This is a genomic window from Cellulomonas avistercoris (assembly GCF_014836445.1).
In the GTDB taxonomy this organism is placed as follows: domain Bacteria; phylum Actinomycetota; class Actinomycetes; order Actinomycetales; family Cellulomonadaceae; genus Cellulomonas; species Cellulomonas avistercoris.
In genome coordinates, this window is the sequence record NZ_JACSQV010000013.1 from 35,608 (window position 1) to 92,041 (window position 56,434).

The following is a 56,434-nucleotide window of genomic DNA, read 5'->3' on the forward strand; positions in this document are numbered from 1 at the left end:
CGCGGCCGCGAGCGCCGCGCGGCGCCGGCCGGCGAGCGCGACGACGACCAGCCCGGCGCCCGCGACCGCGCCACCCACGACGGCCGCGGTGGCGAACCCGGCGCCGGCACCGGCACGGTCGATCACCATGCCGCAGACCGGCGCGCCGAGCGCGTTGCCGAAGGTCTGCATCGTGCCCGCCCAGCCCATGACCTCACCACGCCGGTGCTCCGGGACGAGCCGGACCAGCGTCGCGTTGATCGAGGAGAGCGCCGGCGCGCACGGCAGCCCGGCGACGAACATCGCGACGGCGAGCATCAGAGGGCCGGAGGCGAGCACGGCCGGGACCGTGGCGACCGCCAGCACCGCGACGAGGGCCAGCGGCGACGGCTGCCGCGCGCGCGTGCCGTGCACGAGGCCCCCCACCAACGAACCGCCTGCCCACAGCGCGAGCATCCAGCCGACGTCCCCGGCCCGGCCCGCGTCGTTCAGCTCCGCGACGAGCGAGACGTCCGTGCCGATGAGGACGAAGGACGCCGCGACGGCCGCGAGCAGCACGACGAGCAGCTGCGGGGTCACGACACGGCCGCCCGGCTCCTCGGGGGCCAGGTCCGGGCGCGGTGCCGACCGGGTGGGCGGGTTCGCCCACAGCAGCAGCGCACCGGCCCCGACCGTCGCGACACCGACGACCGTGAGACCGACCAGGCTCGACCCCTGCGTCACGAGCAGCACCCCGAGGACCGGCGCCAGCATGAAGGTCAGCTCGGTGCAGACCGAGTCCAGCGCGAACGCCGCCTGCTGCTGCGCGGGCGGCACGAGCACCGAGAGCGACTGCCGCACCACCGAGAACACCGGCACGAGGAACAGCCCGCCGAGGAACGCCACCGCGATCAGCGCCCCGTACCCGAGGTGCGGCGCGACGAGCCACACGGCGGACTCGACCACGATCGACGGCAGCACCGCGCGGCGCAGGCCGAGACGGTCCACGAGGCGTCCGCGCCACGGCGCGCCGACCGCCAGCCCGACGGTCAGCGACGCGGTGACGATGCCGGCACGCCCGTAGCCCTCGTCGAGAGCGCCGACGACGTGCAGCGTCAGGACCACGCCGGACATCGCGTGCGGGAGCCGCGCGACGAGGGCGATGAGGAAGAGCCGCAGCACGCCCGGCAGACGCAGGACGTCGGAGTAGGCGGAACGCACGGTCGACCATGGTCACTCCTCGACCTGGGGTCGCCGGCACCGGCGCCCGGGATGCCCGGAAGGTCGCTGCCCCCGGTCGTGCGTCGCGCACCGCCGCGGGCGCGCGGCCGACAGGTGGTCGCCGGACGGCTGTGGCTCCCGCCCTATCCTGGGCCGATGACCGGACCGCACGGATCCCTTCCCGACCCGGGGCACGCCCGTCCGGCGCCCGCGACCCCGACACCGACCGCGCCCCTGTCCTCGGGCTGGGCGGGGACGGCACCCGCCGCCGCGCCGTCCGCCGACCCGGTCCCCGACGCCGCCCCGCCTCGCCGTTCCGGCCGCGCGGTCCCGGTGCTCGCCGTGCTGCTCGTCGCCGTCCTCGTGGCGTCCGCCGTCCTGGGGTGGCGGCTGTGGACGACGACGCGCGCGTGGCAGGAGTCCGCCGCGGGGTGGGAGGAGCTCGCACGTGCGCACGGCGAGGAGCTCGCCCGGGCCCAGGCGGACCTCGAGGCCACGACCGGCGAGCTCGACGCGACGCGCACCCAGCTCGCCGCCGCGACGACGCGCATCACGGAGCTGGCCGACGAGAAGGCCCAGCTCGGCGACACGACGGCCGTCCAGCAGCAGCTCGCCGACTACCAGGCGCGGGTCTCGCAGGCCGCGGGCCGCGTCGCGACCGCCCTGACGACGTGCATCGACGGGCAGGAGAAGCTCATCGGGTACCTCGAGGACGCGGCGTCCTACGACGCGGCGGACATCGCGCGGTTCCGCTCGGACGTCGAGCGGGTGTGCGGTGCCGCCACGGACGCCAACACGCAGCTGCAGAGCGAGCTCGGGCGGTGACGCCCCTGGTCCCGGGCCGTCCCGCGGCTGCCGCGCTCGGCACGCTGGCCCTCCTCGTCGGTCTCGCCGGCTGCGCGTACCTGCCCGCGCCTCCCCCGCCCGTCCCCACGAGCGTCGTCCCCAGCGCGGCGCCCGCGCCCAGCGCGTCGGCGGGCGGCACCCAGCTGTCGCCGGACGGCTTCGACGCGGCGCAGCGCATGGCGGTACGCATCCGCAACATCGGGTGCGGCGCGCTGTCGACCGGATCGGGCTTCGCGCTCGACGAGCACACGCTCGTCACCAACCGGCACGTCGTCGCGGACTCCGCGGAGCTGCAGCTGAGCACGTACGACGGCCGGGACGTCGGCGCCGAGGCCGCGAGCACGGCGGGGCTGGCGGACCTGGCGGTCGTCCGGACGGTCGACGCCCTGCCCGCCGCCCCGGTGCTCGCCGACGCCGACCCGCAGGTCGGTGACGCGGTGACGGTGGTCGGCTACCCGCTGGGCCGGCAGCTGACCGTGACCGACGGCACCGTCGTCGGCGCGGTCACCGACCCGCTGCACGCGAACCTCGGCGAGGTGCTCGTGACGGACGCCCCCGTCGAGCCCGGCAGCTCGGGTTCGGCGGCGCTCGACGCGCAGGGTCGCGTGATCGGCGTCGTGTACGCGAAGAACGCGGACGGCATGAGCTTTCTCGTGCCCGTCAGCACGCTGCGCGCCATGCTGGGCGACGACACCGCCTTCGCACCCGCACCGACCTGCGACTGAGCGCACGGCTGACCGCGCGGGCGAACCACCACGACGAGAGGACGGCCACGCATGGACGAGCGGAGCTTCGACCCGGGCAGCCTGACGCGCGCGGCCGCCGACACCTTCACGGTGCGCCGGGTGTTCGGTGAGCCGTACGAGCGCGACGGGCGGCTCGTGGTGCCGGTCGCACGGGTCACGGGCATGACGGGCTCGGGCGCGGGCAGGGGCGACGGCGACGTCGGCCACGCCGAGGGAGACGGACAGCCGGACGCGGCGGAGCGTCCGGGCCGGCCGGGTGCGCGCGGCACGGGCGACGGGGGCGGCGGCGGGTTCGCGGCACGCGTGCGCCCGCTCGGTGTCTACGAGCTGGACGGCGAGGGAGCCCGCTGGCACCCCGCCGTCGACGTCGACCGCGCCATCCTCGGCGGGCAGGTCGCCGTGACGGTCGTCGCGAGCGTGTGGGCCCTCGCGTGGGCCGTCCGCCGGCGCTGAGCGTCAGGCGGGGCGCACCCGCAGCTCCAGGGAGTCGACGCGCGCGGCGATGACCGGGTCGTGCGCGAGCGCGTCGTTGACCTCGGCCAGGACACGGTCGAGGCCCGCACGGTCGAGGCCCGCGGGCAGCGCGAGGCGGACCGCGACCTCGGCGCGCGTCCCGGGGACCGCGTCGGCCGCGACGACGAGGCGCACGTCCGCCAGGGCGGCACCCACCGCGGCACGCACCTCGTCGTCGACGAGCCCGTCGAGCACCGCGGGCCGCCAGGCCAGCCCCTGGGCCAGCGCGTACACGGCGGTGCGGGGCAGCGCGACGGTGACCGGGCCGGCGGGGTCCAGGACGAGCACCTCCCAGCCCTCCGCGACCGCGGAGAGCGCGGCGCGGGGCACGGCCGTCGGGACGGGTCGCGCGTCGGGCCGCCACCGGGCCATGGCCGCCACGCCCGAGAAGACGGGCAGCGCGGTACGGCCGTCCGGCGTGCGCAGCGCGACGATGCCGGCCGACGCCTCCTTGTCGACCGTGTGCTCGTGGCCGTCGTGCTCGACGACGCCCGCGGCCTCGAGCTCGGCCAGGACGGGCACCAGGACCCGCGTCGGGGCGAGCGCCGCGACGACGTCGGCGAGCGCTGCGTCCCCCGTGGCGTAGCGGCCCAGGACCTCGGTGAGGCCGGGGTCGGGCGACCCGTCGTCCCCCGCGAACGGGGACGACGGGGGCAGCTCGCGGCCCGTCACGCGCGCCCGGCGACGTCCAGGGCCTGCGGCAGCGTGAACGCGTTGGCGTACAGCGCCTTGCCGACGATCGCGCCCTCGACGCCGACCGGCACCAGCGTCCGCAGCGCGCGCAGGTCGTCCAGGCTGGCGATCCCGCCCGACGCGACCACGGGCGCCGACGTCCGGGCGCACACCTCGCGCAGCAGGTCGAGGTTGGGCCCCCGCAGCGTGCCGTCCTTGGTGACGTCGGTGACGACGTACCGCGAGCAGCCGGCCGCGTCGAGGCGCGCCAGCACCTCCCACAGGTCGCCGCCCTCCTGCGTCCAGCCGCGCGCTGCGAGCGTCGTGCCGCGCACGTCGAGCCCGACCGCGATCTGGTCGCCGTGCGACGCGATGACACGGGCCGTCCACTCGGGGTCCACGAGGGCGGCCGTGCCGAGGTTGACGCGCGTCGCGCCCGTGGCCAGCGCGCGCTCGAGCGACTCGTCGTCGCGGATGCCGCCGGAGATCTCGACCTTGACGCCCTTGTCGGCCAGCTCCGCGGCGACGTGGCCGAGCAGGACGGCGTTGCTGCCGCGCTCGAAGGCCGCGTCGAGGTCCACCAGGTGGATCCACTCCGCACCGCCCGCGTACCAGTCGAGGGCCGCGGCCAGGGGGTCGCCGTAGGAGGTCGCCGACTGCGCCTCCCCCTGCACGAGCCGCACGGCCTGGCCGTTGGCGACGTCGACGGCGGGCAGCAGCTCGAGCCTGGGCTCACGCGTGGAAGTCATGGGTCCTCTCCGGGTGGTGCCGCACCGGTCCCGTGCGGGGCCGGTGCCGGGCGGTGCTCAGCGCAGCGTGCCGACCCAGTGGGACAGCAGCTGCGCGCCGGCGTCGCCGGACTTCTCAGGGTGGAACTGGGTGGCCGCGAGCGGGCCGTTCTCGACCGCGGCCACGAACGGGCCGCCGTGCTCCGACCAGGTGACCAGCGGCGCGGGCAGGGGGTGGTCCCCCACGGGCGCCTGCTCCGCCAGCGGGAACGTGCGGGCGGCGTAGGAGTGGACGAAGTAGAAGCGCTCGTCCGCCAGACCGTCGAACAGCACCGAACCCGGGGCCGGCGTCACCTGCGCCCAGCCCATGTGCGGGACGACGTCGGCCTCGAGGCGGTCGACCACGCCGGGCCACTCGCCGAGGCCCTCGGCGCGCACGCCGTGCTCGACGCCCTCGTCGAACATGACCTGCATGCCGACGCAGATGCCGAGGACGGGGCGGCCACCGGCCAGGCGCCGGTCGACGATCCGGTCACCGCCGACGGCACGCAGACCGGCCATGCAGGCCGCGAACGCGCCGACACCGGGCACGACGAGGCCGTCGGCGTCGAGCGCCGCCTGCTTGTCGGCGGTCAGCACGACGTCGGCACCGACCCGGGCGAGCGCGCGGACCGCGGAGCGCACGTTGCCGAAGCCGTAGTCGAGTACGACGACACGGGGAGACACGCGGACAGGGTACCCGCGGCCGCGACACGGACCGGAGGCCGTCCGGACCACGGGACGCGTCCGGGACCGGCGGCGGCGCGACCCGCTCAGCGCCGGTGGGACGCGAGCAGCCGCATGGCCTTCCAGCGGGAGAGCCCCACGGACGAGACGACGCCCTCGACCTCCGAGGCGGGGACGTCGCCCAGCAGCAGGTCCTCGAGCACCGGCGGGGCACCGGAGAGCACGAGACCGGCGGGCAGGTCCTTCTCGTGCGCGCCACCGACCCACTGCGAGGCCGAGACCTTGCCCTCGCGCCGCTCCAGCAGCACGACGGGGACCTGCCGCAGGAGCCGCGAGACCGCACCCGCGGCCGCGGCGCCGGCCGCGGGGTCGCGCAGGACCGCGAGCGCCCCGACGGGCGACGGCACGGCGTCCACGTCGACCGACGCGAGCGAGCACGCGGCGGCGAGCGCGTCGGCGACCGCGACCTGCGTGACGACCACGGCGACCGAGGGCGGCTGGGCCGCGGTCAGCCCCGAGAGGTCGTCGGGGACCTGGAGGTCGCCGAGGTCGTCCCCGCTCACAGCGCGCCCTTCGTGGACGGGACGCCGTCGACGCGCGGGTCGAGCGCGACCGCCGCGCGCAGCGCGCGGGCGAGCGCCTTGAACTGCGCCTCGACGATGTGGTGCGGGTCACGGCCGGCGAGCACGCGGACGTGCATGCTGAACGCCGCGTGGTGCGCGATCGACTCGAGCACGTGGGCCGTGAGGGATCCCGTGAAGTGCCCGCCGATGAGGTGGTACTCCTGGCCCGCGGGCTCACCGGTGTGCACGAGGTAGGGCCGGCCGGACACGTCGACGACCGCCTGGGCCAGCGCCTCGTCGAGCGGGACCGTCGCGTCGCCGTACCGCGCGATGCCGCGCTTGTCCCCCAGCGCCTCGCGCAGCGCCTGACCCAGGACGATGGCGGTGTCCTCGACCGTGTGGTGCACGTCGATGTGGGTGTCGCCCTTCGCCTGCACCGTCAGGTCGATGAGCGAGTGCTTGCCGAGCGCCGTGAGCATGTGGTCGTAGAACGGCACGCTCGTGTCGATCTGCGTGCGTCCCGTGCCGTCGAGGTCGAGCTCGACCAGCACGCTGGACTCGCTCGTGCTGCGCTCGATGCGCGCCGTACGGCGGCGTGCCTCACTCATCGTCCCGTCACCTCCACCAGGGCGTCCTTGAACGCCGACGTCTCCGCCGGGGTGCCGACCGACACCCGCAGCCACCCCTCGGGGCCCGTGACACGCACGAGGACCCCGCGGTCGAGCAGACCCTGCCAGACCGCGTGGCGGTCGTCGAACGTGCCGAACAGCACGAAGTTGGCGTCGGAGTCCGCCGCGACGAACCCGTGGTCCCGCAGCCACGCGACGAGCGCGTCCCGCTCGGCGCGCAGCGAGCCGACCTGCGCCATCAGCTGAGGTGCGTGGCGCAGCGCGGCGCGGGCCACGGCCTGGGTCACGGCCGACAGGTGGTACGGCAGCCGCACCACCCGCAGCGCGTCGACCAGCTCGCGCGACGCCGACAGGTACCCGACCCGGGCACCGGCCAGGCCGAACGCCTTCGACATGGTCCGCGTCACGGCCAGGTGCGGGTGGTCGGCGAGCAGCTCGAGGGCCGACGGCGTCCCGGCACGGCGGAACTCGCCGTACGCCTCGTCGACGACGACCACGCAGCCGCCGGGCACGCGCGACGCCGCGTCGAGCACGGCGCGCACGGTGTCGAGCGGCAGCGCGGTGCCGGTCGGGTTGTTGGGGCTCGCGAGCAGCACGACGCTCGGCCGGTGCTCCGCCACGGTCGCGCGCGCGCTCTCGGGGTCGAGCGTGAAGTCCTCGGCGCGCCGCCCCATGACCCAGGCGGTCGACGTGTCGCGCGCGTACTCGGGGTACATCGAGTACGTCGGCGCGAACGACAGCGCGGTGCGGCCGGGCCCACCGAACGCCTGCAGGAGGTGCAGCATGATCTCGTTCGAGCCGTTCGCCGCCCACATCTGCTCGGGCTCGCGGTGCACACCCGACTCGACCTCGAGGTACGCGGCGAGGTCGGCGCGCAGGTCGGCGAAGTCGCGGTCCGGGTAGCGGTTGAGCCCGCGCGTCGCCCCGGCGACGGCCGCCGCGACGTCCGCGACGACCTCCTCGGACGGCGGGTACGGGTTCTCGTTGACGTTGAGCGGCACCGGGACGTCGAGCTGCGGCGCGCCGTACGGCTCGAGGCCGACGAGCTCGGGGCGCAGCGGCAGCGTGCCGGGCGACAGGTCAGGGGCGGCGGTCACGCCCCGAGTCTAGGTTCCGCCGGGCCCCGCTCGGCGGCGGCGCCCGCCCGGCGGTCGGTGTCGGCGCGCGGACGTACGCTGCCGGACATGCCCCCGCACACCGCCGCGCCCGCGAACGCCGTCGACCGGGTCGCGCTGCGCGCGCAGGCCGAGGAGGTGCTGCGCCAGCTCGTCGGGCGCCCGGACGCGCGGCTGCACGAGGACCAGTGGCAGGCCGTCGAGGCGCTCGTCGCGGACCGGCGCCGCGTGCTCGTGGTGCAGCGCACGGGGTGGGGCAAGTCCGCCGTCTACTTCGTCGCGACCGCGCTGCTGCGTCGCGGGGCCGCCGGTCCGCCGCGTGGTGCCACGATCATCGTGTCCCCGCTGCTCGCGCTCATGCGCAACCAGGTGGACGCCGCGCGCCGCGCCGGCATCGCGGCCGAGACGCTCAACTCGGCCAACCAGCAGGACTGGCAGGACGTGCACGCGCGGATCGCCGCCGGCGAGGTCGACGTGCTCCTCGTCTCCCCCGAGCGGCTCAACAACCCCGGCTTCCGGGACGAGGTCCTGCCGCGGCTCGCCGCGGACGCCGGCCTCGTCGTGGTGGACGAGGCGCACTGCGTGTCCGACTGGGGGCACGACTTCCGGCCCGACTACCGGCGCATCGGGACGCTGCTGGCGGACCTGCCCGCCGGCGTGCCGGTCCTCGCGACGACCGCCACGGCGAACGAGCGCGTCACGGCGGACGTCGCCGAGCAGCTCGCCGTGACCGACGCCGGCGTCACGGCGCAGGACGGCACGCTCGTGCTGCGCGGCACGCTCGACCGCCCGAGCCTGCGCCTGCAGGTCACGCAGCTGCCCGACGTCGCGACGCGGCTGGCGTGGCTCGCCGCGACCCTGCCGACGCTCGAGGGCTCGGGCATCGTGTACTGCCTGACGATCGCCGCGGTCGACCAGGTGACCGAGCACCTGCGCTCCGCCGGGCTCGACGTGCGCGCGTACACGGGGCAGACCGACCCGACGGAGCGCGAGTCGATCGAGGCGGACCTGCTCGCGAACCGCGTGAAGGCCCTGGTCGCGACGTCGGCGCTCGGCATGGGCTACGACAAGCCCGACCTGGGCTTCGTCGTGCACATGGGTGCGCCGTCCTCGCCGATCGCCTACTACCAGCAGGTCGGGCGCGCCGGGCGCGCGACGGCGCGCGCCGACGTCGTCCTGCTGCCCGGCCACGACGACCAGGCGATCTGGGAGTGGTTCGCGTCGACCGCGTTCCCGCCCGAGGACCAGGTCCGCGCGACGCTCGCGGCGCTCGACGCCCAGGGCACGCTGTCGACGGCAGCGCTCGAGACGTTCGTCAGCCTGCGCCGCAGCCGCCTCGAGGGGATGCTCAAGGTGCTCGACGTCGACGGTGCCGTGCGCCGTGTGCGGGGCGGCTGGGAGTCGACCGGGCGGCCGTGGACCTACGACGGCGAGCGGTACGCGCGCGTCACCGCGGCCCGGCGGGCCGAGCAGCAGACCATGCTCGACTACCAGGCCACCGACGGCTGCCGCATGGCCTTCCTGCGCGCCGCGCTCGACGACCCCGAGCTGCCCGAGGGCTGGCGCTGCGGCCGGTGCGACCGGTGCACGGGGACGGCCGTCGGCGCCGTGCCCGACGCCTCGGCCGTGGACCACGCGCGCGAGCTGCTCGCGGTGCCCGGCGAGCCCGTCACGGCACGCCGGCAGTGGCCGTCCGGCCTGAGCACGCTCGGTCTCGACCTCAAGGGCCGCATCGCGGCCGGCGAGCAGGTGGGCGAGGGACGTGCGGTCGGGCGGCTCGACGCGCTCGGCTGGGGCGGTCCGCTGCGCGAGGCCCTGCGCGAGCAGGTGCCCTCCGAGCTGCCGGCGAACCTGCGCCCGGCGGTCCGCACGGTGCTCGACGCGTGGGGCCCGCAGGTGGACGCGGTCGTCGCGGTCGCCTCCGAGAGCCGTGCCGCGCTGGTGGAGCACCTCGCCGCGGGCACGGCGCGCCTGCTGGGCGTCCCGCTGCTGGGCGCGCTCGTGCCCACCGGGTCGCCGGCCCGGCACGACGTGAACTCGGCGCAGCGGCTCGCCGACGTGCTGCGCCACCTCGACCTGCCGCCCGACGTCGCCGAGGGCGTCGACGGGCTGCGGGTCCTGCTGGTCGACGACCGCACCGACACCGGGTGGACGCTGACGGTCGCCGGACGCATGCTGCGCCGCGCGGGCGCGACCGAGGTGCTGCCGTTCGTCCTCGGGGTGGGCTGAGCGCTCGGGCCGCAGCGGGTGCGGTGCCGCGTCAGAACCGCGCGCGGACCGCCTCGCCGTGGGCGGGCAGGCCCTCGGCGTCGGCGAGGGCGACCACCCGGTCCGCCACGGCCGCGAGCGCGTCGGCGTCGTACTCGACGACCTGCACGGCGCGCAGGAACGAGTGCACGCCCAGGCCGCTCGAGAAGTGCGCGCACCCGCCCGTGGGCAGGACGTGGTTCGACCCCGCCATGTAGTCGCCGAGCGACACCGGCGACCACGGCCCCACGAAGATGGCACCGGCGCTCGTGACGCGCTCCGCCCACGCCGCGGCGTCGACCGTCTGGATCTCGAGGTGCTCGGCGCCGTAGGCGTTGACGACGTCCAGACCGGCCTCGAGGTCGTCCACGAGGACGATCGCCGACTGGGTCCCCCGCAGCGCGGCCGCGACCCGGTCGCGGTTCGCGGTGACCTCCACCAGGTCGACGAGCTTGGCCTCGACGGCCCCGGCCAGCTCGACCGACGGCGTGACGAGCACGGCCGCGGCCAGCGGGTCGTGCTCGGCCTGCGAGACGAGGTCGGCGGCGACGTGCACGGGGTCGGCCGTCCCGTCGGCGAGGATCGCGATCTCCGTCGGGCCGGCCTCCGAGTCGATCCCCACGAGCCCGCGCACGAGCCGCTTGGCGGCGGCCACGTACACGTTGCCCGGTCCGGTGATGACGTCGACCGGCTCGCACAGCGTCTCGCCGTCGACGTCGTCACTGCCGTCCGCGCCGTACGCGAGCATCGCGACCGCCTGCGCACCGCCTGCGGCGTACACCTCGTCGACACCGAGCAGCGCGCACGTCGCGAGGACAACCGGGTCCGGCAGGCCGTCGCGGTCCTTCTGCGGCGGGGAGACCACCGCGAGGGACCCGACGCCCGCCTCCTGCGCCGCGACGACGTTCATGACGACGGACGAGGGGTACACGGCCAGCCCGCCCGGCACGTACAGGCCCACGCGCCGCACGGGGAGCCAGCGCTGGCGCACCTGGGCGCCCGGCGCGACCTCGACCGTGAAGTCCTGGGGGCGCTGCGCGGCGTGCACGCGCCGCACGCGCGCGATCGTCTCCTCGAGCGCCTCGCGCACCTGCGGGTCGATGGCCGCGGTCGCACCGGCGAGGACGTCGGCCGGCACCCGCAGATAGGCCGGCCGCACACCGTCGAACCGCTCGGCCAGGTCACGGAGTGCGGCCGCGCCCCGTGTGCGCACGTCCTCGAGGATCGGAGCGACGACCGCCGTGGCGTGCTCGACGTCGAGCTCCGCCCGGGGCAGCTCGGCGAGGAGCTCACGACGCGACGGACGGCGACCGCGGAGGTCGATGCGGGAGATCACGGCGTCGAGTCTAGGCCGGGCCCCGTGCCACCGCCGCGACGTTTCTCGCCGCCGGGGTCAGCCGGCGTCCGCGTAGCGTGCGCTGCGCTCGCCGTAGAGCTCGTCCCACGCCCGGACGGGCCGCCCCGCACAGTGGTCGTCGAGCTGGTCGAGGAGCACGTGCCAGCCCCCGCCGTACCCGCGCGCGGCGGCCGCGTCGAGCGCCGTGTGCCGGAGGACGAGCAGCGCGCCCTCCCCGTCCTGCTCGACGGTCGCCCGCACGCGGGACTCGCGCTCCCCGGGGAAGCGCCACGTGAGCTCGAGGACGCGCGGCGGCTCGCACAGGAGGATCTCGCCGTGCGCGACGTCGTCGGCGTCCGGGCGGTCCTCTCCCATGCGCAGCTCGTACGTCCCGCCCTGCCGCAGGTCCCCGTGGAGGGCGCCGAGCCACCGCCGCGCCCGGTCCGGGTCGGTCACGGCGTCCCACAGGTCCTCGGGCGTCGTCGCGTAGGGCCGGCGGAACGTGACCTCGGCGGCGTCCGGACCGATCGTGACGGTGCCGTCGTCGGGCGTGCGTGCGCTCATGCGTCCTCCTCCTGGTGCGTGCTCGTCGCGCGGGTCCCCGCGCCGTCCTGCGCCCGGCCCGGCACCGTGCGCCGTCCGCGCGCGACCTCGGTCGCGAGCGCGTCGAGCCGCGGCGACCAGTCCCGCACGACCGACGCCGCCCAGCGTCCGACCTCGTCGACCGCCTCCGGCCGCACCGCGTACAGCCGCGTCGTCCCGCGGGGTCGCGCGACGACCAGGCCGGCCTCGCGCAGCACCCGCAGGTGACGCGAGACCGCGGGCTGGCTGATGCCGAAGTCGGCGCCCACGGCTGCGGCGAGCTCGCCCGCCGGTCGCTCGCCCGCGCCGATGAGCTCGACGAGGCGGCGGCGGACGGGATCACCGAGGGCGTCCATGGGGTGCACGAGCCAGTATGTGATCGCCTAGTTAAATAACGCAAGGGTGAAGGATCGCCTGCGACACTGGGGAGGTGACCCACGACGACGAGCCCATCCGCCTCGGCCAGTTCCTCAAGCTCGGGGGCATCGCGGACACCGGCGGCCAGGCCCGCGCGCTGCTCGACGACGGCGCCGTCACCGTGAACGGCGAGCCCGAGACCCGTCGCGGCCGGCAGCTGCGGCCCGGCGACGTGGTCGAGGTCGACCTCCCCGGTGGCGTGCAGCGCGCGACCGTCGAGGGCTGACGCCCGCGCGTCGCGTCAGGAGGCCAGGCAGCTCGGCCCGAGCAGCGCCTTGAGGTCACCGAACAGCGACGGCGAGCGCTCGACCCGCAGGCCGTCGTCGAGCCGCATGAGGACGGCCCGGCCCGGGCTCGTCAGCCGCAGGTGCACCTCGGTGACGCCGGGGTGCGTCGAGAGCACCTCGCGCAGCCGCTCCACCACGGGCGGGGTGCAGCGGCCCTCCGACAACGACACCACCACCGGCGAGTCCGCACCCTGCGACGTGTCGGGGATCGACACCTCCATCGCCTGCAGCTGCATCGTGTCGTCACGGCGACGCACGCGCCCCCGCACGACCAGGACCGCGTCCTCGGCCAGCACGGTCGAGTAGGCGAGGTACGTCTCGCCGAAGAACATGATCTCGACGGAGCCCTCCATGTCCTCGAGGGTCACCGCCGCCCACGGGTTGCCCTGCTTGGACATCTTGCGCTGCAGGCTCGTCACCAGGCCCGCGACCACGACGGTCGACCCGTCCGGCCGCGCCTCGTCGGCGTTCAGGGTCGCGATCGACACGTCCGCCTGCGAGGACAGGACGTGCTCGAGCCCCGACAGCGGGTGGTCGGAGACGTACAGCCCGAGCATCTCCCGCTCGAACGCGAGTCGCTGCTTCTTGTCCCAGTCCGGCAGGTCCGGGATCGTCACGGCGATGCCGGAGCCGGTCTCGTCCTCGCCCGCCAGGTCGGCGAAGAGGTCGAACTGCCCCGTGGCCTCCTTGCGCTTGACGTCGATCACCGCGTCGACGGCCTGCTCGTGCACGAGCAGCAGCGCGCGGCGCGGGTGCCCGAGCGAGTCGAACGCCCCCGCCTTGATGAGCGACTCGATGGTCCGCTTGTTGCAGACCACGGCCGGCACCTTGTCGAGGAAGTCGGTGAAGGACGTGAAGGCGCCCTTCTCCTCACGGGCCGCCACGATCGCGTCGACCACGTTCGCGCCGACGTTGCGCACCGCGGTCAGGCCGAAGCGGATGTCCACCCCGACGGCCGTGAAGTTGGCGGACGACGAGTTGACGTCCGGCGGCAGCACCGTGATGCCCATGTGCCGGCACTCGCCGAGGTACAGCGCCGACTTGTCCTTGTCGTCGCGGACGCTCGTGAGCAGCGCCGCCATGTACTCGGTCGGGTAGTTCGCCTTGAGGAACCCGGTCCAGTACGACACCACGCCGTAGGCCGCCGAGTGCGCCTTGTTGAACGCGTAGCCGGCGAACGGCACGAGGACGTCCCACACGGCCTGGATCGCGGCGTCGGAGTACCCGCGCTCGCGCATGCCCGCCTGGAAGGGCACGAACTCCTTGTCGAGCACCTCCTGCTTCTTCTTGCCCATCGCACGACGCAGCAGGTCGGCCTGTCCGAGCGAGTAGCCGGCGAGCACCTGGGCGGCCTTCTGGACCTGCTCCTGGTACACGATCAGGCCGTGCGTGACGCCCACCACGTCCTGGAGCGGCTCGACGAGCTCGGGGTGGATCGGCTCGATCTCCTGCAGGCCGTTCTTGCGCAGCGCGTAGTTGACGTGCGAGTTCATGCCCATCGGGCCGGGCCGGTACAGCGCGATGACGGCGGAGATGTCCTCGAAGTTGTCGGGCCGCATCTGACGCAGCAGCGACCGCATCGGCCCGCCGTCGAGCTGGAAGACGCCGAGCGTGTCGCCCCGGCCCAGCAGCTCGTAGGTCGCCGGGTCGTCGAGCGGGACCTCCTCGATGAGGATCGCCGGCTTGCCGTTCATCACGATGTTCTCGAGCGCGTCGTCGAGGATCGTCAGGTTGCGCAGGCCCAGGAAGTCCATCTTGATCAGCCCGAGCGCCTCGGACGCCGGCTGGTCGAACTGCGTGATGATCGCGCCGTCCTGGGGACGCTTCATGATCGGGATGATGTCGAGCAGCGGCTCGCTCGACATGATGACGCCGGCCGCGTGCACGCCCCACTGACGCTTGAGGTTCTCCAGGCCGCGCGCGGTCTCGAGCACGCGCTGCGCCTCGGGGTCCGCCGCGACGACCTGCCGGAACTCGTCGGCCTCGGCGTACCGGGGGTGCTCGGGGTCGTACATGCCGGACAGCGGGATGTCCTTGCCCATCACGGGCGGCGGCATGGCCTTGGTGAGCTTCTCCCCCATGGCGAAGGGGAAGCCCAGCACGCGCGACGCGTCCTTGAGCGCCTGCTTGGCCTTGATGGTGCCGTACGTGACGATCTGGCAGACCCGGTCGTCGCCGTACTTGTCGCTCACGTACCGGATGACCTCACCGCGACGGCGCTCGTCGAAGTCGACGTCGACGTCGGGCCAGGACACGCGCTCGGGGTTGAGGAACCGCTCGAAGATCAGACCGTGCTCGAGCGGGTCGAGCTCGGTGATGCCGACCGCGTACGACGCCATCGACCCGGCCGCGGACCCACGACCGGGGCCCACCCGGATGCCCTGCTTCTTGGCCCAGTTGATGAAGTCGGCGACGACGAGGAAGTAGCCCGAGAAGCCGAGCTGCGTGATGACGCCCGTCTCGTAGTCCGCCTGCTTGCGCACGGCGTCCGGGACCGACCCGTGGTACCGGCGCAGGAGGCCCTTCTCGACCTCCTTGATGAACCAGGAGTCCTCGTTCTCGCCCGCGGGGACGGGGAAGCGCGGCATGTAGTTGGCGCCGGTGTTGAACTTCACGTCGCACTGCTCGGCGACCAGGAGCGTGTTGTCGCACGCCTCCGGCAGCTCGGCCCACGTGCGGCGCATCTCCGCCGCCGACTTCACGTAGTACCCCGTGCCCCCGAACGCGAACCGGCTGCCGCCCTGGTCGCTGGTCGGCTCGTCGAGGGTGGAACCCGACTGCACCGCGAGCAGCACCTCGTGCGCGTGGGCGTCCTCCTCGCGCGTGTAGTGCAGGTCGTTGGTCGCGACGAGCGGTGCGCCGATGCCCTCGGCGACGCGCAGCAGGTCCTTGATCACGCGGCGCTCGATGTCGAGGCCGTGGTCCATGACCTCGATGAAGAAGTGGTCCTTGCCGAAGATGTCCTGCAGCTCGCCCGCCGCGCGCAGCGCCTCGTCGTAGTGGCCCAGGCGCAGCCGCGTCTGGATCTCGCCCGAGGGACACCCGCTCGTCGCGATCAGGCCGTCCGCGTACCGCGAGAGCAGCTCGCGGTCCATCCGGGGCCACTTGCCCATCTGGCCCTCGACGGAGGCGAGCGACCCCATCCGGAACAGGTTGTGCATGCCCTCGGTGGTGCGGCTCAGCAGCGTCAGGTGCGTGTAGGCGCCGCGCGCCGAGACGTCGTCGGCCGCCTGGTGCGCCTCGCCCCACCGGACGCGGTTCTGGTCGAACCGGCTGGTGCCCGGGGTGACGTACGCCTCGACGCCGATGATGGGCTTGATGCCCCGGTCCGTCGCCTTCTGCCAGAACTCGAACGCGCCGAACAGGTAGCCGTGGTCGGTGATCGCCATCGCCGTCTGACCCAGACGGCCCGCCTCGTCGAGCATCTCGCCGATGCGTGCCGCCCCGTCGAGCATCGAGTACTCGCTGTGCACGTGGAGGTGGACGAAAGACGGGTCCGGGGATCCTCCAGCAGCCATGAGGGCGATCCTACGTCGCCCCGCCGACGCTCAGGAGTACGCACCCCGGAGCGTCTCGAGGGCTGCGGCGAGGTCGTCGGGGTACTCGCTGGTCGCCTCGAACCACTGCCCCGTCCCCGGGTGCTCGAACCCCAGGCGCATCGCGTGCAGCCACTGCCGCGTCAGGCCGAGGCGCTCGGCGAGCGCCGGGTCCGCGCCGTACGTGAGGTCCCCCACGAGGCTGTGCCGCAGCGCGGCGAAGTGCACGCGGATCTGGTGCGTGCGACCCGTCTCCAGGTGCACCTCCACTAGCGACGCGCCCGGCAGCATCTCCAGGACCTCGTAGTGCGTGACCGACGGCTTGCCATCGGCGACGACCGCGAACTTCCAGTCCGAGGACGGGTGCCGGCCGATCGGCGCGTCGATGGTCCCCGTGGTCGGCGACGGGTGCCCCTGCGCGAGCGCGTGGTAGACCTTCTCGACCGTGCGCTCCTTGAAGGCGCGCTTGAGGGCCGTGTAGGCGTGCTCGCTCTTGGCGACGACCATGAGGCCCGACGTGCCGGCGTCGAGGCGGTGCACGATGCCCTGCCGCTCGGCCGCGCCCGACGTCGAGATCCGGTACCCGGTCGCCGCGAGCGCACCGACCACGGTCGGCCCCGACCAGCCCGGTGACGGGTGGGCCGCGACGCCGACCGGCTTGTCGATGACGACGAGGTCGTCGTCGTCGTGCACGATCCGCATGCCGGGCACGGGCTCGGGCACCACGGCCGGGGCCGTCGGCGCGGCAGGCGTCAGGTCGACCTCGAGGTACGCGCCGGCGACGAGCCGGTCGGACTTGCCGGCGGGGCGGCCGTCGACGCGCACGGCGCCCTCGGCCGCGAGCTCCGCGGCGCGCGTGCGGGACAGGCCGAGCAGCCGCGCGAGTGCGGCGTCGACGCGCTCCCCCGCCAGCCCGTCGGGCACGGGCAGCGCCCGCGTGCCGCTCACGCGGCACCGTCCGGTGCGTCGACCTCGGCCGTGCGGTCCTCGTCGTGCCGCTCGTCGCGCGTGCCGTCGACGTGGACGCCCCGGGCGGTGAGCCACACGATGAGCGCGGCCGCGACGACGATCGCGATGTCCGCGACGTTGCCGACGAAGAGCCGGCCGTAGGCGAGGAAGTCGATGACGTGGCCGCGCAGCGGACCTGGCTCGCGGAGCAGCCGGTCCGCGAGGTTGCCCAGCGCTCCGCCGAGCAGCAGACCGAGCGCGACGGCCCAGCCCCCCGACCCGATCCGTCGCGACACCCGGGCGATGACGACGACGACGACCACCGCGACGATCGTCAGCACCCACGTCATCCCGGTGGCGATCGAGAGCGCCGCTCCCGGGTTGCGCACGAGCTGCAGCCCGAACAGGTCACCCAGGAGGGCCGTGCGCTCGCGCGGCTCGAGCGCGTGGACCGCCCACACCTTCGTGAGCTGGTCGATCACGAGCACGAGCACCGTGAGCCCCACGAGGCCCCGGAGCAGTCGGCGACGACGCTCCGGTGGCACGTCGTGGGAGACCGGGACGTGCCCGTCGCCCGCCGCCGCGGGGGCGGGCCGCCCCGGGGGGGCGGGCCGGGGGGGGGGCGCGGCGGGGGCGGCGGCACGACCTTCGCGCGCAGGACGTCGGCCGCGGGCACGCGGACGTCGCCCCGACGTGTGCGCACGGTGAGCCCGTCGTCGTCGACCGCCAGGACCTCGCCCAGCACGTCCGTGAACGGCGGCTCGCCGCCGTGCAGCGTCCCCGTGACCGTGCCGGGCGGCAGGTCGTCGCGGCGGCGGCGCACCACGACGCGCGTCCCGGGCGTCCAGGTGCGCCATGTGCCCGGGCTCACGCGGCCCGTCCCGTGTCGGGGAGTGGACGGCGGGTCGTGGCGGTGCGCACGTGGGGGATACTAGGTCCGACCGCTGCACCGTGGAGGACACCCGTGACGTACGTGATCGCCGAGCCCTGCGTGGACGTCAAGGACAAGGCGTGCATCGAGGAGTGTCCGGTCGACTGCATCTACGAGGGCAAGCGCTCGCTGTACATCCACCCCGACGAGTGCGTCGACTGCGGTGCCTGCGAGCCGGTGTGCCCCGTGGAGGCCATCTACTACGAGGACGACGTCCCGGAGCAGTGGGCCCCGTACTACGAGGCCAACGTGCACTTCTTCGACGAGATCGGCTCGCCCGGCGGCGCGGCGAAGATGGGCGAGATCGCGCACGACCACCCGATCATCGCCACGCTGCCGCTGCGCGTCCACGGCGAGTGACGCCCGTCCGCATCGGCCCGGGGGACACGTGGGCCTGCTGACCGGCGCGCTGCCGGACTTCCCGTGGGACTCCCTGGCGCCGGTGACCCAGCTCGCGCGCACCCACCCGGGCGGCGTCGTCGACCTGTCGGTCGGCACACCCGTCGACCCGACGCCCCAGGTCGTCCGCGACGCGCTCGCCGCTGCCGCGAACGCGCCGGGCTACCCGACCACGCACGGCACGGCCGCGCTGCGCGAGTCCGTCGCGGCGTGGTTCGCACGGCGGCGCGGCGTCCCGGACCTCGACCCGGACGCGGTGCTGCCGACGCTCGGCTCGAAGGAGCTGGTGGCGTTCCTGCCCTCGCTGCTGGGTCTGGGCGCGGGTGACGTCGTGCTGCACCCCGCGATCGCGTACCCGACGTACGACGTGGGCGCGCGGCTCGCGGGCGCCACGCCGGTCCCCACGGACGACCCCGCGGGGCTGCTCGGGGAGCGTGACGACGTCCGCCTCGTGTGGCTCAACTCGCCCGGGAACCCCGACGGGTCGGTCCTGGGCGTCGAGCAGCTGCGGGACGTCGTGCAGGCGGCGCGTGCCGCTGCGGCCAGGACGGGGCGGCCGGTCGTCGTCGCGTCGGACGAGTGCTACGCCGAGCTGGCGTGGGACGAGCCGTGGGTGGGCGGCGGGGTGCCGAGCGTGCTCGACCCCCGCGTGACGGGTGGCGACCGCACAGGCCTGCTCGCGGTGTACTCCCTGTCGAAGCAGTCGAACCTGGCGGGGTACCGTGCGGCGTTCGTCGCCGGCGACCGGGACCTGGTCCTGCGGCTGCTGGAGACGCGCAAGCACGCGGGCATGATCGTGCCCGCACCGGTGCAGGCGGCGATGACGGTCGCCCTGGGGGACGACGAGCACGTCGCCGAGCAGCGGCAGCGTTACCGGCGGCGCAGGACCGCGCTGCGCGGCGGGCTCGAGGCCGCGGGGTACGTCGTCGACCGGTCGCACGCCGGGCTGTACCTGTGGGCGCGGCCCGACGGCCCGCCGCAGGACGCCTGGACGACCCTGCACGACCTCGCCGGCCTGGGCCTGCTCGTCGCGCCCGGCTCGTTCTACGGCGCGGCGGCGGCGGGGCACGTCCGCGTCGCGCTGACGGCGACGGACGAGCGCGTGGCGGAGGCCGTCGCCCGTCTCTCCGGGGCGTAGCGCCGCCGGGCCCGACCCGTGGCCCCGCGGGACGGGACGTCGTACATTGACCGCAGTCCGTGTGAGGAACCTCACACGGGGCCCAAGGGCCGGTCGTCCATTGGTCAAGGTGCCGCTCGCGCAGGTACCGTCACGTGGCCGACGATGGTCATCACCGCGCGTCGGCCACCCCACCGGCCCGCACGGCAACCGCCCGGGCCGGCTGGATCCGCTCGTCGGCGCAGGAAGGAACACCCATGTCGGACGTCGTCACCTCACCGGTGCAGGCCCCCGTCCAGCTCGTGGTCGACGGACAGGTGCGTGACCTGCCCGTGGTGCCTGCCTCCGAGGGCAACGACGGCATCGTCGTCTCGTCGCTCCTGCGGGACACCGGCATGGTGACCGTCGACCCGGGGTTCATGAACACCGCGTCGTGCGAGTCGCAGGTCACCTACATCGACGGTGACGCCGGCATCCTGCGGTACCGCGGCTACCCGATCGAGCAGCTGGCGGAGCACTCCTCGTTCCTCGAGGTCGCCTACCTGCTCATCCACGGCGAGCTGCCCACGCCGTCGGTGCTCGCCGCGTTCGAGGAGCGGGTCAACCGCCACACGCTCGTGCACGAGGACTTCCGCACCTTCATGGGGACGTTCCCGCGCAACGCGCACCCGATGGCCGTGATGGCCTCCGCGCTCAACGCGCTGTCGACGTTCTACCCCGAGTCGCTCGACCCGTTCGACGACGAGACGGTCGAGCTCGCGACCGTGCTGATCCTGGCGAAGACGCGCACGATCACGTCCTACGTCCACCGCGCCTCCAAGGGTGAGCCGCTGCTGTACCCGGACTACTCGCGCGGGTACGTCGAGGACTTCCTGCGGATGACGTTCGCGGTGCCGTACCAGCAGTGGGACCCGGACCCGGTCGTCGTCAACGCGCTCGACAAGCTGCTGATCCTGCACGCCGACCACGAGCAGAACTGCTCGACGTCGACGGTGCGGATCGTCGGCTCGAGCCACGCGAACATCTACGCGTCGGTCGCGGCCGGCATCAACGCGCTGTCCGGCCCGCTGCACGGTGGCGCCAACGAGGCCGTGCTGAAGATGCTCGACCAGATCAAGGCCAACGGCGGGGACGCGACGGACTTCATGCGCCGCGTGAAGAACAAGGAGGACGGTGTCCGCCTCATGGGCTTCGGGCACCGCGTCTACAAGAACTACGACCCGCGCGCCGCGATCGTCAAGCAGAGCGCGCACGAGGTCCTCGCGGCGCTCGGCGGGTCGGACGAGCTGCTCGACATCGCGATGGGGCTCGAGGAGATCGCGCTGTCGGACGACTACTTCGTCTCGCGCAAGCTCTACCCCAACGTCGACTTCTACACGGGCCTGATCTACAAGGCCATGGGGTTCTCGGAGCGCATGTTCACGCCGCTCTTCGCGCTCGGCCGCATGCCCGGCTGGATCGCGCAGTGGCGCGAGATGATGAACGACCCGCAGACCAAGATCGGCCGCCCGCGCCAGGTGTACACGGGTGCCACCGAGCGCTCGTACGTGCCGGTCGAGCGCCGCTGACCTCCTCCGGCCGCTCGCCCGGCCGGGAGTCCTCGACGACCGCCTGTCCCCTCGGGGCAAGCAGTCGTCGTGCGTCGGGGTGCGACCGGGTCCGGGGTCAGCCGGCGAGGGTCAGACGGACCTGGCCCGCGGGCAGGGGCGCGGCGCCCGTCGCCTGCCACGTGGGCTCGGTGCGCGACCACGTCGTGTCGCCGACGGTCACGGCGTCGAGCCGCAGCTCCGAGGCGACCGCGACGGCCCACTGCGCGAGCGACCAGCCGGCGCGCGCGGGGTCGTTGACCGGCAGCGCGGTCGCGGCGAGGTCGACGGTGGTCGGCGTGCCGGCCGCGCCGTCGGCGAGCGTCACGGTCGCCGGGACGTCCCCCAGGTCCCGCACGACGCGCGCGAGCACGGGGTCCGGCCCGACGGCCTCGTCGACCGGGCGCAGCGTGCAGCTCAGGGCCGCCGGGGAGTGGCCCGTGAGGGCCGACGCCCACGCGCGCGCCCGCACCTCGTGCTGCGCGTACGCGTCGGGGAACCCGCTGCGCTGCACGGCCTGCGCAGCCTGCGTGACCGCCATGTCCTGGTACCCCGGCACCTTCTCGAGACCCTCGAAGAACTTGTTCGTCGAGTAGACGGGGTCCATGATCTCGTCGACCGTCCCCCAGCCCTGCGACGGGCGCTGCTGGTACAGGCCGATCGAGTCGCGGTCGCCGTAGTCGATGTTGACGAGCCGCGACTCCTGCAGCGCCGTCGCGATGCCGATGGTCACGGCCCGCGCGGGCAGGCCGCGGCGCGTCGCGACCGCCGCTGCCAGCGCCGCGTTCTGCGCCTGGTCGGGGGTCAGGCTCCAGTCGGTGCCCTCGAGGTGCGCGACGCACCGTTCGGCGACGGGCGCCTCCGGGCGCGCGTGGCGCAGCAGCGCGACGACGGCCCCGACGGCGACGGCGAGCAGCACCACGACGAGGGTCGCCGTCCCCAGCGTGGTCAGGCAGCCGCCGCGGCGACGTCCGCGCGCCACGGCGTCAGTTCGCGTGCAGCGCGGAGTTCAGGTGCACGCCTGCTCCGGACCGTGCCACCGCCTCCACCTCGCCCGTGCGCGAGTTGCGCCGGAAGAGCACGTTGTCGGCGCCGGCGAGCACGCGTGCCTTGACCACGCGGGCGCCGTCGTCGTCCGTCGCGCCCTCGACGTCGAAGCCGACGAGCCGCACCTTGGTCCCGGCCGTGACGTACAGGCCGGCCTCGACGACGCAGTCGTCGCCGAGCGGGATGCCGAGCCCCGAGTTCGCCCCGAGCAGCGAACGTCGGCCGATCGAGACGACCTCGCGCCCGCCGCCCGACAGCGTGCCCATGATCGACGCGCCGCCGCCCACGTCGGACCCGTCCCCGACGACGACGCCGGCCGAGATGCGGCCCTCGACCATCGAGGTCCCGAGCGTGCCCGCGTTGAAGTTGACGAAGCCCTCGTGCATGACCGTGGTGCCCGGTGCCAGGTGCGCCCCGAGGCGCACGCGGTCGGCGTCGGCGACACGCACGCCCGACGGCAGCACGTAGTCGACCATCCGCGGGAACTTGTCGACGCCGTACACGGTCACCGGGGTGCCCGTGGCCGCGCGCAGGCGCAGGCGCGTGGCCTCGAAGTCCTCGACCGCGCACGGGCCGCGGTCGGTCCACACGACGTTGGGCAGCACCGCGAAGAGCCCGTCGAGGTTCTGCTCGTGCGGCGCGACCAGGCGGTGCGACAGCAGGTGCAGGCGCAGGTAGGCGTCGGCGGTGCTCGCGAGCGGGGCGTCGAGGTCGGCCACGGTGGCCACGAGCGTCACCCGGACGCCGCGCGCCGCGTCCACGCGCTCGCACGCGACGAGGTCGTCGGCGGCGTGGCGCCGGACGGACGCGGGGTCGTCGACGTCGAGCGTCGCGGGCGGCGCGCCGAGGGCGGGCGCGGGGTACCAGACGTCGAGCGTCGTGCCCGCGTCGGTGACGGTGGCCAGGCCGAGGCCCCAGGCCGTGCGGTCGGTCATGGCGAGCAAGCCTATCGGTGCACGGAGGGCGGACGCGGCCGCCGCGGACGCGACCGCCGCGCGTAGGGTCGCAGACGTGGCTGCCGACGACCTGATCGACCTGTCCGCCGACGTCGTGACGCTCACGCGTCAGCTGTGCGACGTCCCGTCCGTCAGCGGGGACGAGACCCGGCTGGCCGACGCCGTCGAGGCCGCGCTGCGCGCGCACCCGCACCTCGAGGTCCTGCGCGACGGCGACACGGTCGTCGCGCGCACGCACCTGGGCCGCGCGCGGCGCGTGGTCGTCGCGGGGCACCTCGACACCGTGCCCGTGGCCGACAACCTGCCCACACGGCTCGAGGGTGACCTGCTGTGGGGCCGGGGCACGGTCGACATGAAGGGCGGGGTCGCGGTCGCCCTGCACCTGGCCGCGGCGCTCACGGCGCCCGTGCACGACGTGACGTGGGTGTTCTACGACCACGAGGAGGTCGACGCCGACCTCAACGGGCTGGGACGCGTCGCGGCGCACCACCCGGACTGGCTCACGGCGGACTTCGCCGTCCTCGGCGAGCCGAGCAACGGCGGGCTCGAGGGCGGGTGCAACGGCACGCTGCGCGCCGAGGTGCGGCTCCGGGGCGTCGCCGCGCACTCCGCGCGGGCGTGGGTCGGGGTCAACGCCGTGCACGCGGCGGGCGAGGTGCTGCGCCGGCTCGAGGCCTACGAGCCGGCGACGGTCGAGGTCGAGGGGCTGGCGTACCGCGAGAGCCTCAACGCGGTCCTCATCTCCGGCGGGGTCGCGACCAACGTCATCCCCGACACGTGCGTCGTCACGGTCAACTACCGGTTCGCGCCGTCGCGCGACGTCGACGAGGCCGTCGCGCACGTGCGCGAGCTGTTCACCGGGTACGACGTCGAGATCACCGACTCCGCGCCCGGCGCCCGCCCCGGGCTCGACGCGCCCGCGGCGCAGGACTTCGCCGCGGCGGTGCTCGCGGTCACCGGAGGGCGAGCCGCGCCCAAGTACGGGTGGACGGACGTCGCGCGGTTCAGCGCGCTCGGGGTCCCGGCCGTCAACTTCGGCCCCGGCGACCCGCTGCTCGCGCACAAGGACGACGAGCACGTGCCGGTCGCGCAGATCGAGCTGTGCCACCGCGCGCTGCGGGCCTGGCTGACCGGCACCCAGCCGGAGGACCTGCCGCTCGGCCTCGCCTGACGTCCGCCGTCCGCGCGACGCCGGGCGCCGGGCGCGCGCATAGGCTCGGGGGATGAGCACCGACGACTCCTCGGCACCGGCGCCGGAGTACCGCCGCGGCCCCGTGCTGCTGCGCCGCGACCAGATCCCCGCCACGACCTCGGACCAGCGCCTGCTCTCGAAGGGCGAGGGCGCCTCGTGGCTGCACAGCGACCCCTGGCGGGTGCTGCGGATCCAGAGCGAGTTCGTCGAGGGCTTCGGGGCGCTCTCGGAGGTCGGCCCCGCGGTCAGCGTGTTCGGATCCGCCCGCACCAAGCCCGAGGACCCGTACTACGGGCTGGCGCAGGAGGTCGCGCGCGGCCTCGTCGAGGCCGGGTACGCCGTGATCACCGGTGGCGGCCCGGGGATCATGGAGGCCGCCAACCGGGGGGCCGCGGAGGCCGGCGGGCTGTCGGTCGGGCTGGGCATCGAGCTGCCGTTCGAGCAGGGCATGAACGAGTGGGTCGACCTCGGCGTCAACTTCCGCTACTTCTTCGCGCGCAAGATGATGTTCGTCAAGTACTCCGAGGGATTCGTCGTGCTGCCCGGCGGGTTCGGGACCTTCGACGAGCTGTTCGAGGCGCTCACGCTCGTGCAGACCCACAAGGTCACGGGGTTCCCCATCGTGCTCGTCGGCGTCGAGTACTGGTCGGGGCTGCTGACCTGGCTCCGCGACACCGTGCACCCCGCCGGCATGATCGCGGCGGCCGACATCGACATGCTGCAGCTCGTGGCGACCCCGCAGGAGGCTGTCGAGCACGTGGTGCGGCGCGGCGCGGAGCTGCGGGCGCAGGAGCAGGCCGCGGCGCGCGCCGCGGCCCGCGACCAGCGCGCGGCCGCGGCGGCCGGCGGGCACCAGGGCCGACACGACGGTCGGGCCGCCCGCACCGCCGAGCCGGACGAGCCGCGCGCGGACGACGCGCTCGCGGACGGCGGGTGGTGACGAGCGGGCCCCTGCCCGGCGTCCCGGCCGGCGCCGCACCGCTGCGGCTGCGCGGGCGGACGTTCGGGGACGACCACCCGGTCGTCATGGCCGTCGTCAACCGCACCCCCGACTCGTTCTACGCCGCCGCCCGGCACGACGACGCGACCGTCGACGCTGCCGTGGACCGGGCCGTCGCGGAGGGCGCCGACGTGCTGGACGTCGGCGGCGTGCGCGCCGGGCGGGGTCCCGCCGTCGACGAGGCCGAGGAGCTCGCGCGCGTCCTGCCGGTCGTCGAGCGCGTCCGCGCGCGGCACCCCGACCTGCTGGTGAGCGTCGACACGTGGCGCTCGGGGGTCGCCCGACGCGCGGCCGACGCCGGCGCCGACCTGCTCAACGACACGTGGGCCGGTCACGACCCCGCGCTCGTCGAGGTCGCCGCCGAGCGAGGGCTGGGCGTCGTGTGCTCGCACACCGGCGGTGCGGTGCCGCGCAGCGACCCGTTCCGCGTCACCTACCCGGCACCCGACGGGGTCGACCCGCTCGACGGCGTGGTCGAGGACGTCGTCTCCACGCTGACGGCCGCGGCCGCGCGCGCCGTCGCGCTGGGTGTCGATCCCGCCTCGGTTCTCGTCGACGCGACCCTCGACTTCGGCAAGACGACGTGGCACTCGCTGCACCTGCTCAGAAACACCCCGAAGATCGTGCAGATCGGGCACCCTGTGCTCATGGCGATCTCACGCAAGGACCTCGTCGGGGAGACCCTGGACCTCCCGCCCGAGGAGCGGCTCGAGGGCACCCTGGCGGCGACCGCGGTCGCGGCGTGGCTCGGCGCGCGGGTGTTCCGCGTGCACGACGTCGCGGCGACCCGGCGCACGCTGGACATGGTCGCGGCGCTGCGCGCGGAGCGGGCACCCCTGCGCACGCTGCGGGGGATGGTGTGAGCGCCGAGACGCCGCGCGCCGACGTCGTCGACGGTGACGCGGTGGGCGGTGACGCGGTGGTCGCCGGCGGCGCGGTGGTCGCGGCGGACGGTGACGAGGCCAGGGCTGCGGAGTCCCGCGCGACGGCCGCGGCGACCGGCCCGGCCGCCTGGTGGGAACGCGTCCGCGGCTGGCCGTGGTGGGTGCACGTGCTGCTCGTGTGGGCCGCCTCGCGCCTGTTCGTGGCCGCCGCGTTCGTCTGGACCGCGACGGTGCAGGAGGAGAACCTCTGGACCGGGGCCAACCCGTCGTACCAGGAGTTCGTCGGTCTGTTCTACGACGCCGGCTGGTACCGGCAGATCGCCGAGGGCGGCTACCCGGCGGAGCTGCCGCGCGACGCCCAGGGACTCGTGCAGCAGAACCAGTGGGCGTTCTTCCCGCTGTACCCGATGCTCGTGCGGGCCCTCATGACGCTCACGGGCGGCACCTGGGTCGCCCTCGCACCCACCGTGGCGCTGCTGCTCGGCGGTGCCGCGATGCTCGTCGTGCACGAGACCGTGCGCCACGGCGCGCCGCGGGCGGTCGCCGCCCGGCCCGGGCTGCCGCTGGCGACCGTCGCGCTGGTCTGCGCGTTCCCCACGGCAGCGGTCCTGCAGGTCGCCTACACCGAGTCGGCCGCGCTCCTGCTGATCGCGGCGTCGCTGCTGCTGCTCGTGCGGCGGCAGTACGCGTGGGCCGCGCTCGTCGTCGTCGCCCTCGGGTTCACGCGCGCGGTCGCGCTGCCGATGGCCGCGGTCGTCGTGGTGCACGCCGGCGTGCGGTGGTGGCGTGCCCGCCGGGGCGAGGACACGTTCGGCCCGCGCGACGGTGCAGGTCTCGCGGGGCTGGCCGTCGCCGCGGGCGTGTCCGGCGTCGCGTGGCCGGCGATCTGCGGCTGGGTGACGGGTGTCCCCGACGGCTACCTGCAGACGCAGGAGGCGTGGCGTGGCGTGCGCGAGGTCGTGCCGTTCTCGGGGTGGACGTACGTCCCGCAGTTCTGGCTGCAGGAGTGGGGGACCCCCGCCACGGTGGCCGGCTTCGCCCTGGTCGCGGCGGTCCTGCTGGTGCCCGCCGCCTGGCGGCTCGGACCGGAGCTGCACGCCTGGTCCGCGGCGTACGTCGTGTACATCCTGGCCGTCATCGAGCCGGGGTCCAGCCTCGCCCGGTTCCTGCTCCTCGCGTTCCCGCTCGGCGCGGTGACAGCCGGTGTCGTGCCCCGGCCGCCGTGGGCGCGGCGCCTCTGGTTCGGGGCCGTGCTGGTCCTCATGCTCGGGCTCCAGGTCCTGTGGGTCCGGCAGATGTGGGAGTTCAACCCCCACGGTGACTGGCCGCCGTGACCCGTTCGTGCCCCCGGGACCCGGGCAGGGGTCGCGCGGGGTGAACTAGGATGGACGCTGGACAACCGGCTGATCAGGAGGTTGTCGGGGCTGCCCGGCGACTGTCGGCCGCTCACGTGCGACGCGAAGGAGAGGCCCCGGATGGCCGCGATGAAGCCGAGGACCGGCGACGGACCGCTCGAGGTGACCAAGGAGGGCCGCGGCATCGTCATGCGCGTCCCGCTCGAGGGCGGCGGACGGCTGGTGGTGGAGCTCAACGCGACCGAGGCCGCCGAGCTGGGCGAGGCCCTGACCTCCGTCGTCGGCTGACGACCTGCGGATGAGCCCCCGCACCACCGGCGTGGCTGCTGCGGCAGCACCCCGCACCCCGCCCACCGTCGTCCTGCACGGCGCGAGCGTCGTCGACTCACCGCTCCTCACGGACGGGTCCGTCGACGCGGTCGCGGTCCAGGTCGCGCCCGGACGAGCGGGCGACGACGCGCTGCAGCCCCGGTCGGGCACGCCGCAGGCGGCTGCGCGCTACGGCATCGACCTGTCCGAGCTGGCGGAGCGCGCCGGCCTGACGGGCGCCGCCGGCGAGGCGTTCACCGTGCACCTGCCGCTGCCCGTCGGGTCGTCCGTCGAGCTGCCGTGGGCGGGGCTGCCGCCGCGCATCGTCCTGGTGGGCGTCGGCGACGAGAGCCCGACCGCGCTGCGACGGGCGGGGGCCGCGCTCGCCCGCGCGACCCGCGGTCTGCGCCGCGTGGCCGCGACGGTCGGCGCGCAGACCCACCACGACGACGCGGGTGCGGCGCAGGCCGCGCGCGCCGTCACGGAGGGCTACCTGCTCGCCGCGTACAGCCACCCGCGCATCACGGCGACGCCGGACACGAAGGCGGCTGCCGAGCTGGTGCTGCTGGGCCGCGACGGTGCGGCCGTGGCCGCCGCGGTCGAGACCGCGCGCACCGGCGCCGAGGCGACCTGGCTGGTCCGGGACCTCGCGAACACGCCCTCGCACGTCAAGGACCCGGCGTGGATGGCGGACCGCGCCCGCCGGCTGGCGACGAAGGCCGGGCTCGACGTGCAGGTGCTCGGTCCGCGCGAGCTCGCCGCGGGCGGGTTCGGTGGCATCCTCGCCGTCGGGTCGGGGTCCGCGTCGACGCCGCGCCTCGTGCGCGTCTCGTACACGCCGACCGGGGGCGGCGGTCGGCACGTCGTGGTGGTCGGCAAGGGCATCACCTACGACACGGGCGGCCTGTCCATCAAGCCGCGCGAGGCCATGGTCCCCATGAAGACGGACATGGCCGGATCGGCCGTCGCGCTCGCGACCGTGCTCGCCGCCGCGCGGGCGCAGGTCCCGCACCGCGTCACGGCGGTGCTGCCGCTCGCCGAGAACCACGTCGGGGCCGCGTCGTACCGGCCGGGCGACGTCGTCACGATCCACGGCGGCACGACCGTCGAGATCGCCAACACCGACGCCGAGGGTCGCCTCGTGCTCGCCGACGCCCTCGCGTGGGCCGACGCGACGCTCGACCCCGACGTGCTCGTCGACGTCGCGACCCTCACCGGGGCAGCCACGCTCGGACTGGGCCGGCAGCACGCCGCGCTCTACGGGACGGACGACGCGCTGGTCGCGGCGCTCACCGCCGCGGGCGACCGCACGGGCGAGCTGGTGTGGCACATGCCGCTCGTCGCCGACTACGAGGAGGCGGTCCGCTCGTCGGTCGCCGACCTGCGGCACGTGCCCGAGGACCGCAGGATCGGGGGCGGGTCGATCACGGCCGCGCTCTTCCTGCGCCGGTTCGTGGGTGAGCGGACGTGGGCCCACCTCGACATCGCCGGCACGGGCCGCTCGACGTCCGACAAGCACGAGATCACCGAGGGCGCCACGGGCTACGGCGCCCGGCTGCTGCTGGAGTACCTGAGCACGCTGGACTGAGGTCGCCCGGACCGGGCGACGGCGGCGGACCCGGCGGACCGGGTACGCCGCCGCTGGTGCCTCAGCGGCGGACGGCCACCAGCAGACCCTCGCCGACGGGCAGGAGCGCGGGCACCAGCCGGTCGTCGCCGCGCACGTGGCGGCCGACGTCCCGCACGGTCGTCGTCGCCTCGTCGCGCCGGGCCGGGTCGGCGACACGGTCGTGCCACAGCGCGTCGTCGACCGCGAGCACGCCGCCGGGGCGCAGCAGGCGCACCGCCTGCTCGACGTAGGCCGGGTAGTTCTCGACGTCGGCGTCGACGACCACCATGTCGTAGCCGCCGTCGGTGAGCCGGGGGAGCACGTCCATCGCCCGTCCCGAGATCGCGCGCGTGCGGGTGCTGCGCACGCCCTCCTCGGCGAACGCCTCCTTCGCGGCGCGCTGGTGCTCGAGCTCGAGGTCGATCGTCGTCAGGACACCGTCCGCCGGCATGCCGCGCAGGAGGTACAGCGAGCCGACCCCGGCGCCCGTGCCGACCTCGACGACCGCGCGGGCCTGCGCCGCGGCGGCGAGCACGCGCAGCGCGGCGCCCGCGCCGGGCAGCACCGGGGTGCAGCCGAGGTGGGACGCCCGCTCGCGCGCCCGCAGGACCACGTCGTCCTCGTCGAGGAACTCCTCGCAGTACACCCAGCTCTGCGCCTTGTCGGTGGAGATGTCGGCCTCCTCGTCGCGCGCGCCCCCGACGGGCTCGCCTCGGCGCCAGCGTAGTCCCGCGCACCCCGCCGCCCGGCGCGCCGCGCCCCACGGCGCCGGGGACGGGCCACGCGTGCCCGGCCGGTTCCGCCCACGACGAACAGGGGTCGAGCCTGCGGCCTCGACCTGGGAGAATGACGTCCCGCGAGCCGATCGAGGAGAACCCCATCTGATGAGCGTCCAGCCCGCCGAGTGGCAGGCCCCGTCGTGGGAGGAGATCGTCCGTGAGCACTCCGGGCGTGTGTACCGCCTCGCCTACCGGCTGACCGGCAACCGGCACGACGCCGAGGACCTCACGCAGGAGACGTTCGTCCGCGTGTTCCGGTCGCTGCACACCTACAGCCCCGGCACGTTCGAGGGCTGGCTCCACCGCATCACGACCAACCTCTTCCTCGACCAGGCACGCCGTCGCCAGCGCGTGCGCATCGAGCCCATCGGGGACGACACCGACCGGTGGTCGTCGCCCGACCTCCTCGCGACGCCCGAGCGCGCGTTCGAGGTGGCGAACCTCGACCACGACGTGCAGCGCGCGCTCGACGAGCTGCCGCCCGAGTACCGGGCGGCCGTCGTGCTGTGCGACATCGAGGGTCTGTCCTACGAGGAGATCGCGGTCACGCTCGGCATCAAGCTCGGCACCGTGCGCTCGCGCATCCACCGTGCGCGGGCCCGGCTGCGGATCGCGCTCGAGCACCGGCGGCCGCCCGGCACCACCGCGGGCGCCACAGCGGACGAGCTCGCCCCCGACACGGCGGAGGTGACCGGATGATGCACCTCGGCTCCCGCATCAGCGCGCTCGTCGACGGGCAGCTCGACCCCCCGGCGACCGAGCGCGCGCTCGCGCACGTCGCCACCTGCGGCTCGTGCGCGCGCGAGCTCGCCGCGGCCCGTGCCGCGCGGCGCGCGCTCGCCGGCGCCGAGCCGGTGCAGCCGCCCGAGGACCTGACCGCGCGCCTGCTGTCGATGTCGGCGCAGGCCCGGCCCCCCGTGCCGCAGGGGCCTGCGCAGCGCGACCCGTTCGCCGTGGCCGGCGGTGCGGCGCTGCCGTTCGCGGCGACGCACGCGCTGCGCGGCGACGTGCTGGGCCGGCGGACACCCGTACGCCTCGTCGTCGGGTCCATGGCAGGGCTGGGCGCCGTCGCCGCGGGCCTCTTCCTGCTGGGCGAGCGGCCGGTGGTGACGCCGTCGAGCCACCCGGCCGCTGTGCTCGGCCTGCTCGCGCACACGTCGGCCCCCGCGTCCGACGGCGTGCCGGCGGACGACGCGACGGTCGCGTGGCTGCGCGGGCAGGGGTGGACCTTCCCGGGCACCCTGCCGCAGGGGTGGCACGTCGGCTCGATCAGCTGGTCCGAGACCGGTCCGCGCGTCCTCGAGGTCGACGTCACGGGCCCCAGCGGCGCGTACGTCGTCACCGAGCAGCAGGGCCGCCTGGACACCGACGCGCTCGCAGGGGCGCCGGTCCGCGAGGTCGGGGGACGCGAGGTGCACGTGCTGTCCGTCGAGCCCTGGCAGGTGGCCTGGCAGTCGGGGTCGACCGTCGTGCAGGTCGTCGCCTCGCAGGACGAGGGGGAGATCGACGCGCTCGTCGCGGCCTTCCCGTCGGCGGGGTACGACGACACCGTGACCGGTCGCATCGGTCGCGGCTGGCAGACCGTCTCCGCCGTCTGGGAGCGCCCGTGAGCGACACCGGCGCGGGTGCCGCCGGTCCCTCGCAGGAGAGCACGCCGGTCGCCCCGCCGGTGGTACCGCCACCCGTGCCCCCACCGGCGGCTGGCCCGGCCCCCGTGCCCGTCCCGGCCCCCGTGCCCGTCCCGGCCCCCGTGCCCGCCCCGGCCCCCGTGCCCGCCCCGGTGGCGCTGTTCGCGGCCCCGTCGTCGTACCGGCGCGCGCGGGTCGAGGACGCCCCGCCGCCCGGCCCCGCACCGCTGGCCGGACCGACGGCTCCGGCACCCGCGCCGTCCGCGCCCACGTCCTCCGTGCCGACGTCCACGCTCCACGCGCCGCAGCCGACGCCGTTCGCGCGGCCCGGCACACCACCGCCGAGCCCCGAGCAGCGTGAGGCGGCGGCGGTCCCGCACGCCGCCGGTCCCGCGCCGGCGGCTCCCGCGCACGCGACGCAGCCCGCACGGCGTCGCCGTCGACGCACGATGTCGGTCGCCTGGGTCGCACCGCTCGTCGTGCTGTCGGTGGCCGCGGGCTTCCTCGGCGGCCTGCTGGGGGACCGCGTCGTGCCCGACGACGGGCGCCGCGCCGACGCGGGCCTGCCGTCCGTGCCGGCCCCGGCCGCCCAGGTCGACCGGGCACCCGGGTCGATCGCGGGCATCGCCGCGGGCGTCCTGCCGAGCGTCGTGTCGCTCGAGGTGACGACCGCCGACGGGGCCTCGTCGGGCTCGGGCTTCGTGCTGCGCCAGGACGGGTACGTGCTCACCAACAACCACGTCGTCGCCGGTGCCGCCGGCGGCACGCTCGTGGTGCAGTTCGCCGACGGCGCCGAGCTGCCGGGCACCGTGGTCGGTGCGACCGCGGACTACGACCTGGCCGTCGTCAAGGTCGACGCGACCGGGCTGACGCCGCTCGCCCTCGGCGACTCCGACGAGGTCGTCGTCGGGGACCCCGTCGTGGCCATCGGCGCCCCGCTGGGCCTGGTCGGCACCGTGACCACGGGCATCATCAGCGCGCTCAACCGGCCCGTCGTGGCGGGCGGCGACGACGACGGCACGGCGTACATCAACGCCATCCAGACCGACGCCGCGATCAACCCCGGCAACTCGGGCGGGCCGCTCGTCAACGCCCGGGGCGAGGTCGTGGGCATCAACTCCGCGATCGCTCAGCTGCCGGGGCGGCTGACGGGGGTCGGGAGCATCGGCCTCGGCTTCGCCATCCCGTCGAACCAGGCGCGACGCACCGCGGAGCAGCTCATCGAGACGGGGAAGGCGACGTACCCGGTGATCGGCGTCCTGCTGGACCCCTCGTACTCCGGTGAGGGCGTGCGCGTGTACGAGGAGAACCCCCCGGACGCCCAGGCGGTCAGCACGGACGGCCCGGCCGACCGCGCGGGCATCCGGCTCGGTGACGTGATCCTCGCGATCGACGGCCGGCCGGTGACGGCGTCGGAGGAGCTGATCGTGGCCATCCGCGCGCGTGAGGTCGGCGACACCGTCGTGCTGCGCGTGCGGACCGGTGACGAGGAGCGCGACGTGCGCGTGCGGCTCGCCGAGGGGCGTCCCTCCTCGGGCTGACCGCCGGGCCGGTGCGCGCTGTCGCGGTAACCTGATCGGGTGTTCGGGATCAACGGTGGAGAGCTGCTCGTGCTGCTCGTCGTCGCCGCCGTGGTGATCGGCCCGGAGCGGCTGCCGGCCTACGCCGAGCAGCTGGCCGGGTGGGTGCGGCGGCTGCGCGACCTGGCCCGCGACACCCGGGAGCGCGTCGGTGCCGAGCTCGGTGACCCGGACGTCGACTGGGCCGCGCTGGACCCCCGTCGCTACGACCCGCGCCGCATCGTGCGTGACGCGCTGCTCGACGACCCGCCGGCGCGCACGCCGTCGCGTCCGGCGGTGCCGCGGCCCGGCAGGACGGCCCCCGCGGCTGCGGCCGCGACGACCGCCGCTTTCGTCGACGCGCCCGTGCCCGCGGCCGCCGGGGGGCCCGCACCGTTCGACGACGAGGCGACCTGAGCGCACCGCGCTCGTTTCCGCCGTACGATCCCGCACGACACCCGGCCGATGGCCGACCACCCCAGGAGGCCCGCGCAATGACCCAGGTGCTGTCCACGACGCAGCCCCCCACGCCCTCGACCGCGGGCGGGCGCATCTTCTCGGGCATGCAGCCGACGTCGGACTCGCTCCAGCTCGGCAACTACCTGGGTGCGCTGACCCAGTGGGTCGCGCTCCAGGAGACGCACGACGCGATCTACTGCGTCGTCGACCTGCACGCGCTGACCGTGGGACCGGACCCGCAGGTGCTGCGCGAGCGCACCCGGCGCACGGCCGCGCAGTACCTCGCGGCCGGCGTGGACCCGCAGCGGTCGACGCTGTTCGTGCAGTCGCACGTCCCCGAGCACGCCGAGCTCGCGTGGATCCTGTCCTGCCACACCGGGTTCGGCGAGGCCGGCCGCATGACGCAGTTCAAGGACAAGTCCGCCCGGCAGGGGTCGGAGGGGACGACCGTCGGGCTGTTCACCTACCCGGTGCTCATGGCGGCCGACATCCTGCTGTACGACACCGCGCTGGTGCCCGTCGGCGAGGACCAGCGTCAGCACCTCGAGCTCACGCGGGACCTCGCGCAGCGGATGAACGCGCGCTTCGGGAAGGGCACGGTCGTCGTCCCGGAGCCGTACATCGTGTCCGCGACGGCGAAGATCTACGACCTGCAGGACCCGACGTCGAAGATGAGCAAGTCCGCCGAGAGCCCCAACGGGCTGATCGAGCTGCTCGACGACCCCAAGGTGGTCGCCAAGCGGATCCGGTCGGCCGTCACGGACGCCGAGCGCGAGATCCGCTACGACCCCGTCGCCAAGCCGGGCGTCTCGAACCTGCTGACGATCTTCTCGGCGCTGTCGGGCCGGACCGTGGCGAGCCTCGAGGCCGACTACGAGGGCAAGGGCTACGGGGACCTCAAGAAGGACCTCGCCGACGTCGTCGTCGACTTCCTCACGCCCTTCCAGGAGCGCGTGCAGCACTACCTGTCGGACCCCTCGGCGCTCGACGACGTGCTCGCGGCGGGCGCGGCACGCGCGCGCGAGCTCGCGACCCCCACGCTCGAGCGCGTCTACGACCGCTCGGGGCTGCTCCCGCGGCGTCGGGCGTGAGGCTTCCCCGGGCGGGTGACGGCGAGACGGTCGTCGGGGTCGCGATCGCGGTCCCCGAACCCTTCTGCGGTCAGCTGCACGACGCGCGGGTGCGCCTGGGGGACCCCGAGGCGCGCCACATCGTGCCGCACGTGACGCTCATCGGTCCGACGCCCGTCGCCGAGGACCGGCTCGAGGAGCTCGACGCGCACCTCGCCCGCACGGTCGCCGGTCACCGTCCCTTCCACGTCGAGCTGCGCGGGACGGACACGTTCCGCCCCGTCTCGCCGGTCGTCTTCGTGACGCTCGCCGAGGGCGCCGAGCAGTGCGCCGCGCTGGAGTCGGCGGTGCGCTCCGGCCCCCTGGAGGTCGAGTCGCACTTCCCGTTCCACCCGCACGTCACCGTCGCGCACGACCTCGACGACGCGGCGCTGGACCTCGCGCAGGCCGACATGGCGTCGTACGTGGCCGGGTTCGACGTCACGCACGTCCACCGGTTCGTGCACGACGGCACGGCCTGGCGTCCGGCGCGACGTTTCGTGCTCGGTGCGGTGGGCGCGGTCGCGGATGCCGCGGCGGGGGTCCGCCCGTAGCGTCACCCCATGGCACGACGCACCGACCCGCCCGAGCACACCGTCGTCGCGCCGCCCGCGGGGGCGGGTGCGGCGCACGTGCACGCGGCACAGCTGGCCCCGGACCCCGTGGCCGCGCGCCGGTGGAAGCCCGGGCTCGGCGGGCTCGTCGAACGCGGCAGGGCGCTCCTGGCCTGGTGGCAGGGGACCCGTGCCGCGCGCGCCAACGCCCGGTTCGGGCAGGCGGGCGGTGGTCTGCTCACGGGCGGGCTCGCCTACACCGCGCTCTTCTCGGTGTTCGCCGGCCTGACGATCGGCTACACCGCCTTCATGGCGGTGCTGGGCGACAACGCGGGCCTGCGTGAGACCGTCCTGCGCTCGATCGACGAGGCGCTGCCCGGCCTCGTCGCGACCGGCTCCGACGGCGGCCTCATCGAGCCGGACCAGCTCGTCCTGAGCCCCGGGGTGGGGATCGCCGGCGTCGTCGCGGTCGTCGTGCTCCTCGTCACCGCGATCCGGGTGACGGCCGCGCTGCGCACCGCGCTGCGTGCGATGTTCGGTGCGCACGACGCGGACAACGTCGTCCTGGGCAAGCTGCGCGAGCTCGGCACCTTCGTCGGGATCGCCGCGGCCGTGCTCGTCTCGGCCGTCCTGGGGATCACCGTGACGGCCGCGGCCGGCTGGCTCCTGGACACCGTGGGCTGGTCGGACGGTTCCGCGGTCGTGCTCCGGGTCGCGGGCGTCCTGGTGGCGTTCGTCGTCGACGCGGCCGTGTTCGTCATGCTCGTCCGGTTCCTGGCGGGCCAGGCACCGCCGCGCCGTGACCTGCTGGGCGGTGCGGCGATCGCCGCCGCGGGGCTCGGGGTCGTGCGGACGCTCGGCACGTCGGTGGTCGCCGGCTCGGTGGGCAGCGACCCCGTGCTGGCGTCGTTCGCGGTCGTCGGCGTGCTGCTGCTGTGGATCAACCTCATCGCGCGCATTGTGCTGCTGGCGGCGGCCTGGACCGCCGACCCGCCGGCGGTCCACCCCGCGGCGGCCGAGGCGGTGTGACCGCCGCTCAGCCGGCGGGGGAGAGCGCGGCGAGCAGCGCGGGCAGGCGCTCGACGTGGTCGCGCAGCTGCGCCCGGGTGCGGGCCGGCTCGCCGACCTGCAGCAGGTTGCGCATGCCCTCGTCGCCCGCCGCCTGGCCGGCGGCGATGGTGTCCGTCGCGGCGGTCATGCGGGCCACGACGTGGTGCGCGACGTCGGGCGCGGACGGGGCGGGCACGCCGAGCGCGGCCGCCTGCCGGCCGTACGCCTCGACGAGGACCCGGAGGCGGCGCGCACCTTCCACCGGTCCGAGGTCGAGGTAGAACGGGACGCCGCTCCAGGCGAGCATCGCGACGTCGTCGAGCGGCCGGCCGGGACCGGCGACGTCCCAGTCCAGCACGCCGACGATCTCGTCCGACCCGGGCTCGGCGACGAGCATGTTGTACAGCGTCGCGTCGTTGTGGCACACGATCTCGCCGGGTGCCAGGTCGCGCTCCAGGAAGCGCCAGCGCGCGCGCCCGGGCCGCAGGTCCGCGACCGCCGCGTGGTACCGGGCGAGCCACGCCGCGGCCGACGCGAGCCGCGCGTCGGTCACCTCGGCGAGGTCGACGGGCACGCCGGGCAGGTGCTCGAGGACCTCGCGCCCGTGCGCGTCGAGCCCGTGCGGCGCCGGGACGCCGTCCAGACCGCGGGCGCGGACGTGCGTGAGGAGGGCGTGGACCGCCGGCGTCCAGGGACCGGCCGGGCGACGCACCGTCGCACCCACGCGGACGGCGCCCCCGACGTTGCCGCCCGGCAGCCGCACCTCGGGGGTGTCGCCGTCCGGCTCGACGTACCGCGGCACCGCCGCGGGCCGGGGACCGCTCAGAAGGCGCGCGTGATCATCGCGCGCTTCACCTCCTGGATCGCCTTCGTCACCTCGATGCCGCGCGGGCACGCCTCGGTGCAGTTGAAGGTCGTCCGGCAGCGCCAGACGCCCTCCTTGTCGTTGAGGATCTCGAGGCGCTGCGTGCCTCCCTCGTCGCGGCTGTCGAAGATGAACCGGTGCGCGTTGACGATCGCGGCGGGCCCGAAGTACTGGCCGTCGGTCCAGAAGACGGGGCACGACGACGTGCACGCGGCGCACAGGATGCACTTGGTCGTGTCGTCGAAGCGCTCGCGCTGCTCGGGCGACTGCAGGCGCTCCTTCGTCGGCTCGGTGCCGGTGGTGATGAGGAACGGCATGATCTCGCGGTAGGACGCGAAGAACGGCTCCATGTCCACGACGAGGTCCTTGACGACCGGCAGGCCCTTGATGGGCTCGACGACGATCGGCTTGGACGGGTCGAGGTCCTTGAGCAGCGTCTTGCACGCGAGCCGGTTGCGGCCGTTGATCCGCATCGCGTCGGACCCGCAGATGCCGTGCGCGCACGACCGGCGGAACGTCAGCGAGCCGTCGTGCTCCCACTTGATCTTGTGCAGGGCGTCGAGGACGCGGTCGGTGCCGTGCACGTCGACCGTGAACTCGTCCCAGCGCGGCTCGGCGACGAAGTCCGCGCCGAACGTCGGCATGTCCTCGTCCGCCGGCAGGAACCGGCGGATCTTCAGCGTGACCTGGAAGGACGGCACGGCGCCGACCTCGGTGGCGGGGGCGTCCACGGTGGTGGTCATCAGTACTTGCGCTCCATCGGCTGGTAGCGGGTGACGGTGACGGGCTTGGCCCCGAGGACCACCTGGTAGCCGTCGAACGTCTCGGCCCTGGCGAACGCGCCGTCACCCGAGACGGTGCCGGCCGCACCCTCGGCCACGGGGCGGCGGTACGCCATCGTGTGCTGCATGAAGCGGGCGTCGTCGCGGTCCGGGAAGTCCTCGCGGAAGTGGCCGCCGCGCGACTCCTCGCGGTTGAGCGCGCCCACGACGACGGTCTCGGCGATGTCGAGCAGGAAGCCCAGCTCGACCGCCTCGAGCAGGTCGGTGTTGAAGGTCTTCGTCTTGTCCTGCACCGACACGGCCTCGTAGCGCTTGCGCAGCGCCTTGATGTCGGCCAGCGCCTGCGTGAGCGACTCCGACGTGCGGAAGACCTGGGCGTTGGCGTCCATGGTTTCCTGCAGCGCGCGGCGGATGTCCGCCACCCGCTCGCCGTCGGGGCGCGTGCGGATCTTCTCGAGGCCCGCCTCGACGCTCACCGCGGGGTCCGCGGGGAGCTCGACGAACGACGCCGCCGTGGCGTACGCGGCGGCCGAGCGGCCGGCGCGCTTGCCGAAGACGTTGATGTCGAGCAGCGAGTTGGTGCCCAGCCGGTTGGAGCCGTGCACCGAGACGCACGCGACCTCGCCCGCGGCGTACAGGCCCTTGATGACGTCCGTCGCGTTGCGCAGCACCTCGCCCTCGATGTTCGTGGGGATGCCGCCCATGGCGTAGTGCGCCGTGGGGTAGACCGGCACCGGCTCGGTGTAGGGCTCGATGCCGAGGTAGGTGCGCGCGAACTCCGTGATGTCGGGCAGCTTCGCGTCGATGTGCGCGGGCTCGAGGTGCGTGAGGTCGAGCAGCACGTAGTCCTTGTTCGGCCCCGCGCCGCGGCCCTCGCGGACCTCGTTCGCCATCGACCGGGCGACGATGTCGCGCGGTGCGAGGTCCTTGATGGTCGGCGCGTAGCGCTCCATGAAGCGCTCGCCGTCGCCGTTGCGCAGGATCCCGCCCTCGCCGCGCGCGGCCTCCGAGAGCAGGATGCCGAGGCCCGCCAGGCCGGTCGGGTGGAACTGGAAGAACTCCATGTCCTCCAGCGGGATGCCGCGGCGGTACGCCAGCGCCATGCCGTCACCGGTCAGGGTGTGGGCGTTCGACGTCGTCTTGTAGATCTTGCCGGCGCCGCCCGTCGCGAACACGACGGCCTTGGCCTGGAAGACGTGGATCTCGCCGGTGGCCAGCTCGTACGCGACGACGCCCGAGACGTTGACCTCCTCGCCCTCGGGCACGTCGCCCGTGGCGAGGTCGTGGTCCACGAGCAGGTCGAGGACGTAGAACTCGTTGAAGAACTCCACGTCGTTCTTCACGCACTGCTGGTAGAGCGTCTGCAGGATCATGTGGCCCGTGCGGTCCGCGGCGTAGCAGGACCGGCGGACGGCCGCCTCGCCGTGGTTGCGCGTGTGCCCGCCGAAGCGGCGCTGGTCGATGCGCCCCTCGGGCGTGCGGTTGAACGGCAGACCCATCTTCTCCAGGTCGAGCACCGCGTCGATGGCCTCCTTGGCCATGACCTCGGCGGCGTCCTGGTCGACCAGGTAGTCACCGCCCTTGACGGTGTCGAACGTGTGCCACTCCCAGTTGTCCTCCTCGACGTTGGCCAGTGCGGCGCACATGCCGCCCTGCGCCGCACCCGTGTGGGACCGCGTGGGGTAGAGCTTGGAGATGACGGCCGTGCGCACGCGCGTCGAGGACTCGAGCGCCGCGCGCATCCCGGCGCCGCCCGCGCCGACGATGACGACGTCGTACTGGTGGGTCTGCATCGGCTGGTGAGCCTTCCTTGCTGGGGTGTGGCGTGGGTCAGGCCGTGCAGAACGACGGCAGGAGGTCGGCCGGGCTGTTCGGCGGGCACGGGTCGAACGTGAAGATCACGAGCGTGCCGAGGACGATCACGACGACCGTGGCGGCGTACAGCGCGAGCTTCAGCACCATGCGGGTGCCGTCCTTCTCCGCGTAGTCGTTGATGATCGTGCGGATGCCGTTGGTGCCGTGCAGCATCGCGAGCCACAGCATGAGCAGGTCCCAGACCTGCCAGAACGGCGAGGCCCACTTGCCGGCGACGAAGCCGAAGTCGATCGCGCTGATGCCCTCACCCGCGATGAGGTTGACGAACAGGTGACCGAAGATCAGCACCACGAGCAGGACGCCCGACGCGCGCATGAACACCCAGCCGTACAGCTCGAAGTTGCCGCGCGTGCTGCGCCGCGTCGGGCCGGGGCGCGACGCCCGCGGTGCCTTGGGATCGGCGATGGTGCTCATCAGTGGCCCCCGAAGACGTTCATCAGGTGACGCGGCAGGAAGCCCGCCATCGCCACGACGACCAGGGCGACGACGACCCACAGCATCTGACGCTGGTACTTCGGGCCCTTGGCCCAGAAGTCCACGAGGATCAGCCGGATGCCGTTGAAGGCGTGGAACAGGATCGCCAGCACGAGGCCGGCCTCGCCCAGACCCATGACCGGGTTCTTGTACGTGCCGATGACGTCGTTGTACGCCTCGGGCGACACGCGCACGAGCGCGGTGTCGAGGACGTGGACGAGCAGGAAGAAGAAGATCGCGAAACCGGTGATGCGGTGCGCGACCCAGGACCACATGCCTTCGCGCCCGCGGTAGAGCGTTCCGGCCGGCCGCGGTGGCGCGGTGGGCGCTGAGGACACGGTAGGGGGCCTCCTGAGGCGAGTTCGCGTGCGGACGGCGTTGTCCTTGACGTCCTCTCACTGTAATGACCCGGTCCACCCGGTTGGCCCACGGCGGCGGCCCGGGGAATCCTGGAACGGTCCATTGTGACCAACCCCACAGGGCTGCGGGGGGTTCCGGGACCTCCGTCCCGGGCCGACGGGCGTCCGGACGGACCGGTGCCGACGCGGGCCCGCGCACGCCGGGCCGGCCGCTACGGTGTGCCCATGCCGGACGCGCCGATCGCCGACTTCCATGCCGTCGTCCCCGCCGGGGGCGCCGGGACCCGCCTGTGGCCGCTGTCGCGTGCCGGGCACCCCAAGTTCCTGCTCGACCTGACGGGCAGCGGCCGCACGCTGCTGCAGGGCACGGTCGACCGGCTGCTGCCGCTGACGGGCCCCGGGCACGTTCTGGTGGTCACCGGGACCCGGCACGCCGAGGCGGTGGCGCGCCAGCTGCCCGAGCTCGGTCCCGAGCACGTGCTGGCGGAGCCGAGCCCGCGCGACTCGATGGCCGCGATCGGGCTGGCCGCGGCCGTCCTGGCCGAGCGGCACGGACCGGACGTCGTGCTCGGCTCGTTCGCCGCCGACCACGTCATCACCGGCCTGCCCGAGTTCGGGGCCACGGTGCGCGAGGCCGTCGCCGCGGCGCGCACGGGCGCCGTCGTCACCGTCGGCATCCGCGCGACCGAGCCGTCCACGGCCTTCGGGTACGTGCGCGGCGGCGACCCGCTCGGTGCGCCGGGCGCGCCGCACGCGCTGCGGGCCGTCGGCTTCACCGAGAAGCCCGACGCGCAGACCGCCGCCGAGTACCTCGCCACGGGCGAGTACAGCTGGAACGCCGGGATGTTCGTGGTGCAGGCCGGTGTGCTGCTCGACCACCTCGCGCAGCAGCTGCCCGCGCTGCACGACGGTCTGCGCCGCATCGCGGCCGCGTGGGACACCCCCGACCGCGACGCGCGCCTGGCCGACACGTGGCCGGGGCTGACGAAGATCGCCATCGACCACGCGATCGCCGAGCCGGTCGCGGCGGCCGGAGGTGTCGCGGTGGTCCCCGGCACGTTCGGCTGGGACGACATCGGCGACTTCGCGTCGCTCGGCGCGCTCCTGGCCGGCGAGGCCGGCGCCGCCGCGACGCTCGGGGACGCGGGCCTCGTGCTGCGGATCGACGCCGACGGCGCGGTGGTGGCGACCGGCGGGCGCACCGTGAGCGTCGTCGGCGTGCCCGACGCGGTCGTGGTCGACACCCCGGACGCCCTGCTCGTCACGACGCGCGCGCACGCGCAGCAGGTCAAGCAGGCCGTCGACGCGTGGCGCGAGCGCGGGCGCGACGACCTGCTCTGACCGCACCGGTGGGCGTCGTCCGCGGTGGCTGTGGACGCCGTCGGGCGTCCGCGGGCTGCGGCGATACCCTCGGGGGATGCCCGTCCCCGCCTCCGACCAGCTGTCCGTGCCCCTGAGCGCGCAGGACGTGCCCCCGCTGCGCACCCTCGCGCCGGAGCCCGCGAACCCGGTGGCGCGTGCGCTCGCGGCGACCCTCGACGGGCTCCGCACCGAGCTCGTCACCTTCCGTCGCGACCTGCACGCGCACCCCGAGCTGGCACGCACCGAGGAGCGCACGACCCGCGTCGTCGCGGAGCGCCTGCGCGCGGCGGGCCTGACGCCGCACCTGCTGACGGGCACGGGCCTGTGGTGCGACATCGGCCCGACGGTCGCCGAGGCGGGCGTGCGGCGCGTGGCGCTGCGCGCGGACCTCGACGGGCTGCCCGTGCCGGACACGTGCGGCCTGCCGTGGGCGTCCACCCACCGCGGGGTCGTGCACGCCTGCGGGCACGACGTGCACACGACCGTGGTGCTGGGTGCGGGCCTCGCGCTCGCGCGGCTGGCGGCGGACGGCCTGCTGGACGTGGGCGTACGGCTCGTCTTCCAGCCGGCGGAGGAGGTGCAGCCCGGCGGGTCCATCGACGTCATCAACGAGGGCGGGCTGGACGGCGTCGGCGAGATCTTCTCGGTGCACTGCGACCCCAAGCTCGACGTGGGCCTGGTCGGCACGCGCATCGGACCCATCACGTCGGCGTCGGACGAGGTGACGGTCACCGTCACCGGCGGCGGCGGGCACACGTCCCGCCCGCACCTGACCGGCGACGTCGTGTTCGCGCTCGGCCAGGTCATCACGCAGGTCCCCGCGGTGCTGGGCCGGCGGCTCGACCCCCGCTCGGGCGTCAACCTCACGTGGGGGGCCGTCCACGCCGGGACGGTGCACAACGCGATCCCGGCCACCGGCACCGTCATGGGCACGCTGCGCTGCCTGGACGTGCGGGCGTGGGAGCGCGCGTCGGCCGTGTTCGAGCAGGCCGTCGCGGACGTCGTGCACCCGCTGGGCGTCGAGGTCGAGGTCAAGCACCAGCGGGGCGTCCCGCCGGTCGAGAACCGTGCGGAGAGCACCGGGGTCCTGGAGGAGGCGGCGCGCGACGTCCTCGGCCCGGACGCCGTGCGTCTGACCGAGCAGTCGCTCGGCGGCGAGGACTTCGCCTGGTACCTCACGAAGGTGCCGGGAGCGATGGCCCGTCTGGGCACCCGTACGCCCGACGGCCGCACGTACGACATCCACCAGGGCGACCTGCGGGTCGACGAGCGCGCGATCGAGGCGGGTGCGCTGCTGCTCGCGCGGACCGCCTACCTGGCCGGTCGGCGCGCGCGCGTCTGAATCGTCCGTCTCGCACCTCGGACGCCGCTCCCGAGGTGCGGGACCAGGTTGCGAATTCATCACGGAACCTGCGTGGATACCCGTCGGTAACGTGGCCGTGACGCAGGGGTGTCTAGGGTCGACCGTGATCCCGCCGTCAGCGGCACGGTCGGTGTACCCGCCCGATGCCGCTCCCACGCGGGACGGCGTGACCTCGAGAACATGGAGACAACGGCGTGAAGAAGATCATGCGAGCAGCCGCGCTCGGCGGGGCTGTCGCCCTCGCCCTCGCAGCCTGCGGCAGTGCCCCCGAGGAGACCGAGCCCACGGCAGGTGCCGGCTCCGCCGGTGACTCCGACTTCAAGGCCTGCATGGTCTCGGACCAGGGCGGCTGGGACGACCAGTCGTTCAACCAGTCCGGCTACGAGGGCCTCAAGCTCGCCGAGAAGGAGCTGGGCGTCGAGGTCAACGCGGTCGAGTCCACCGCGGACTCCGACTACGGACCCAACATCGACTCGCTGATCCAGGACGGCTGCACCTACATCATCGGTGTCGGCTTCCTGCTCGAGCCCGCGATCCAGGCGGCCGCCGAGGCCAACACGGACATCGAGTTCGGCCTCATCGACTCCTCGTTCTCGGACGACGAGTTCAACACCATCGAGCTCGACAACGCCAAGCCGCTGCTGTTCAACACGGCCGAGGCCGCGTTCCTCGCCGGCTACGTGGCGGGCGCGACGACCGAGACCGGCATCGTCGGCACCTTCGGCGGCCTGCCGATCCCGTCCGTGCAGATCTTCATGGACGGCTTCGTCGACGGCGTCGCCCAGTGGAACGAGGACTCGGGCGAGAACGTCCAGGTGCTCGGCTGGGACAAGGCCAAGCAGGAGGGCCAGTTCTCCGGCGACTTCGAGACGCAGTCCAACGGCCAGAACATCGCCCAGGGCTTCCTGGACCAGGGCGCGGACATCATCATGCCGGTCGCCGGCCCGGTCGGCCTCGGTGCCGCCGCCGCCGTCGAGGGCAAGCCCGGCGCCAAGGTCATCTGGGTCGACTCGGACGGCTTCGAGTCGACCGAGTACGGCCCGATCGTCCTCACGTCGGTGATGAAGGAGATCGGCCAGGCCGTCTACGACTCCATCCAGCAGGCGTCCGAGGGTGACTTCTCGAACGAGCCGTACGTCGGCACGCTGGAGAACGAGGGTGTGGGCCTCGCGCCGTTCCACGACTTCGAGGACGCCGTTCCTGCCGAGGTCAAGGACCGCATCACCGAGCTGCAGGAGCAGATCGTCTCCGGCGAGCTCGTGGTGGAGTCCCCGAACGCTCCGTGACGCACGCCGCGCGCCGTGAGGCGCGAGGCACCTCTCGCCGTGCCTGATGCGCGGTGCACGACAAGCACGACGGCCCGGGTGGTCCGCCACCCGGGCCGTCGCGCGCCACGGACCTGCACGCGCCGCCGGCGTTGTACGGTCGACGAGGTACCGGCGACAGACGGCTGCTGACGTGCGACGACGCACGCGGGTCGAGGCGGACGACGGATGGGAAGCGGGCACATGAGGCTCGAGCTGCGCGGGATCACGAAGAGGTTCGGCTCGTTCACCGCGAACGACGCGATCGACCTGGTCGTGGAGCCCGGTCAGATCCACGCCCTGCTGGGCGAGAACGGTGCCGGCAAGAGCACCCTGATGAACGTGCTGTACGGGTTGTACCAGCCCGACGCGGGCGAGGTCCTGCTCGACGGCGAGCCGGTCACGTTCGACGGACCGGGCGCGGCGATGGCCGCCGGCATCGGCATGGTGCACCAGCACTTCATGCTCGTGCCGGTGTTCACCGTCGCGGAGAACGTCGCGCTGGGGCACGAGCCGACGGCCGGCGCAGGGCTCCTCAGCCTCGGCGAGGCGCGCCGCCAGGTCGCGGACGTCGCGGCCCGCTTCGGCTTCCACGTGGACCCGGACGCGATGGTGGAGGACCTGCCGGTCGGCGTGCAGCAGCGCGTGGAGATCATCAAGGCCCTGTCGCGGGACGCGAAGATCCTCATCCTCGACGAGCCGACCGCGGTGCTCACGCCGCAGGAGACCGACGAGCTCATCGAGATCATGCGCCAGCTGCGCGACGCCGGCACGTCGATCCTGTTCATCACGCACAAGCTGCGCGAGGTCCGGGCGGTCGCCGACCGCATCACCGTGATCCGGCGCGGCAAGGTCGTCGGCACCGCCGAGCCCACGGCGCCCGAGACGGAGCTCGCGTCCCTCATGGTCGGCCGCGCCGTCTCCCTCGGGGTCGAGCGGACGCCGGCCGAGCCGGGCGACGTCGTGCTGCGCGTCGAGAGCCTCACGGTGCGCGACGCCGTGGGCACCGCCGTCGTCGACGGTGTGGACCTCGACGTGCGCGCGGGCGAGATCGTCGCCGTCGCCGGCGTCCAGGGCAACGGGCAGACGGAGCTCGCGCAGGCGGTGCTCGGCCTGGTCCACCCCACCGCCGGGTCGCTGCACCTGGACGGCACCGACCTCACCGGGCTGTCGGTGCGCGACCGGCTGCGGGCGGGCCTGGGCTTCGTGCCCGAGGACCGCAGCACCGACGGCGTCATCGCGGACTTCTCGATCCAGGAGAACCTGGTCCTCGACCTCGTCGACGCGCCGCCCTACTCGCGGCGCGGGGCGATCGACCGGGGCCGGCTGCGCCGCAACGCCGAGCAGCGCGTCGTCGAGTTCGACGTGCGCACCTCGTCGGTCGACGCGCACGCGGGCACCCTGTCGGGCGGCAACCAGCAGAAGGTGGTCCTCGCCCGCGAGATGTCCCGGCCGCTGCGCCTGCTCGTCGCTTCGCAGCCCACGCGTGGCCTGGACGTCGGCTCGATCGAGTTCGTGCACCAGCGGATCGTGCGTGAGCGGGACAACGGCACCGCCGTCGTCATCGTCTCCACCGAGCTCGACGAGGTCGTCGCGCTGGCCGACCGCATCGCCGTCATGTACCGGGGCCGCGTGGTCGGGGTCGTGCCCGGCGGCACCGACCGGGACGTTCTCGGGCTGATGATGGCCGGCGTCCCCCTCGACGAGGCCGTGGCGCAGACCGCGGCCCACCACACGACGCTCGGCGCGCTCGACACGGCGCCGCCCACGCAGGCCGCGCAGCCCACGCAGGCCGCGCAGCCCGAGGAGGAGGGCCGATGAGCCAGCCCGCCGCGCCGCCCCCGGCGCAGCCCCCCAGCGAGCCGCAGGACGCGCCCGTCGCGGCCCCGGCGGCGACCGAGGAGCGCCCCCCGGGCCTCCTGCAGGACGTGCTGGCGTCGTCGTGGCTGATGACGGTCTGCGCGATCGTGCTCGCGCTCGTCATCGGCGCCGTCCTCATCGCCGCGGCCGACCCCGACGTGCAGTCCAGCGCGGGCTACCTGTTCGCGCGGCCCTCGGACTTCTTCACGGCCGTGTGGCAGACCATCTCCAGCGCCTACGCGGCCCTCTTCCAGGGCGCGGTGTTCGACTGGGCGGCTGCCAGCCCGCAGCGGGCGATCCGCCCGCTGACCGAGACGTTGACGATCTCCGTGCCGCTCATCCTCGCCGGTCTCGGCGTGGGCATCGGCTTCCGTGCCGGCCTGTTCAACATCGGTGCCCAGGGCCAGATCACGCTCGGCGCGATCCTCGCGTCGTGGGTCGGGTTCACGTGGCACCTGCCCGCCGGCCTCCACCTCGCCGTCGCCATGGTCGGAGCGGCCATCGGTGGCGCGGTGTGGGCGTCGATCGCCGGTGTCCTCAAGGCGCGCACCGGCGCGCACGAGGTGATCGTCACGATCATGCTCAACAACATCGCCGTGTTCCTCGTGCTGTACCTGCTGACGACCAGCGTGTTCCGCTCGCCGACGCCGCAGGTCGGGCGCACGGTGGCCGAGACGGCGATGCTGCCGGGGCTGCTCGGCGACGGTTTCCGCCTGCACCTGGGCTTCCCGCTGGCGCTGCTCGCCGCGCTCGGCGTCTGGTGGCTCATGGAGCGCTCGACCGTCGGGTTCCGTTTCCGCGCCGTGGGGTCCAACCCGCACGCGGCGCGGACCGCCGGCATGTCGGTGCCGTGGGTCACGATCACCGTGATGGCCGTCGCGGGCGCGCTCGCCGGCCTCGCGGGCGGTGCGCAGCTGCTCGGCACCGAGCGCAACCTCACGGGCGCGATCGCCGGCAGCATCGGCTTCGACGCCCTGACGGTCGCGCTGCTGGGCCGCTCGAAGCCGCTGGGCACCGTGCTCGCCGGCATCCTCTTCGGAGCGTTCGCGGCCGGTGGCCGCCTCATGCAGACCCGCACGGGCACCCCGATCGACATCGTGCTGGTCCTGCAGTCCCTCATCGTCCTGTTCATCGCGGCGCCGCCGCTCGTGCGCGCGGTCTTCCGGCTACGCGCACCCGGCGAACGCCGCCGCTCCACCGCGGAGGCGGCAGCATGAGCCTGGCCACGCCCGTGACCGAGAACGCCCCGGCACCGGACGACGCGGGACGCCTGCGCCCCACCTGGCGCGGACCGATCGCCTACGCCGTCATCGCCCTCGTCGCGCTGCTCGCGATGCCGCTGCGCACGCCGGACGGCTCCACCCGCTTCCGGCTCTCGACCGAGACCGACTTCGCGCAGATCCCGACCTTCGAGGTCCCCGCGGCACCGACCGTGTGGGTGCTCGTCCTGCTCGCCGTGGCGCTCGCCGCCCTCGCCGCATGGTGGACCCGCCAGGGCCGGCGCACCGGGCTGTGGCTGCCGGTGGTCTTCGGCGTCGCCCTGCTGCTCGCGTTCCTCACGTTCGTCGGCGCCGGACGCTCCGCGGTCATCCCGCTGACGTCGGTCGCGACGGGGACGCTGTTCCTCGCGACGCCGCTCATCTTCGGCGCCCTGTCCGGCGTCGTGTGCGAGCGCGTCGGCATCGTCAACATCGCCATCGAGGGCCAGCTGCTGGCCGGCGCGTTCATCGCGGCGGTCGTCGGGTCGCTCACGGCGTCCGCGTACATGGGCCTGGTGGCCGCGCCCGTCGCCGGTGCGCTGGTCGGCATGCTGCTGGTCTTCTTCGCGGTGCGGTACCACGTCAACCAGATCATCGTCGGCGTCGTGCTCAACGTGCTGGTCGTCGGCCTGACGAGCTTCCTGTTCTCCACGGTGCTCGCGGAGGACCCGGGCACGTGGAACCAGCGCCAGGCGCTGCCGGTGCTGCCGATCCCGGTGCTGTCGCAGATCCCGGTGATCGGGCCGATCCTCTTCCGCCAGACGCTGCTGGTCTACCTCATGTACGTCATCGTCGTCGCGCTGCAGGTCTACCTGTTCCGCAGCCGGTGGGGCCTGCGCCTGCGCGCCGTCGGGGAGCACCCGAAGGCGGCGGACACGGTGGGCATCGACGTCAACCGCACGCGCGTGCGCAACACGATCCTCGGCTCCGCGATCGCCGGGCTGGGCGGTGCGTTCTTCACCGTCGCGTCCGGCCTCGCGTTCGGCAAGGAGATGACCGGCGGGCGCGGGTTCATCGCGCTGGCCGCGATGATCCTGGGCCGGTGGAGCCCCAAGGGTGCCGTCGCGGCGGCCCTGCTGTTCGGCTTCGCGGACAACCTGCGCACCGTGCTGGGCACGATCGGCAGCTCGGTCCCGCCGCAGCTGCTGCTCATGACGCCCTACATCGTCACGATCCTCGCGGTCGCCGGGTTCGCCGGCCGGGTGCGCGCACCCGCCGCCGAGGGCATCCCGTACGTCAAGTGAGCACCTGAGCACGTGAGCAAGTGAGCAAGGAGGCGGGGGCCGTGGACGGCACCGGGCAGGACGGGCAGGGCTCGCAGGTCGACTGGGAGGCGTTGCGGGAGGCTGCGCGGGGGATGCTCGAGCGGGCGTACGTGCCGTACTCGCGGTTCCCCGTGGGTGTGGCCGCGCTCGTCGACGACGGCCGGGTGGTCACGGGCTGCAACGTGGAGAACGCGTCGTACGGCGTCACGCTGTGCGCCGAGTGCAGCCTGGTCTCGATGCTGCACGTCACCGGCGGCGGGCGGCTCGTGGCCTTCACGTGCGTCGACGGGCACGGCAACGTGCTCGCCCCGTGCGGGCGGTGCCGCCAGCTGCTGTACGAGCACGGGGGGCCGGATCTGCTGGTCGAGACCGTGCGGGGCATCCGCCCCATGAGCGAGGTGCTGCCCGACGCGTTCGGCCCGCACGACCTCGTGGAGCGCGGGGACGCGGCGCAGGCCGCAGAAGAGGAGCAGGACGCATGAGCGAGCAGTTCGACGCCGTGGACGTCATCGTCGCCAAGCGCGACGGGCGACGGCTGGCCGACGAGCAGATCGACTGGGTCGTCGACGCCTACACCCGAGGGGTGGTGGCCGACGAGCAGATGTCCGCGCTCGCGATGGCGATCCTGCTCAACGGCATGGACCGTGCCGAGATCGCGCGGTGGACGGCCGCGATGATCGCGAGCGGCGAGCGCCTCGACTTCTCGGGCCTGTCGCGCCCGACGGCCGACAAGCACTCGACCGGGGGCGTGGGGGACAAGATCACCCTGCCGCTGGCGCCGCTCGTCGCCGTGTTCGGCGTCGCCGTGCCGCAGCTCTCCGGCCGCGGCCTGGGCCACACCGGCGGGACGCTCGACAAGCTCGAGTCGATCCCGGGCTGGCGTGCCGCGCTGAGCAACGACGAGATGATGCGCCAGCTCGAGGACGTCGGTGCGGTCATCTGCGCGGCCGGCTCCGGCCTGGCGCCCGCCGACCGCAAGCTCTACGCGCTGCGCGACGTCACCGGGACCGTCGAGGCCATCCCGCTCATCGCGAGCTCGATCATGAGCAAGAAGATCGCCGAGGGCACCGGTTCGCTCGTGCTCGACGTCAAGGTCGGGTCGGGCGCCTTCATGAAGGACGCCGAGCGCGCGGGCGAGCTGGCCCGCACGATGGTCGAGCTCGGGACCGACGCCGGCGTGCGGACCGTCGCGCTGCTCACGGACATGTCGACGCCGCTGGGCCTCACGGCCGGCAACGCGCTCGAGGTGCGCGAGTCGGTCGAGGTGCTCGCCGGCGGCGGACCGCAGGACGTCGTCGAGCTGACGGTCGCGCTCGCGCGCGAGATGCTCGACGCCGCCGGACGCCCGGACGCGGACCCCGCGGCCGCGCTGGCCGACGGCCGCGCGATGGACGTGTGGCGCCGGATGATCGCCGCCCAGGGCGGCGACGTCGACGCGCCGCTGCCCGTCGCCCGCGAGCAGGAGCAGGTCCTCGCCGAGGCCGACGGCGTGCTGACGACGCTGGACGCGTACGCCGTCGGCGTGGCCGCCTGGCGGCTCGGCGCCGGCCGCGCGCGCAAGGAGGACCCGGTGCAGGCGGGCGCCGGTGTCGAGATCCACGCGCGCCCCGGCGACACGGTGCGTGCGGGGCAGCCGGTCCTCACGCTCCACACGGACACCCCCGAGCGCTTCGGACGTGCGCGCGAGGCCCTCGCCGGGGGCGTCGTGGTCGACCCGCAGGGGACGCCGGGCCGGCGCGCGCCGCTCGTCCTCGACCGCGTCGCCGCGGGCTGACGTGGCCCGCGCCCGGTCGCGGCGCCCGGGCGCCGGGGCCACGATGAGGAACGCCCAGCCGACGCACGACGACCCCCAGGAGGAGTCATGAGCACCGTTCCCGGATCGGAGTCCTGGCGCGACGCCGGCCTCGCGCCCGCCGACACGGAGCTGCCGCTGCGTCTGACCGACGTCGACGAGGCCGAGGTCCCGGACACGAGCGGCGCCGAGGAGTACACCCCCGGCTTCCCGCGCGCCGACCGCGAGGACCGCGCGACCGAGGCGGACGTGGTCGAGCAGGCCACCGAGGTCCCGCTCGACGACGAGGGCACCGACGCGTGACGCCTCCGGACGAACCCGGGGACCTCGACGCCGCGCTGCGCGCGCTGCCGAAGGTCCTGCTCCACGACCACCTCGACGGCGGGGTGCGTCCCGCCACGGTGGTCGAGCTCGCGGCCGCGGTCGGGCACGAGCTGCCGACGACCGACCCGCAGGAGCTGGGCCGGTGGTTCGTCGACGCCGCCGGGTCCGGCTCGTTGCCGCGCTACCTCGAGACGTTCGTGCACACGCTCGCGGTCATGCAGACCGCCGAGGGGCTGCGCCGGGTGGCGCGTGAGGCGGTGCTCGACCTGGCCGCCGACGGCGTCGTGCACGCCGAGCTCCGCTACGCGCCCGAGCAGCACCAGCGCACCGGGCTGACGCTGCAGCAGGTCGTCGACGCGGTGCGCGAGGGCTTCGCCGAGGGCACGGAGCTCGCGGCGGCCGACGGGCACGAGATCCGCGTCGTGCAGGTGCTGTCCGCGATGCGCCAGGACCACCGGTCCGCCGAGATCGCGGCGCTCGCGCTCGCGAACCGCGACGCGGGCGTCGTCGCGTTCGACATCGCCGGCCCGGAGGAGGGGTTCCCGCCCTCGCGGCACGCGGCCGCCTTCCGCGTCGTGCGGGACGCGTGCTTCCCCGCGACCGTCCACGCCGGCGAGGCGGACGGGCTCGACTCGATCGCGGAGGCGCTGCACGTCGCCGGGGCCGTGCGCCTGGGCCACGGCGTCCGCCTCGCGGACGACGTGCACGAGGCGCCGGACGGCACCTGGCGCCTCGGCCTGCTCGCGCACTGGGTGCGCGACCGCCGGGTGCCGCTCGAGGTGTGCCCGTCGTCGAACCTCCAGACCGGTGCCGCGGCGTCGGTCGCCGAGCACCCCGTGACGCTGCTGCGGCGGGCGGGCTTCGAGGTCACCGTCAACACCGACAACCGCCTGCAGTCGGGCACGTCCCTCTCGCGCGAGCTCGGCCTGCTCGTCCGCGAGGCCGGCTGGACGCTCGACGACGTGCTCGAGGTGACGCTCACCGCGGCCCGGCACGCTTTCCTGCACCACGACGAGCGCCGCGCGCTCGTCGACCGCATCGTCCGCCCGGCGGCCACGCCGGGCACCGCACGCCCCGGGAGGCACCGCGCATGACCACCGACGACACCCCCACCACGCAGGCACCGATCGACGCGGTCGGGCTCGCGCGGCTCGTCGACCACACGCTGCTCAAGCCCGAGGCGACGCGCGCCGACGTCGAGGCCCTGGTCGCCGAGGGAGTGAGGCTCGGCGTGTACTCCGTGTGCGTGTCGCCGTCGTTCCTGCCGCTGGAGATCCCCGTGGGGATCGACGGTGCGCCCGACCTGCTCGTGGCGACGGTGTGCGGGTTCCCGTCGGGCAAGCACCACAGCGACGTCAAGGCGGCCGAGGCGGCACGCGCGGTGCGCGACGGTGCCGACGAGGTCGACATGGTGATCGACGTCGGCGCCGCCAAGGAGGGCCGGTTCGCGGACGTCCGGCAGGACATCGCGACCGTGCGTGCGGCGGCGCCCGCGCCGACCGTGCTCAAGGTGATCATCGAGTCCGCGGCGCTCACCGACGACGAGATCGTCGGCGTGTGCCAGGCCGCGGAGGCCGCCGGCGCCGACTTCGTCAAGACGTCGACGGGGTTCCACCCGGCCGGCGGCGCGACCGTCCACGCGGTCGCGCTCATGGCGCGCACGGTCGGTGGGCGGCTGGGGGTCAAGGCGTCGGGCGGTGTCCGCACGGCGGCGGACGCGCTCGCCATGGTCGAGGCCGGGGCCACCCGGCTGGGGCTCTCGGGGACCGCGGCGGTGCTCGCCGGGCTCACCGCGGACGGCGACTACTGACGTCCCGGGCCACCGGATCCGCCCTCCGGGGCATGAGAGGGACGTGAGAGTTCCGCGTCCCCACGGGTGAATCCTGTCCGATCCGGGCGAATCGGGCGTTGACTTGGGCGCCGGCGACGGACGATGGTGGACGGTCGTCCGGTTCGACTCGCACGTGGCCGACGACCCACGTAGGTCACGAGCAGGTGCACCGGTCCGACGACCCGACGGCGTGCGCACCCGCGGGGAGGAGACGCACGCCGCATGAGCCGGATCAGGCGCGGCACGCTGGTCGTGGCGCTCGTCGTCGCGTTCCTCCTCGGCGCCGCGCTCGCGGCCGCGTTCGGCAGCAACGCCGGCGGACGCAAGGACCTCGTCGTGCCGGAGGGCTGGCGGAGCGCCTGGGACGCGGCCCACGTGCTCGAGGGTGACGACGTGGCGCTCGCGTGGGGGGACCGCGTCGGTGCCGACCCCACGCGGGCGTCCGAGGACCTGCGCTTCGACCCCGCCGTCGTCGTCGCCCAGCTCGAGGCGCTGCACGCGCTCGACGTGGACGTCCTGCGGCTGGGGGCTCCCCAGGGGCCCCTCGCGGGGCGCAAGCTCCTCGTCGTCGTCGACGGGAGCTGGTCGACGGGTCCCGGTGCACCGCTCGATCCCGGCGTGGCCGCCGTCGTGGACGGCGGGCTGTCCACGACGGACGGGGCCGTGCCGCCCACCCGCGGGGCCGTCGTGGGCGGGGTGGCGATGCTGCACGTCCAGCCGGCCGTGCTCGCGTCGTCGTTGACGAGCACCGCGGCCACCGGCGCGACCGCCACCGCCTCCGCGCCGGCCTCCTCGTCCGCGGCCCCGCCCGCCACCGGGTCACCGGGAGCCACGCAGGACGCCCGCACTCGGGTCCCCGCAGGCACGCCGTGGGAGCTGGCCCGTGGCGTCGCCGAGGCGCTGCAGCGCCTGACGGAGGCCGCGCACCCGGGCCACGGGCTCACGGACGAGGCCGCGGACGTCCTGCGGCCCGCCGCGTCGGCCTACCTGGCGTCGTTCGCGGTCCCCGAGGGGCACGCCGACGTCGCCGACCACCTCCTGGCGCCCCAGCTCGCCTGGGGGAGCCCGCGCCAGGGTGCAGCCGGCTGGCTGCTGCTGCAGCACCTGGCCGACCGGTCGTCGCCGACGCTCGTGCACGAGCTGTGGACCGAGTCGCTCGACACCGAGCACGTCCTGGGCGCGTACGCGCGCCTCCGGCTCGCCAACGCCTCGGCGCTCAACCGCCAGGTCGCCCAGTACGCCATGCGGGCCGCGGTCCTCGACGTGCCCGGCACGGGACCGCCCGGCGACCTCGCCGCGCGGCTGGACCCGGTGCTGCTCGCGCACCGCACGACGCCGGTCGACCCCGCACCGGACGACCCGGGCCACTACCGCGTCACGGGCACGTTCGCGCCGGCCGCCTACGGCTACACCGTGGTGCGGCTGACGCCCGACGGCTCGGGGGCGGACGTGCGGGTGCGGGTGCGCGGTCACGCGGAGGAGCTCACGGGTGCCCACCCGGGCTGGAGCTTCGGCCTGGTGGCCGTCGGGCCGGAGGGGCCCCGCTACAGCCCCGTGACCGAGGCCGTCGACGGCGAGCTGCGCCTCGCGCTGCGCCCCGGGGAGTCCGAGGTGTACCTCGTCGTCGCCGCGACCCCCACCGAGGTCGTCCCGTCGGGTGCGCAGGCCTTCACGGCGACGACCCGCTACCCGTACGAGTTCCGCGTCGCGGGCGCCTCGGTCACCGACCCGGCCGCCGACGCCGACGTGGCGGGCGGGCACCGGCACGCCAACGGGGGCGGCTGGGTGCAGGACACGGCGGACGTCGACCCCGCGGCCCACGTCGCGGCAGGTGCCGTCGTGCGGGGCGACGCCACGGTGGGGCCCGGTGTCCGGATCGAGGGACGCGCGTGGGTCGAGTCCGGTGCGCGGCTGACGGGCGACGTCGTCGTGCGCGACGTGGCCGTCGTGCGCGGGTCGGCGCGGCTGTCCGGACGCGTCCTCGTCGGCGGCGACGCGGTCGTGGGGTTCACGTGCGACGCCGGCGCGTACACCACCTACCGCCCGGGCGCGTCGTGCGACCCGGGGGCCGTGGGATCGGACGTCAACCCGGTCGTCACGCCGTTCGCGGCGGGCGAGACGGCGCTGCGGGACGTCGCCCCCACCATCACCCCGACGAGCGACCCCGTGCCGAGCGGCAGCCCCACCCCGGGACCGGACACCACCGCCCCGGCGAGCCCGCGACCGGGGGCGACGACGCCGAGCGCGTCACCGTCCCCGCCGGCGGGCGGCACGTCGTCCGGCGGCGTGGCCGCGCCGCCCGCCGCGGTGCCGGCCGGTGCCTGCACGGCCGGCTACCAGGTCGTGGGGTCGTGGACCGGTGGTATGCAGGCACAGGTCACCGTCACGGCGACGACGCAGGGCGTCAACGGCTGGGTGCTGACCTGGACCCAGCCCCCCGGCCTGCAGATGCTCGACTCGTGGGGTGCCCAGGTGTCGCGCAGCGGCAGCACCATCACGGCGGAGAACCTGTCGTGGAACGGCGCGATCGCGAACGGTGCGAGCGTGACGTTCGGGTTCAACGCCACCGCCGAGAGCGACGGCGCCCTGGCCGTCCCGCTGGTGCGCTGCGAGCGCCGGGGCTGAGGGGCGCGCGGGCGCCCGCGGGTCCGACGGCTGCCGACGACTGCCGACGACTGCCGACGACTGCCGACGACTCAGGGCACGTCGATGCCGAGCGCCACCCGCACGTCGTGCGCCAGGTGGTCCAGACGCCCGCGGGCGCGGTGGTGGGCCGCGTCGAGCGCGGCACGGTCCGCGTCGGACGCGACCGGCACGATCACCTCGAGGTAGGCCTTGACCTTCGGCTCGGTCCCCGAGGGGCGGACGACGACGCGCGTGCCGTCGGCCGTCAGCAGCCGCAGCCCGTCGGTCGGCGGCAGTCCACCGCGGTCGTCGTCCGTGCCCGCGGCCAGGTCGACGACCTCGACCACGGGCGAACCGGCCAGCTCGGACGGCGGCGCCTCGCGCAGCGTGGCCATGGTGGCGCCGATGCGGCTCAGGTCGGCGTACCGGGCGCTGACCTGACCGGTGGCGTGCAGCCCGTGGGCGCGCGCGAGGTCGTCCAGCGCGTCGATGAGGGTCCGA

The 56,434-nt window shown here is 74.6% G+C and carries 56 protein-coding genes (1 of these 56 cut by a window edge); 33 read left to right on the forward strand and 23 right to left on the reverse strand.

Going from position 1 to position 56,434, the window contains the following annotated elements; translation table 11 throughout:
- A partial coding sequence (locus H9657_RS14475; protein WP_318241521.1) for an MFS transporter occupies positions 1 to 1,179 on the reverse strand: 1,179 nt, incomplete at its 3' end.
- A 156-nt stretch (positions 1,180 to 1,335) separates the two neighbouring features.
- Between H9657_RS14475 and H9657_RS14480 the strand changes: the two genes are divergently transcribed.
- The 3 genes from H9657_RS14480 to H9657_RS14490 are packed head-to-tail and all read left to right on the forward strand — an operon-like array spanning position 1,336 to position 3,224.
- Positions 1,336 to 2,004, forward strand: a complete 669-nt coding sequence (locus H9657_RS14480) for an MlaD family protein (protein ID WP_191784128.1) — start codon at positions 1,336 to 1,338, stop codon at positions 2,002 to 2,004.
- Between the two features lie 5 nt (positions 2,005 to 2,009).
- On the forward strand, positions 2,010 to 2,750 hold the full coding sequence (locus tag H9657_RS14485; RefSeq protein ID WP_191784238.1) for a S1C family serine protease: 741 nt from the start codon (positions 2,010 to 2,012) through the stop codon (positions 2,748 to 2,750).
- Positions 2,751 to 2,801: 51 nt separating this feature from the next.
- On the forward strand, positions 2,802 to 3,224 hold the full coding sequence (locus tag H9657_RS14490) for a sporulation protein (protein WP_191784129.1): 423 nt from the start codon (positions 2,802 to 2,804) through the stop codon (positions 3,222 to 3,224).
- 3 nt (positions 3,225 to 3,227) lie between these two features.
- Here the strand turns inward: H9657_RS14490 and H9657_RS14495 are convergent, their stop codons facing one another.
- The 6 genes from H9657_RS14495 to H9657_RS14520 form a co-directional block, all read right to left on the reverse strand.
- Positions 3,228 to 3,956 carry an SseB family protein gene (locus H9657_RS14495; RefSeq protein ID WP_191784130.1) on the reverse strand — a complete coding sequence of 243 codons (729 nt, stop codon included), beginning with the start codon at positions 3,954 to 3,956 and terminating at the stop codon, positions 3,228 to 3,230.
- Positions 3,953 to 4,705 (reverse strand): bifunctional 1-(5-phosphoribosyl)-5-((5-phosphoribosylamino)methylideneamino)imidazole-4-carboxamide isomerase/phosphoribosylanthranilate isomerase PriA, encoded by a 753-nt coding sequence (gene priA, locus H9657_RS14500; protein ID WP_191784131.1) that lies wholly within the window; start codon positions 4,703 to 4,705, stop codon positions 3,953 to 3,955. Before priA ends, H9657_RS14495 begins: the two co-directional genes overlap by 4 nt.
- Positions 4,706 to 4,762: 57 nt before the next feature.
- A complete protein-coding gene (gene hisH, locus H9657_RS14505; RefSeq protein WP_191784132.1) occupies positions 4,763 to 5,410 on the reverse strand; it encodes an imidazole glycerol phosphate synthase subunit HisH in 648 nt (215 codons plus the stop codon).
- Between the two features lie 86 nt (positions 5,411 to 5,496).
- Positions 5,497 to 5,973, reverse strand: a complete 477-nt coding sequence (locus H9657_RS14510; protein ID WP_191784133.1) for a hypothetical protein — start codon at positions 5,971 to 5,973, stop codon at positions 5,497 to 5,499.
- Positions 5,970 to 6,581 carry an imidazoleglycerol-phosphate dehydratase HisB gene (hisB, locus tag H9657_RS14515; protein WP_191784134.1) on the reverse strand — a complete coding sequence of 204 codons (612 nt, stop codon included), beginning with the start codon at positions 6,579 to 6,581 and terminating at the stop codon, positions 5,970 to 5,972. The genes H9657_RS14510 and hisB overlap by 4 nt, the downstream gene beginning before the upstream one ends.
- The gene (locus tag H9657_RS14520) at positions 6,578 to 7,699 is read right to left on the reverse strand and encodes a histidinol-phosphate transaminase (RefSeq protein ID WP_191784135.1); all 1,122 of its coding nucleotides are present in this window, start codon (positions 7,697 to 7,699) and stop codon (positions 6,578 to 6,580) included. The genes hisB and H9657_RS14520 overlap by 4 nt, the downstream gene beginning before the upstream one ends.
- An 87-nt stretch (positions 7,700 to 7,786) precedes the next feature.
- Between H9657_RS14520 and H9657_RS14525 the strand changes: the two genes are divergently transcribed.
- Positions 7,787 to 9,946 (forward strand): RecQ family ATP-dependent DNA helicase, encoded by a 2,160-nt coding sequence (locus tag H9657_RS14525; RefSeq protein WP_191784136.1) that lies wholly within the window; start codon positions 7,787 to 7,789, stop codon positions 9,944 to 9,946.
- 31 nt (positions 9,947 to 9,977) lie between these two features.
- Here the strand turns inward: H9657_RS14525 and hisD are convergent, their stop codons facing one another.
- The 3 genes from hisD to H9657_RS14540 are packed head-to-tail and all read right to left on the reverse strand — an operon-like array spanning position 9,978 to position 12,238.
- The gene (gene hisD, locus H9657_RS14530) at positions 9,978 to 11,300 is read right to left on the reverse strand and encodes a histidinol dehydrogenase (RefSeq protein WP_191784137.1); all 1,323 of its coding nucleotides are present in this window, start codon (positions 11,298 to 11,300) and stop codon (positions 9,978 to 9,980) included.
- A gap of 57 nt (positions 11,301 to 11,357) precedes the next feature.
- Entirely contained in the window at positions 11,358 to 11,864 is a 507-nt protein-coding gene (locus H9657_RS14535; protein WP_191784138.1) for an SRPBCC family protein, read from the reverse strand.
- Entirely contained in the window at positions 11,861 to 12,238 is a 378-nt protein-coding gene (locus tag H9657_RS14540; RefSeq protein WP_225215366.1) for an ArsR/SmtB family transcription factor, read from the reverse strand. The genes H9657_RS14535 and H9657_RS14540 overlap by 4 nt, the downstream gene beginning before the upstream one ends.
- A 74-nt stretch (positions 12,239 to 12,312) precedes the next feature.
- On the opposite strand from H9657_RS14540, the gene H9657_RS14545 reads away from it, so the two are divergent.
- Positions 12,313 to 12,525 (forward strand): RNA-binding S4 domain-containing protein, encoded by a 213-nt coding sequence (locus H9657_RS14545; protein WP_191784140.1) that lies wholly within the window; start codon positions 12,313 to 12,315, stop codon positions 12,523 to 12,525.
- Positions 12,526 to 12,540: 15 nt separating this feature from the next.
- On the opposite strand, the gene dnaE is transcribed toward H9657_RS14545, so the two are convergent.
- From dnaE to H9657_RS19235, 4 genes are read right to left on the reverse strand one after another with little or no spacing between them, the layout of a single operon-like run.
- The gene (gene dnaE / locus H9657_RS14550) at positions 12,541 to 16,104 is read right to left on the reverse strand and encodes a DNA polymerase III subunit alpha (RefSeq protein WP_191784141.1); all 3,564 of its coding nucleotides are present in this window, start codon (positions 16,102 to 16,104) and stop codon (positions 12,541 to 12,543) included.
- Between the two features lie 30 nt (positions 16,105 to 16,134).
- A complete protein-coding gene (locus tag H9657_RS14555; RefSeq protein WP_191784142.1) occupies positions 16,135 to 17,070 on the reverse strand; it encodes an RluA family pseudouridine synthase in 936 nt (311 codons plus the stop codon).
- Positions 17,067 to 17,552, reverse strand: coding sequence for a signal peptidase II (locus H9657_RS14560; RefSeq protein WP_318241523.1), 486 nt, complete (start codon positions 17,550 to 17,552; stop codon positions 17,067 to 17,069). The genes H9657_RS14555 and H9657_RS14560 overlap by 4 nt, the downstream gene beginning before the upstream one ends.
- The gene (locus H9657_RS19235) at positions 17,549 to 17,941 is read right to left on the reverse strand and encodes a putative acetyltransferase (RefSeq protein ID WP_225215367.1); all 393 of its coding nucleotides are present in this window, start codon (positions 17,939 to 17,941) and stop codon (positions 17,549 to 17,551) included. Before H9657_RS19235 ends, H9657_RS14560 begins: the two co-directional genes overlap by 4 nt.
- 93 nt (positions 17,942 to 18,034) lie before the next feature.
- On the opposite strand from H9657_RS19235, the gene fdxA reads away from it, so the two are divergent.
- From fdxA to H9657_RS14580, 3 genes are all read left to right on the forward strand, one after another.
- Positions 18,035 to 18,361, forward strand: a complete 327-nt coding sequence (fdxA, locus tag H9657_RS14570; RefSeq protein WP_191784144.1) for a ferredoxin — start codon at positions 18,035 to 18,037, stop codon at positions 18,359 to 18,361.
- Positions 18,362 to 18,389: 28 nt separating this feature from the next.
- Positions 18,390 to 19,538 carry a succinyldiaminopimelate transaminase gene (gene dapC / locus H9657_RS14575; RefSeq protein WP_191784145.1) on the forward strand — a complete coding sequence of 383 codons (1,149 nt, stop codon included), beginning with the start codon at positions 18,390 to 18,392 and terminating at the stop codon, positions 19,536 to 19,538.
- Between the two features lie 236 nt (positions 19,539 to 19,774).
- The gene (locus H9657_RS14580; protein WP_191784146.1) at positions 19,775 to 21,085 is read left to right on the forward strand and encodes a citrate synthase; all 1,311 of its coding nucleotides are present in this window, start codon (positions 19,775 to 19,777) and stop codon (positions 21,083 to 21,085) included.
- A 97-nt stretch (positions 21,086 to 21,182) separates the two neighbouring features.
- On the opposite strand, the gene H9657_RS14585 is transcribed toward H9657_RS14580, so the two are convergent.
- Together H9657_RS14585 and dapD are read right to left on the reverse strand one after the other, a co-directional pair.
- Positions 21,183 to 22,085, reverse strand: coding sequence for a hypothetical protein (locus H9657_RS14585; RefSeq protein ID WP_191784147.1), 903 nt, complete (start codon positions 22,083 to 22,085; stop codon positions 21,183 to 21,185).
- Positions 22,086 to 22,089: 4 nt separating this feature from the next.
- Entirely contained in the window at positions 22,090 to 23,085 is a 996-nt protein-coding gene (dapD, locus tag H9657_RS14590) for a 2,3,4,5-tetrahydropyridine-2,6-dicarboxylate N-succinyltransferase (protein ID WP_191784148.1), read from the reverse strand.
- A gap of 76 nt (positions 23,086 to 23,161) precedes the next feature.
- On the opposite strand from dapD, the gene dapE reads away from it, so the two are divergent.
- The 6 genes from dapE to H9657_RS14620 all read left to right on the forward strand — a co-directional run bounded on the left by dapE (position 23,162) and on the right by H9657_RS14620 (position 29,434).
- On the forward strand, positions 23,162 to 24,277 hold the full coding sequence (dapE, locus tag H9657_RS14595) for a succinyl-diaminopimelate desuccinylase (RefSeq protein WP_191784149.1): 1,116 nt from the start codon (positions 23,162 to 23,164) through the stop codon (positions 24,275 to 24,277).
- 52 nt (positions 24,278 to 24,329) lie between these two features.
- The gene (locus H9657_RS14600) at positions 24,330 to 25,238 is read left to right on the forward strand and encodes an LOG family protein (RefSeq protein ID WP_191784150.1); all 909 of its coding nucleotides are present in this window, start codon (positions 24,330 to 24,332) and stop codon (positions 25,236 to 25,238) included.
- Entirely contained in the window at positions 25,235 to 26,161 is a 927-nt protein-coding gene (folP, locus tag H9657_RS14605) for a dihydropteroate synthase (RefSeq protein WP_191784151.1), read from the forward strand. The genes H9657_RS14600 and folP overlap by 4 nt, the downstream gene beginning before the upstream one ends.
- Positions 26,158 to 27,516: a hypothetical protein gene (locus H9657_RS14610; RefSeq protein ID WP_225215368.1), complete on the forward strand. Its 1,359-nt coding sequence runs from the start codon at positions 26,158 to 26,160 to the stop codon at positions 27,514 to 27,516. Before folP ends, H9657_RS14610 begins: the two co-directional genes overlap by 4 nt.
- A gap of 141 nt (positions 27,517 to 27,657) precedes the next feature.
- Positions 27,658 to 27,825 (forward strand): DUF3117 domain-containing protein, encoded by a 168-nt coding sequence (locus H9657_RS14615; protein ID WP_013116243.1) that lies wholly within the window; start codon positions 27,658 to 27,660, stop codon positions 27,823 to 27,825.
- 10 nt (positions 27,826 to 27,835) lie between these two features.
- A complete protein-coding gene (locus H9657_RS14620; protein WP_191784152.1) occupies positions 27,836 to 29,434 on the forward strand; it encodes a leucyl aminopeptidase family protein in 1,599 nt (532 codons plus the stop codon).
- 61 nt (positions 29,435 to 29,495) lie between these two features.
- Here the strand turns inward: H9657_RS14620 and H9657_RS14625 are convergent, their stop codons facing one another.
- Positions 29,496 to 30,128 (reverse strand): O-methyltransferase, encoded by a 633-nt coding sequence (locus H9657_RS14625; RefSeq protein WP_191784239.1) that lies wholly within the window; start codon positions 30,126 to 30,128, stop codon positions 29,496 to 29,498.
- 211 nt (positions 30,129 to 30,339) lie between these two features.
- Here H9657_RS14625 and sigE point away from each other — a divergent pair, with 211 nt between their 5' ends.
- The 7 genes from sigE (at position 30,340) to H9657_RS14660 (ending at position 36,572) form a co-directional block, all read left to right on the forward strand.
- On the forward strand, positions 30,340 to 30,933 hold the full coding sequence (sigE, locus tag H9657_RS14630) for an RNA polymerase sigma factor SigE (RefSeq protein WP_191784153.1): 594 nt from the start codon (positions 30,340 to 30,342) through the stop codon (positions 30,931 to 30,933).
- The gene (locus H9657_RS14635) at positions 30,930 to 31,844 is read left to right on the forward strand and encodes a zf-HC2 domain-containing protein (RefSeq protein WP_191784154.1); all 915 of its coding nucleotides are present in this window, start codon (positions 30,930 to 30,932) and stop codon (positions 31,842 to 31,844) included. Before sigE ends, H9657_RS14635 begins: the two co-directional genes overlap by 4 nt.
- Complete coding sequence (locus tag H9657_RS14640; RefSeq protein WP_318241524.1) at positions 31,841 to 33,403, forward strand: S1C family serine protease; 1,563 nt, start codon at positions 31,841 to 31,843, stop codon at positions 33,401 to 33,403. Before H9657_RS14635 ends, H9657_RS14640 begins: the two co-directional genes overlap by 4 nt.
- A gap of 39 nt (positions 33,404 to 33,442) precedes the next feature.
- On the forward strand, positions 33,443 to 33,838 hold the full coding sequence (locus tag H9657_RS14645) for a Sec-independent protein translocase family protein (protein WP_191784155.1): 396 nt from the start codon (positions 33,443 to 33,445) through the stop codon (positions 33,836 to 33,838).
- A gap of 77 nt (positions 33,839 to 33,915) precedes the next feature.
- Positions 33,916 to 34,971 (forward strand): tryptophan--tRNA ligase, encoded by a 1,056-nt coding sequence (gene trpS, locus H9657_RS14650; protein ID WP_191784156.1) that lies wholly within the window; start codon positions 33,916 to 33,918, stop codon positions 34,969 to 34,971.
- On the forward strand, positions 34,968 to 35,543 hold the full coding sequence (locus H9657_RS14655; RefSeq protein ID WP_191784157.1) for a 2'-5' RNA ligase family protein: 576 nt from the start codon (positions 34,968 to 34,970) through the stop codon (positions 35,541 to 35,543). The genes trpS and H9657_RS14655 overlap by 4 nt, the downstream gene beginning before the upstream one ends.
- A 9-nt stretch (positions 35,544 to 35,552) precedes the next feature.
- A complete protein-coding gene (locus tag H9657_RS14660) occupies positions 35,553 to 36,572 on the forward strand; it encodes a YihY/virulence factor BrkB family protein (protein WP_191784158.1) in 1,020 nt (339 codons plus the stop codon).
- 7 nt (positions 36,573 to 36,579) lie between these two features.
- Here H9657_RS14660 and H9657_RS14665 read toward each other — a convergent pair whose 3' ends face one another.
- The 5 genes from H9657_RS14665 to sdhC are packed head-to-tail and all read right to left on the reverse strand — an operon-like array spanning position 36,580 to position 40,927.
- On the reverse strand, positions 36,580 to 37,395 hold the full coding sequence (locus H9657_RS14665) for an aminoglycoside phosphotransferase family protein (protein WP_318241525.1): 816 nt from the start codon (positions 37,393 to 37,395) through the stop codon (positions 36,580 to 36,582).
- A 20-nt stretch (positions 37,396 to 37,415) separates the two neighbouring features.
- Positions 37,416 to 38,201 carry a succinate dehydrogenase iron-sulfur subunit gene (locus H9657_RS14670; RefSeq protein ID WP_191784159.1) on the reverse strand — a complete coding sequence of 262 codons (786 nt, stop codon included), beginning with the start codon at positions 38,199 to 38,201 and terminating at the stop codon, positions 37,416 to 37,418.
- Entirely contained in the window at positions 38,201 to 40,033 is a 1,833-nt protein-coding gene (sdhA, locus tag H9657_RS14675) for a succinate dehydrogenase flavoprotein subunit (protein ID WP_191784160.1), read from the reverse strand. Before sdhA ends, H9657_RS14670 begins: the two co-directional genes overlap by 1 nt.
- 37 nt (positions 40,034 to 40,070) lie before the next feature.
- Complete coding sequence (locus H9657_RS14680; protein ID WP_191784161.1) at positions 40,071 to 40,529, reverse strand: succinate dehydrogenase hydrophobic membrane anchor subunit; 459 nt, start codon at positions 40,527 to 40,529, stop codon at positions 40,071 to 40,073.
- The gene (gene sdhC, locus H9657_RS14685; protein WP_191784162.1) at positions 40,529 to 40,927 is read right to left on the reverse strand and encodes a succinate dehydrogenase, cytochrome b556 subunit; all 399 of its coding nucleotides are present in this window, start codon (positions 40,925 to 40,927) and stop codon (positions 40,529 to 40,531) included. The genes H9657_RS14680 and sdhC overlap by 1 nt, the downstream gene beginning before the upstream one ends.
- A 246-nt stretch (positions 40,928 to 41,173) precedes the next feature.
- Between sdhC and H9657_RS14690 the strand changes: the two genes are divergently transcribed.
- The 12 genes from H9657_RS14690 (at position 41,174) to H9657_RS14745 (ending at position 55,933) form a co-directional block, all read left to right on the forward strand.
- Entirely contained in the window at positions 41,174 to 42,289 is a 1,116-nt protein-coding gene (locus tag H9657_RS14690; protein ID WP_191784163.1) for a mannose-1-phosphate guanylyltransferase, read from the forward strand.
- Between the two features lie 76 nt (positions 42,290 to 42,365).
- Positions 42,366 to 43,652, forward strand: a complete 1,287-nt coding sequence (locus H9657_RS14695; protein WP_191784164.1) for an amidohydrolase — start codon at positions 42,366 to 42,368, stop codon at positions 43,650 to 43,652.
- A gap of 215 nt (positions 43,653 to 43,867) precedes the next feature.
- On the forward strand, positions 43,868 to 44,959 hold the full coding sequence (locus tag H9657_RS14700) for a BMP family lipoprotein (protein ID WP_191784165.1): 1,092 nt from the start codon (positions 43,868 to 43,870) through the stop codon (positions 44,957 to 44,959).
- Positions 44,960 to 45,181: 222 nt separating this feature from the next.
- Positions 45,182 to 46,798 (forward strand): ABC transporter ATP-binding protein, encoded by a 1,617-nt coding sequence (locus tag H9657_RS14705; RefSeq protein ID WP_191784166.1) that lies wholly within the window; start codon positions 45,182 to 45,184, stop codon positions 46,796 to 46,798.
- Positions 46,795 to 48,054, forward strand: a complete 1,260-nt coding sequence (locus tag H9657_RS14710) for an ABC transporter permease (protein ID WP_191784167.1) — start codon at positions 46,795 to 46,797, stop codon at positions 48,052 to 48,054. The genes H9657_RS14705 and H9657_RS14710 overlap by 4 nt, the downstream gene beginning before the upstream one ends.
- Positions 48,051 to 49,340: an ABC transporter permease gene (locus H9657_RS14715; RefSeq protein WP_191784168.1), complete on the forward strand. Its 1,290-nt coding sequence runs from the start codon at positions 48,051 to 48,053 to the stop codon at positions 49,338 to 49,340. Before H9657_RS14710 ends, H9657_RS14715 begins: the two co-directional genes overlap by 4 nt.
- A 20-nt stretch (positions 49,341 to 49,360) precedes the next feature.
- Positions 49,361 to 49,843: a cytidine deaminase gene (locus tag H9657_RS14720; protein WP_318241527.1), complete on the forward strand. Its 483-nt coding sequence runs from the start codon at positions 49,361 to 49,363 to the stop codon at positions 49,841 to 49,843.
- On the forward strand, positions 49,840 to 51,135 hold the full coding sequence (locus H9657_RS14725; protein WP_191784169.1) for a thymidine phosphorylase: 1,296 nt from the start codon (positions 49,840 to 49,842) through the stop codon (positions 51,133 to 51,135). The genes H9657_RS14720 and H9657_RS14725 overlap by 4 nt, the downstream gene beginning before the upstream one ends.
- An 87-nt stretch (positions 51,136 to 51,222) precedes the next feature.
- Positions 51,223 to 51,456, forward strand: a complete 234-nt coding sequence (locus H9657_RS14730; protein ID WP_191784170.1) for a hypothetical protein — start codon at positions 51,223 to 51,225, stop codon at positions 51,454 to 51,456.
- Positions 51,453 to 52,571 carry an adenosine deaminase gene (locus H9657_RS14735; protein WP_191784171.1) on the forward strand — a complete coding sequence of 373 codons (1,119 nt, stop codon included), beginning with the start codon at positions 51,453 to 51,455 and terminating at the stop codon, positions 52,569 to 52,571. Before H9657_RS14730 ends, H9657_RS14735 begins: the two co-directional genes overlap by 4 nt.
- Positions 52,568 to 53,287, forward strand: coding sequence for a deoxyribose-phosphate aldolase (gene deoC, locus H9657_RS14740; protein WP_191784172.1), 720 nt, complete (start codon positions 52,568 to 52,570; stop codon positions 53,285 to 53,287). Before H9657_RS14735 ends, deoC begins: the two co-directional genes overlap by 4 nt.
- 243 nt (positions 53,288 to 53,530) lie before the next feature.
- Positions 53,531 to 55,933 (forward strand): DUF6055 domain-containing protein, encoded by a 2,403-nt coding sequence (locus H9657_RS14745; protein ID WP_191784173.1) that lies wholly within the window; start codon positions 53,531 to 53,533, stop codon positions 55,931 to 55,933.
- A 71-nt stretch (positions 55,934 to 56,004) separates the two neighbouring features.
- On the opposite strand, the gene H9657_RS14750 is transcribed toward H9657_RS14745, so the two are convergent.
- Positions 56,005 to 56,434 carry the 3' portion of a phospho-sugar mutase gene (locus tag H9657_RS14750; protein ID WP_225215395.1) on the reverse strand. The gene runs 1,292 nt beyond the window's last position, so the window shows 430 of its 1,722 coding nt (coding positions 1,293-1,722); its start codon lies off the right edge, out of view; it ends in the stop codon at positions 56,005 to 56,007.

Excerpts from the sequence above, each read along its gene's own strand:
- H9657_RS14480 (WP_191784128.1), top strand. The coding sequence starts at position 1,336 with ATGACCGGACCGCACGGATCCCTTCCCGACCCGGGGCACGCCCGTCCG.
- dapD (WP_191784148.1), bottom strand. The coding sequence starts at position 23,085 with ATGACCGACCGCACGGCCTGGGGCCTCGGCCTGGCCACCGTCACCGAC.
- priA (WP_191784131.1), bottom strand. The coding sequence starts at position 4,705 with ATGACTTCCACGCGTGAGCCCAGGCTCGAGCTGCTGCCCGCCGTCGAC.
- H9657_RS14730 (WP_191784170.1), top strand. The coding sequence starts at position 51,223 with ATGAGCACCGTTCCCGGATCGGAGTCCTGGCGCGACGCCGGCCTCGCG.
- H9657_RS14580 (WP_191784146.1), top strand. The coding sequence starts at position 19,775 with ATGTCGGACGTCGTCACCTCACCGGTGCAGGCCCCCGTCCAGCTCGTG.
- H9657_RS14710 (WP_191784167.1), top strand. The coding sequence starts at position 46,795 with ATGAGCCAGCCCGCCGCGCCGCCCCCGGCGCAGCCCCCCAGCGAGCCG.
- dnaE (WP_191784141.1), bottom strand. The coding sequence starts at position 16,104 with ATGGCTGCTGGAGGATCCCCGGACCCGTCTTTCGTCCACCTCCACGTG.
- H9657_RS14690 (WP_191784163.1), top strand. The coding sequence starts at position 41,174 with ATGCCGGACGCGCCGATCGCCGACTTCCATGCCGTCGTCCCCGCCGGG.
- H9657_RS14600 (WP_191784150.1), top strand. The coding sequence starts at position 24,330 with ATGAGCACCGACGACTCCTCGGCACCGGCGCCGGAGTACCGCCGCGGC.
- hisB (WP_191784134.1), bottom strand. The coding sequence starts at position 6,581 with ATGAGTGAGGCACGCCGCCGTACGGCGCGCATCGAGCGCAGCACGAGC.
- H9657_RS14715 (WP_191784168.1), top strand. The coding sequence starts at position 48,051 with ATGAGCCTGGCCACGCCCGTGACCGAGAACGCCCCGGCACCGGACGAC.
- H9657_RS14635 (WP_191784154.1), top strand. The coding sequence starts at position 30,930 with ATGATGCACCTCGGCTCCCGCATCAGCGCGCTCGTCGACGGGCAGCTC.
- sigE (WP_191784153.1), top strand. The coding sequence starts at position 30,340 with ATGAGCGTCCAGCCCGCCGAGTGGCAGGCCCCGTCGTGGGAGGAGATC.
- H9657_RS14620 (WP_191784152.1), top strand. The coding sequence starts at position 27,836 with ATGAGCCCCCGCACCACCGGCGTGGCTGCTGCGGCAGCACCCCGCACC.
- H9657_RS14695 (WP_191784164.1), top strand. The coding sequence starts at position 42,366 with ATGCCCGTCCCCGCCTCCGACCAGCTGTCCGTGCCCCTGAGCGCGCAG.
- H9657_RS14525 (WP_191784136.1), top strand. The coding sequence starts at position 7,787 with ATGCCCCCGCACACCGCCGCGCCCGCGAACGCCGTCGACCGGGTCGCG.
- sdhA (WP_191784160.1), bottom strand. The coding sequence starts at position 40,033 with ATGCAGACCCACCAGTACGACGTCGTCATCGTCGGCGCGGGCGGCGCC.
- H9657_RS14540 (WP_225215366.1), bottom strand. The coding sequence starts at position 12,238 with ATGGACGCCCTCGGTGATCCCGTCCGCCGCCGCCTCGTCGAGCTCATC.
- H9657_RS14660 (WP_191784158.1), top strand. The coding sequence starts at position 35,553 with ATGGCACGACGCACCGACCCGCCCGAGCACACCGTCGTCGCGCCGCCC.
- H9657_RS14725 (WP_191784169.1), top strand. The coding sequence starts at position 49,840 with ATGAGCGAGCAGTTCGACGCCGTGGACGTCATCGTCGCCAAGCGCGAC.
- deoC (WP_191784172.1), top strand. The coding sequence starts at position 52,568 with ATGACCACCGACGACACCCCCACCACGCAGGCACCGATCGACGCGGTC.
- H9657_RS14745 (WP_191784173.1), top strand. The coding sequence starts at position 53,531 with ATGAGCCGGATCAGGCGCGGCACGCTGGTCGTGGCGCTCGTCGTCGCG.
- trpS (WP_191784156.1), top strand. The coding sequence starts at position 33,916 with ATGACCCAGGTGCTGTCCACGACGCAGCCCCCCACGCCCTCGACCGCG.
- H9657_RS14670 (WP_191784159.1), bottom strand. The coding sequence starts at position 38,201 with ATGACCACCACCGTGGACGCCCCCGCCACCGAGGTCGGCGCCGTGCCG.
- H9657_RS14615 (WP_013116243.1), top strand. The coding sequence starts at position 27,658 with ATGGCCGCGATGAAGCCGAGGACCGGCGACGGACCGCTCGAGGTGACC.
- H9657_RS14535 (WP_191784138.1), bottom strand. The coding sequence starts at position 11,864 with ATGAGCGCACGCACGCCCGACGACGGCACCGTCACGATCGGTCCGGAC.
- H9657_RS14705 (WP_191784166.1), top strand. The coding sequence starts at position 45,182 with ATGAGGCTCGAGCTGCGCGGGATCACGAAGAGGTTCGGCTCGTTCACC.
- H9657_RS14680 (WP_191784161.1), bottom strand. The coding sequence starts at position 40,529 with ATGAGCACCATCGCCGATCCCAAGGCACCGCGGGCGTCGCGCCCCGGC.
- H9657_RS14490 (WP_191784129.1), top strand. The coding sequence starts at position 2,802 with ATGGACGAGCGGAGCTTCGACCCGGGCAGCCTGACGCGCGCGGCCGCC.